The sequence below is a fragment of the Sphingopyxis sp. GW247-27LB genome (assembly GCF_002277025.1).
In the GTDB taxonomy this organism is placed as follows: domain Bacteria; phylum Pseudomonadota; class Alphaproteobacteria; order Sphingomonadales; family Sphingomonadaceae; genus Sphingopyxis.
The window spans coordinates 57672-113409 of sequence record NZ_NIWD01000008.1; the positions used below are offsets into that span (position 1 = coordinate 57672).

Below are 55738 nucleotides of genomic sequence, written 5' to 3' on the forward strand. Positions count from 1 at the left end.
GCCGCCGTCGGCGGTGATCTGGGTGCCGGTGACGAAGCTGCTCTCGTCCGACAGCAGATAGACGATGGCGCCGGCGCTTTCCTCGGGCTGCCCGACCCGCCCCATCGGCGTCACCTGCGCGCCGCGCTCGAGGCCCTGGCCTTTCGACGATTCCATCAGCAGCCGGGTCGCGAAATAGCCGGGGATGAAGACATTGACGCGGATGCCCTGCCCGGCCAGCTCCTTCGCCGCGGCGCGCGACATGCCGATCACCGCGGCCTTGGCCGCCGAATAGGCCACCAGATTGCCATGCGCCTTGACCCCGGCGGGCGATGCGACGTTGACGATCGAGCCGCCGCCTGACGCGAGCATCGGCCCTACGACTTCGCGCATCCCCAGGAACACGCCGGTCTGGTTGACCGCGATGACGTCGGCCCACTCCTCGTCGCTGATCTCGGCGAGCGGCCGGGTGACGCCGAAGCCCGCGTTGTTGACCAGCCCGTCGATGCGGCCGAAGCGGTCCATCGCGTGCGCCACCACTGCTTTCCAATCGTCTGATTTTGTAACGTCGAGCCGGACATAGGTGGCGCGCCCGCCCAGTGCCGCCTCGATCGCCGACCCCGCGCCGCCGTCGCGCCCGCCGAAGATCACCTGGGCGCCTTCGGCCGCCATCATGCGGACCTGGGCTTCTCCCATCCCCCGCGTTCCACCCGACAGAAGAACGACCTTGTTTTCCAAACGACCTGCCATGCCTGCTCCTCCCATTGCCTCGCGCCCGAGGTCGCGAGCGAAGATGTTTACATATTTTCTATTATGTATATCTCACGGGAGCAATATCGGAATGGCCGGATCGGGCCGCTTTCCTGCGATCCGGCGCCTCCGAGCCATGTCGGACTCCCGCGAGGAAGATGCGCATCGCGGCGACGAAGGTCGCCTCGCTGTCCGTCGATTCGCGCGCGATGGCGCGCGCGAGATTGGGAAAGCGCCCGGCGTCGACCGCCGGCATCGAGGGGATGCCGCGGGCGCGCGAGGCGGCTTCGAACAGCGCCGACCCGAAGGTCAGCTTTTCGATGCCGTCCAATATGCCGAGCCGGTCTTCCGACGCTTCGGGATAATCCTTTACCGCCTGCTCATAGGCGGTGAGCAGACTGTGCCGCGGGAAGAACTGCAGGATGAGCGGCGCCGCGTGCGGATGTTCCAGCAACCCGCGCCGCGCCTCGACGCACAGGCGCAGCGTCCGTTCCTCCCAGCTGTCGCCCGCGCCGGGCCGGAAGTTGATCGTCCGCAATATGTGGCGCGGAATCTCGGCGAGCAGTTCCGACTTGTCCCGGAAATGATGATAGAGAGAGGGCGATTTCACCCCCAGCGATCTCGACACCAAGGTCAGGCTGAAATGGTCCAGCCCGCCGCGGTCGATGATGTCGAGCGCGGCGCGCGTCGCCATTTCGCGCGTGATCCTCGGCTGGTGCGGGCGTGCCAAGATCGGCTCCTCGTGGGCTTCGCGCGGGATCGCGGCGGCGCGAGCCCGGTTCGGGGCTGTATAATCTATCATATTTAGATAATGGCAACCCGTTTGATGTGCGCCGCCGGGGTCCGCCCGGCGCACCTATACCCCGAGCTTGCCGAGCGTCCCGAGGTCGGCCATCGCCGCGCACACCCGTTCGCTGTTCGCGGAGCAGACGGCCTCGGGATGCGCCTCGACGGGGCACATCACCCACATGAACGCCCACATCACATAGCGGACATAATCGTCCCATGCTTCGTCGAACGGCGGCGCCTCGACTCCGGCGGCGGCCAGCTCGGACAGATAATGGGCGACCAGCGCGCGGTCGTGCGCGCGGCGGTCGGCGACGGTCAGCGAGGTCACCAGAAAGCCCGACAGGTCGAACGCCCAATGGCCGAGCATCGAATGCTGCCAGTCGAGATAGCCGGGCGCGCCGTCGTTGAAGAACAGGTTGCCGCCCTGCGAATCGCCGTGGAGCACGCACAGCGGATGGGTGCGCAGATGCTCCATCAACCGGTTCAGCGCCGCCTGCATGCGGGGCTTGTCGCGCTGCTCGGCATTGAGGAAGCCGAAGCGGGGAAGGGGGCGGGCGGTATCCCAGAATCCGAAATATTGGTCGACCACGCCCGCGCCGGCGATCGCGCCGCCGGGCACCAGCCAGCGGAAATTCGCCGCATCGCGCCCGCCCCAGAAGCGGGCATGCAGCCGCGCCTGCAGCGACAGGACGCGCGCCGCCGTCTCGGGCGTCAGCGGCTCGGTCGCCCGCCCGAAGGTCGCGCCGCGCAGGATCAGATCCTCCAGAACGACGACGCCATTGTTGGTCGCATCGTCGATCGCGCCATAAAAGCTGTCGGGCAGGCTGATGTCGAGCAGCGGCGCGAGATCGCGGTAGAAGAGCACCTCGTTCGAAAAGGCGTTGCCCTGGCTCGCGCCCTTGGGGTCGAAGCCGCCCTTGACCCACAGCGACGGCGGACCCGCCGGCCCGGCAGGGTCGTAATCGATCGCGAAGCGGCATTTCTGCGCCGTGCCGTCGATGAAGCCGTCCATCGCCATCGCCGTGACGCGCGCGCCCGGAAAGCGCAGCGCGAGCGCGGTTCCGAGCCACTCCGGGGTGATGTCCGCGACCGTCGCGGGTACTTTCATGTCGGGCATCAGAGCGCCAGTTCCGCCTTCATCGCCGCGGTCAGGACCTTGAGCTCGTTGACCTCGAGGAAGCCCTCGCCGATGCGACCGCCGCATTCATATTCGGTCAGTCCGTTCATCGCGTGCCAGCCGACCCCGCCCATCAGCGCCGCGTCGCGGACGCGGCCCTTGACCCGGTAGCGGCGGCCCGAGGCGGTGACGATCCGCGCGTCGCATCCGCGCGGGGTGATGCCGTCGTCGGCGACCACCGCGTCGAAGCTCGCCGCGGTGACCAGATGGGCCTCCCCGCCGTCCCAAACCCAGCCGAAGGGGAAATAGCCCTCGTTGCTGACGAAGCCGAATACGCTGATCGCGAAATCGGGGCCGAAGGACGCCCACAGCCAGCGGTGCGAGATGTTGGTCGAAAAATCGCGTGCTCCCCAGCTATGGTCGGACCAGCCCGACGCGTTGACGGTGATCGTCCGCGATGGCGTGCGCAGCGTGCCCGACACCGTGCCCATCAGCTCGTAATGCCGGTCGCCGAGCACGACGTCGCCGCGGTCGAGCGACAGTTCGACGGGGTCGCAGCTCGCGTCGAAGATCAGGTCGAGGTCGACGCCGTTGCCATAATCGACCCCGAGGTCCAGCCGCCGCGGGTCGTCGCTCGACCGCACGTGCAGCGCGCCGATCCGCATGTCGTCATAGTCGCTGTCGGGCATCGGCATGCCGTGCGTCTGCGACCGGCCGATCACCTCGCCGTCGACCATCGTCCAGCTCCAGACATGGGTGTCGCGATGGCCGACGGGCGCGAGGCTGATATGATTGGCGCCGCACGCGCGATTGTCGAGATCGACCCAGCCGACATAGAAGCTTTCCTGCCAGCGGGGGTCGCCGTCGGGTTGGTGGCGGCGGCAGTCTTCGATCGTCACGTTGCGCATGGTCAATCCTTGTTGTGGGCCTTGTCGTGGCCGGGGCGGAGGGGAGGAAAGCCGGGGATGGCCGCCGCGACGGTCGGCCGCGGCATATGGCTGGCGGCATAGGCGCCGCCGTCGACCGGTATGCTGGCGCCGTTGATGTAGCGGGCTTCGTCCGACAGCAGCAGCGCCGCGATGCCTCCGATGTCGCCGGCAGTACCCCAGGCGCCGAGGTGAAAGTCCTGCAACTGGTCGCGAAAGCCGGGATAGGCGATGACCTTTTCGACGCGGTCGGATCCCGAATCGACGAAGCCGAGGTTCAGGCAGTTGCAGCGGATGTCGTAGCGCGCGTAATAAGCGGCGATCGACCGCGTCAGCGCGACCATCCCGCCCTTGGCGGCGCTATAGGCGTCGTGGCCGAGATTGCCGCGCACCCCGGCGAGCGACCCGATCATCAGCATCGCGCCGCCGCGCCCGCCGGCCAGCATCGCGCGGATGCCGTGCTTGGCGGTCAGGAAGGCCGAGGTCAGGTCGGCGGTGATCAGCCGGTTCCAGCCGTCGAGCGTGATTTCGGTCACCGGCCCGTCGAGCGCCCCGAGGCTGAGGTCGGCGGCATTCGCGACGCAGCCGTCGACCCGGCCCCAGCGCTGCAGCGTATCGGCGAAGGCGCGTTCGATCGCGGCTTCGTCGGTCACGTCGACGGCCACGAACATCGCCTCGCCGCCGTCCGCCGCGATGCCGGCGCAGACCGCCTCGCCGCGCTCGGTGTTGCGGCCGGTGATCACGACGCGCGCACCCGCCGCCGCGCAGCGCCGCGCGATGGCCTCGCCGACGCCGCGCGTCGACCCGGTCACCATGATGACCTCTCCATCCGAAGAGCGGGTCATGGCCGCGGCCTCCTTCAGTAGCGGAAGGACAGTTCGACGCCGACGCGGCGCGGGTGGCCATAGTTGGCGGGCCAGCTTTCCGACTGCTGGGTGACGACGGCGTAATAGGCCTTGTCGGTCAGGTTCGTCCCGAACAGCGCCACGGTCATGTGATCGGACGGGTCGGTCCAGGCGATGCGCGCGTCGACCAGCGCATATTTGCCCTGTTCGGTCTCGCGGAACGGGTCGAAATAGATGCGGCTCTGATATTTGACCGACGCGTTGGCGCGCAATTCGCCGCCGGCGAGCGGTGCGTGGAAATCGATCGCGGCGCGCCCGGCGAATTTGGGCGTGCGCACCATCGGATTGCCCGACGCATCGTCGGGGCCGTTCACGATCACGCCGCCGCCCAGATATTCATAATGATTGGCGCCCGCGAAATCCTTGTATTTGGCATCGGTCCAGGCAGCGCCGACCGACAGCGTCAGCATGTCGCCGATGCTCTGCTCCAGATTGGCTTCGGCGCCATAGATGCGCGCCTTCGCGGCGTTGGTGAGCTGCGCGGTCGCGCCGACATAGCTCACGAACTGCAGGTCCTTATAGTCGTAGTAATAGCCAGCGAGTTCGAGGACCGTGCCGCCCGATCGCATCTTGTATCCGCCCTCGAACGCGCTGATCTTCTCGGGCCGCACCGGCGTCGGGCTCAGCCCCGTGGGGTTGAAGGTCCCGGCCTTGTAGCCCTGATTATAGGACAGATAGACGCTGCTGTTCGCCGTCGGCTCGTACCGCAGCACCGCGCGCGGGCTGAGATTCTCGAACGTCTTGTCGAACGAGTGGGGCGTGTAGCCGTCGAGGATCGAATCGTAGGTTTCGGTAACCTTTTCACGATTGTAGCGAAGCCCGCCGGTCAGGAAGAGGCTGGGCATGATCTCATAGGTCAGGTCGGCGAAGGCGGCATAGGCTTCGGACTTCAGCCGTGCGTTCAGGAAACTGAAGCGCGGCGCGCCCTGCGTCACGCCGAGGTCGAGATAGCCCGCCTTGTCGCGATAATAATAGAGGCCCGCGACCCATTGCAGCGGCCCGCTGCCGTTCGACGAGACGTCGATTTCCTGGGTGAAGGTTTCGTCGACGGGGCGGAAATCGATATACTGATAGGGATAGGCGGTCTTGTCGCTGTCGAGCTGCACATAGTCGCGCTCGTCGCGGTAGCCCGTATAGCTTTTGACGTTCACCCCGCCGAGGTCGACCTCGCCGGTCAGCGTGATCGCGTCGTAATTGACCCGCGATTCGGGCGGCAGGGTCGCGGCGACCTGTTTCGGATCGTCGGGCACGACGACCCCCGGAATGCCTGCGGCGGCCGAGACGCCGCGGTACGCAACCTGCGCAACGCCCCATGGATCGTCGACGTCGCCGTGGGTGTAGGCGAGGGTGAATTTGGCGTTGTCGGACGGCTTGAACAACAGCTTGCCGCGGAACACGAACTCGCGCGCCTCCTGCAGCGGCGCGCCGGTCACGATGTCGCGCGAATAGCCGCGATCGTAGCGATAAAGGCCCGACAGGAGCACCGCGAGATTGTCGGTCAGCCCGGTCGACACCACGCCGGTCGCCGCGATATCGTCATAGCTCGCATAGCTGACGCGCGCGCGCACCAGCGGGTCGAAGCTCGGTTCGAGCGTCGTCACCAGGATCGCGCCGCCGGTCGAATTGCGGCCGAACAGCGTGCCCTGCGGGCCCTTGAGGACCTGGACCGAGGCGATGTCGGCGAGGCTGAAATCGTTCGAGACTGAACTCGGCTGGTAAAAGCCGTCGATATAGGTCGCGACGCTGGTGTTGATGCCGGGGCCGGTAACCGACGAACCGATGCCGCGGATCGTCGGCTGCGAGAAGGGCCCCGACCGGTCCATCGACAGCCCCGGCGTGACCTTGCCGAGGTCGCCCGTCGTCAGCACGCTTGCCGCCGCGAGCGAATCCGAACTCAGCGCAGTGATCGAGATCGGGACGTCGGTCGCCCGTTCGGATCGGCGCTGTGCGGTGACGATGATGTCGCCGCTGCCCGCATCGGCGGCGGCTGTTTCAGCCGCCGCCTCGCCCTGGTCCTGCGCCGCTGCGGGGCTGGTCGCAAGCAGTGCCTGGACGGCGGCCGCCGCGGCCAGCGCACGCCATGAAATATTGTGATGGATGGTGGAACGCATCTGCCCTCTCCTAAACACGCCGGGGCGCCGGGTCTCGAACCCGGGCCGTGCCGGCCGTCGGTCGCTGCCGTCTCTCGTCGGGACGGCATGCGATCGTGTTTAGCTAGTCGCCGCCGGGCCCGCGCGCGATGCGCGGCGGCGCCAATATCTTCACATTTTGCGCCAAGGCGCCGCGCCGCCGCTCAGACCGCGGCGACCGCCATCCCGTTGCGATACTGGCTGGGCGTCACGCCCGACAGGCGGCGAAAGGCGTTGTTGAACGCCGAGATATTGTCGTAGCCGGCGTCGAGCGCGACGCGGCTGACCGGGTGCCGCGTCGACAGGAGCAGGCGGCAGGCGTGGCGATGGCGGGCGAGCGCGGCAAGCTCGCGATAGGAAAAGCCGCGATCGCCGAGCTTGCGCTGCAGGCTTCGCGTCGACATCGCGAGCGACTGGGCGGCGCATTCGACGCTCGCCTGCCCCTTGGTGTCGTCCAGCAGTTCGAGCACGCGGTCGACAAGGTCGCCGGCCTTGTGCGCCGCCGAGAGCAGGCGGTCGCAGGCGGTTCGGTAATAGTCGTGGAGCAGCGGGTCGCTGTGCGGCGGCTGGCGCTGGTCGAGCCGTGCCGACCAGCGCCAGCGGTTGAATTCGCTGTCGAAGTGGAGCTCGGCGTCGGGCAGGAAGCGGCGGACGAAGGGCTCGTCGCTCGCCGGCACCGGCAGTTCGACGGTGTCGAACGGAAAGGGCTCGCCCCACAGGTCGGAAAAGACTGCGCAATTCACCCCGACGTCGCGCAGGGCCGCGAAGCGGCGCATGTCGCGCGGCAGCTCGACGGGCAGCGAGCGAAAGCCGATCTGCCGGCCGTCCTCGGCGAAAATGCCCTCGGCGTCGGCGAGCATATAGTAAAGATCGCCATATTCGAAGCCGACCTTGATCGCGGCGTCGACCGTCGGCGCGGTCGACATCAGCAGGCCATAGTCGGTGTGCGCGTGGGTCAGCAGGCGGTAGCGCGACCCGAGTTCGACCCACAGGTCCGGCCGGTCGGGGGTCTGCTGCATGAAGGCGCGCTGGAACTCGACCTCCTGCAACCCGCTGATGATCGCGGTCGGATCGTCGAGGTCGGTCGCCGTCAGCCCCGCCTGCCGCAGCGCCTGCCCCACATCGCCGCCGCGTTCGCCGAGCATGTTCGCCATCAGCTTGATGCTGTGGTTCGGCAGCTTGATCGACGACAGGGTTGCCAGATGCATCGCTCTTCCTCGGGGGCTTCGCGGGTCTGCGCCGCGTTGGACCGGTCATGGCCTTGTAACAATGTCGCGCGTCGGGGGCTACTAGTCAATCAAGTGATTAATTTCCTTCCATCCGCGATCGCGACGATCGAACTGCTTGGGTGTGCGCTCGGAGGATTCATCTTTCCCGCCAATATTCGCTCATTTGGATAAATTTCTTGCCAGAATAATCCAGTTTCATGATTTTCGGGTGCCGTGCGGGATTCGAATCGGCCGAGAAGGAGTGTTTCGCGATGGAGTATCGGCAACTCGGCCGATCGGGCCTGATGGTGTCGGCGCTGTCCTTCGGGACGATGACGCTGGGCGGCGACGGCGGCTTCGCGAAGATGGGGTCGAGCGATCGCGGCGCGGCGATGCGCCAGGTCGACGCCTGCCTCGACGCCGGGATCAACCTTCTCGACACCGCCGATGCCTATGCGCAGTCCGAAGAGGTGCTCGGCGAGATCCTGCAGGGACGACGCGCGCGCTGGCTCGTCGCCACCAAGGCGCGCTTTGCCCGCGCCCCCGGCGTCAACGCCGCCGGTCTGTCGCGCCATCATCTGATCGAGGCGTGCGAGGACAGCCTGCGCCGGCTGCGTACCGACCATATCGACCTCTATCAGCTGCACGGCTGGGACGGGCGAACCCCGGTCGAGGAGACGCTGGGCGCGCTCGATCACCTGCTCGCGGCCGGAAAAATCCGCTATGTCGGCGTCTCCAACTTTTCCGCCTGGCATGTGATGAAGATGATCGGCGCCGCGGCGGCGATGCGATCGGTGGCGCCGGTCGCGCAGCAGGTCCATTATTCGCTCGCCAACCGCGACATCGAACAGGAGCTCGTCCCGCTCGCCATCGACCAGGGACTCGGCATCCTGGCGTGGAGCCCGCTGTCGGGCGGCCTGCTGTCGGGCAAATATCGGCAAGGCGAGCCCGCGCCCGCCGGGGCGCGCGGGAGCATCCCCGGTGCCGATCATTGGACGGCCGAAAGCGAGGCGCGCATCTATCGCACGATCGACGAACTCGCCGGAATCGCGACGGAGCGCGGGGTCGCCGCGAGCGCGGTCGCGCTGGCGTGGGTGCTCGCGCGGCCGCAGGTGGCCTCGATCATCGTCGGCGCGCGCGACGAGCGCCAACTGACGCAGAATCTCGCGGCCGCCGAGCTGACCTTGAGCGCTGAGGAGCTGGACCGGCTCGAACGCGCCAGCCGGCCGCCGCTCCTCTATCCCTATTGGCATCAGCTTCGGCACGCGTCCGACCGGCTCGCCGCGGCCGACCTGTCGCTGTTGGGCCCCTATCTTTGATGTCTGGCCCCGATCCGCGCGGCCCGCTCGCCGACTGGTTTCGCCGCCGGCTCGCCGCACCGGAGCTCGAGATCGCGGCGATCGCCGCGCTGTCGGGCGGTCTTGTCAATCATGTCGCCACCGTCGATCTGCGCCGGGCGCCCTCCGCGGCGATCGAGCGCCTGCTTCTCCGCATCGATCCGGTGACCGGACCCTATGCTCCCTACGACATGGCGGAGCAGTTCGACCGCTTCGTCCGGCTGGAGGCGGCGGACCTGCCGGTCCCAAAGCCCCTGTTCCTCGAAACCGACCGCAGTGTCATCGGGCGCGATTTCTGGGTGTCCGAATTCGTCGAGGGCGACTGTTTCGGGCGTCTGCTCGACCTCGACGCGCCGGAGGGCGAACATCATCTGCAATCCTTCATGGACGCGCTCGCCCGCATTCACGGCGCCGACTGGCGTGCGGCGGGGCTCGACCGGCGCTGCCCGCCGCTCGGGCCCCCCGAGCTCGGGGCGGCGATCGAGCGGGCGGGGGCGCCAATCGCCGGTCTCGCCGCGTCCGACCGCGCGATCTTCGAGGCGATCCGCGTCCGGCTGCGATCGTCGATTCCCGCGGACTTCCCGATGGCGCTCACCCACGGCGACTGCTCGATCTCCAACTATATCTTCCGCGGTGGCGACATCGTCGCGATCGTCGACTGGGACCTCGCGCGGATCAGCGATCCCGTGTCCGACCTCGGCTATTATGCCGCGATCCATCACCGCTTTCGGATGACGCAGCCGCGCGCCGCGCGCGACGCGGCGCTCGCGCCGGTCATCGCCGCCTTTCGCGCCCGCTCGGGCGCCGACCTCGCGACACTGGCCTTCTGGGAAATGTTTCAGGGCTTCGCCAACGCCCTGAGCTGGGTGCGGCCAGGATGGGACGGGCAGGCGAGCGGCTTTGCGGCCTACCGCGACCGGCTCGCCGAACTGCTCGCCGACGATTGAAGGAGAGATCATGCATCAGGTGACGATCGAGGATAGCCGGCGCCACGCGCTCCCTGCCGATGCGCCCGAGAGCTGGCAGGAGAGTTTTTTCCTCGGCTGGTATGACCCTGCGACGCGCAGCGGCGGCCATCATCATATCAGCATCAAGCCGAAGCAGGATCACGCGCATGTCTGGAGCTGGCTGGTCGTCGGCGGCGTGCTGGTCGGCCGCGCGCAGCAGCATCGCCTGCCGGTGCCGGACGGCGACTATGGCGACCTCGACGTGGGGACGCTCCGCGTTCGCGTCGCCGAAAGCCTGCGCGACATCGGCTTCGAGGCGCGCTTCGGTGACGACCGGCTGATGCTCGACTATCGCTCGCTCTGCCCACCGCACGAAGTGACGCTCGACACCGGCGGCCTCACCGTCGGCAAGCGCCACTATGAGTCGATGGGAATCGTGACCGGCACGGCAATCGTCAATGGCGAGACGGTCGCGCTCAGCGGCGGTGCGTGGCACGACCATAGCTGGGGCCCGCGGCAATTCTATCCGCATCGCGCCGGGCGCTGGGTGTTCGCGGTGTTCGGCGATGACCTCGCCATCTCGGTCTTCACCTATATGACGCCGCAGGGACCGAAGCAGTTCGGCTGGGTCTTCGACGACGGCGTCGTCCGCACGGTGACGCGCGCGGATTTTGTCGCGGTGGTCGCCGACGACGGCTTGTCGCCCGTCTCGTGCGAGGTGCGGCTCTGGGTCGAAGGCTTTCGCGGCTATCATCTGCAGGGCCACGTCGACACCTCGATCCTGACCGGCGACGATGAATGGTACAGCAAGGATGGGCTAGCCGCCTTCACCTGCGGCGGGCGGCTGGGCGCGGGGATCATCGAGGTCAACGAGCAGAAGTCGCTGAACCCCGCACAGCGGCGGGAATTGGAAATCTAGGGGCGCCGCTCAACTATAGGGCGGCGCCTGCTCGAACTCGTCGAACGCGGGATAGTCGTTGGCGACGCTGGCGGTGAAGTTGGGCGCGCGCTTTTCGAGGAAGCTGGTGACGCCCTCGGCGGCGTCGGGGCTGCGTCCGCGGGCGAAGATGACGCGGCTGTCCCAGCGGTGGGCGCTCNCTCGAACTCGTCGAACGCGGGATAGTCGTTGGCGACGCTGGCGGTGAAGTTGGGCGCGCGCTTTTCGAGGAAGCTGGTGACGCCCTCGGCGGCGTCGGGGCTGCGTCCGCGGGCGAAGATGACGCGGCTGTCCCAGCGGTGGGCGCTCATCGGATGGGGGGCGCCGAGCATGCGCCAGAGCATGTGGCGGGTGAGGGCGACCGAGACGGGGGCGCTGTCGGCGGTCATCTCGCGCGCCTTGGCGATGGCGGCGTCGATGAGGGCGCCGGGGGCGTGGACCGACTGGACGAGGCCCTTCTCATGCGCTTCGGCCGCGGGGATCAGGCGACCCGAGAAGCACCAGTCGACGGCGGTCTGGATGCCGACGAGGCGGGGGAGGAACCAGCTCGACGCCGCCTCGGGGACGATGCCGCGGCGGGCGAAGACGAAGCCGTAGCGCGCGGTGTCGCTGGCGAGGCGGGCGTCCATCGACAGCGTCATGGTGGCGCCGATGCCGACCGCGGCGCCGTTGATCGCGCCGAGCACCGGCTTCTTCGCATCGAAGATCCGCATCGANTGCCGCGGCGGGCGAAGACGAAGCCGTAGCGCGCGGTGTCGCTGGCGAGGCGGGCGTCCATCGACAGCGTCATGGTGGCGCCGATGCCGACCGCGGCGCCGTTGATCGCGCCGAGCACCGGCTTCTTCGCATCGAAGATCCGCATCGATACCCGCCCGCCGCCGTCGCGAACGAGGGGGTGCGACCAGTCGATCGTCCCGTCGTCGGCAACCGGGCTGTCGGCTTCGCCGCCTTGTTTTCCATAATCGAAGGTCGCGGCGCCGGCGCTGAGGTCGGCGCCCGCGCAATAGACCTTTTCGCCCGATCCGGTGAAGATCACCGCGCGCACGCCATCGTCGGCGTCGCACTCGTCGAGCGCGGCGATCACCTCGGTCATCATCTGCGCAGTGAAGGCGTTCATCCGCTCGGGACGGTGCAGCGTCAGCAGTGCGATGCCCTCGTGGCGGTCGAGGCGAATCTGGTCGTAGCTCATTTCGGATGTCCTCCTTGACGCGCGCCCGCGCCTGGCGGGACTCACTTATCTATGGATATTAAATTAGTGGACGCGCCGCGCCCGCGTGGCAAGAGGGTTCGGAACGGAGGCGCTTCCCCCGTGCGGGTCCTACCGCTCCGGCGCGTCGCGCAGGATGATGTCCGCCCCGCGCCACGCCATCGCCATCGTCGGACCGTTGGTGTTGCCCGAGGGGATGGCGGGCATGATCGAGGTGTCGATCACGCGCAACCGGTCGACCCCGCGCACGCGCAGCGCCGGGTCGACGACCGAGGCGGCATCCTTGCCCATGCGGCAACTGCCGACCGCGTGATAACCGCAGGTCCCGAAGCGGTCGTAGGCGGCGAGGATTTCGGCGTCGCTCTCGAACGCGGGGCCGGGCATCGTCTCCCCGGCGATCATCGCGGCGAGCGGCGCCTGCTTCGCATAGTCGCGCATCACGCGCACCGCGCCGATCATCGCCGCGCGATCCTCTTCGGTCGCGCGGTAATTGGGACGGAAGCTCGCGGCGGCGTCGGGGTCGCGCGTCGCGATATGGATGCTGCCGCGCGAGGTCGGGCGCAGCGGATAGACGACCGCGTTGATCCCCGGATGCCTTTCGAGCGCGGTGCGCTGCTTGTCGAAATCGAAGCTGAAGGGGGCGATCAGCATCTGCGCGTCGGGGCGATTGAGCCCGGCGCGCGTCTTGAACCAGCCGCCGATCTCATAGGCGGCCGCCGACATCGGCCCGTCGCCGGTCAGATAATAGCGCAAGGTCGCGAGCAGCAACCGCCAGCCCCCGAAGACGCGATTCTGCGACAGGGCCGCCTTGGTCAGCTTCCACTGCATGATGATGCCGCGATGCTCGATCAGCCCTTCGCCGACCTCGGCGCTGTGGTGGACGAGCGGAATGCCAAGCGCGGCGAGGCGGCTTTGATCCCCAACGCCCGAGCGTTCGAGGATCGCCGGGCTCGCCATCGCGCCGCCGCAGACGATCACCTCGTGCGCCGCGTCGATCCGCTCGCGCTCGCCGGCATGGACGACCTCGACCCCGACCGCGCGCTTGCCGTCGAAGATCACCCGGTCGACGGTGCGTTCGGTCAGGACGGTCAGGTTGGGGCGCTTCTCCGCCGGACGCAGGAAGGCTTCGGCGGCGCTTTGGCGCTTGCCCCGGAAGATGGTGCGCGGCGCATAGCCGATCGCGACTTGGTCGTCGGGGGCGTTGACGTCGTCCTTGCGTGCCCAGCCCATCGCCGCGCCGGCGGCGACCTGCGCGTCGCTGACCGGCAGGCGCTGCGTCGGCATCGACACGCGCAGCGGGCCGGCGCCGCCGCGCGTCTCGTCGGCGCCCAGCTCGTGATTCTCGATCGCGCGATAGGCGGAGCCGATATGTGTCCAGTTCCAGTCATCGCTCGACTTCTCGGCGATCGCGTCGAAGTCGGCGGGCTGGCCGCGGACGTACATCATGCCGTTGACCGACGAGGAGCCGCCGAGCACGCGCCCGCGCACCCAGGCTTCGGACTGGCCCGCGGTCGCGTCTTCGGGCTCGCTCATATGGACCCACAGATGCTTCGGGTCCTGCATCACCTTGGCGAGTCCCTTGGGCATCGCGATGAAGGGGTGGCGGTCGCGCGGCCCCGCCTCGATCAGGGCGACGCTGATCGCGGGATTTTCGGACAGGCGATAGGCGAGCACACAGCCCGCCGCCCCGGCGCCGCAGATGACATAGTCGAAGCGCATCCTCTTTCCCTTCTTGATTTCCGCCGTTTTCGCCGGTTCGCAAGGCGTTCCATAAAAAACTATTGTCATTAGGTAAAGGGTCGAATAGGCTGGCGCCAACGACAAGGAGAGGATTGGCGATATGAGCGAAGTTGCGGAAGTCGCGCGCCCCGCCCGCAAGGTCACCAGACTGGCGGAGCTCACCCCCAGCCAGATCGAGGCGATTCGCAAGATCCCGGCGGAAAAGGACGCCGTCGTCGTGCCCTTCGGGGCGACGCGCCCCAATGCGATCTTCACCGGCCGCGAGCGCTTCGACCGCGAGCAGGAAAGAATCTTCCGCCGCTACCCGGTTCCGGTGACGGTATCGGCGCTGCTCGAACCCGGGAGCATCGTCGCGAACGACAGCTACGGCTTTCCGATGCTCGTCTCGCGCACCCGCGACGGCACGATCAAGGCGTTCGTCAACGCCTGCCAGCACAAGGGGTCGAAGATCATCGAGGATTGCGCGGTCCACAAGCAGAGCCGCATGACCTGCCCCTATCACGCCTGGACCTATGGCATCGACGGCAAGCTGATCGGCGTGTCGCGGAGCGAGGCCTTCGAGGGACTCGACAAGGGCGAGCGCGGCCTTGTCGAGCTCGAGGCGCGCGAATGGGGGGGCATCGTCTATGTCCAGTTGAACCGCGATATCCCCGCCGACTGGTCGCAGCTCTCGGATCAGGTCGCGGCGGATTTCGAGGCGCTCGGCATTCCTTCAGCGCATGTCTACGGCCGCAAGACCTTCGACCTCGAGGCGAACTGGAAGGTCGTGCTCGAGCCCTTCCTCGAGGGCTATCACGTCCAGCGGCTCCACGCCGCCTCGATCGGCGATCGCTTCCAGGACGCGCCGAACATCGTCGATGTCTTCGGCGCCAACATCCGCCAGGTATCGGGGCGTATCGGCTATGTCCCCGAGATGCTCGACGAGGACCCCGACGCCAACGTCCACAAGCTGGTGACGCACGCCTATACGGCTTTCCCCAACTGCGTCCTCGTCACCAGCCAATATTATACCAGCATCATGCTCCTCATGCCGCGCGCGCCCGACCGCACGACGGTCGAATATTTCATGCTCACGCCCGAGGCCGCGACGACGCCCAAGGCCGAGGAGGTGTTCGCGCGCTCCTATGAGCTGATCCTGGGCGTCTTCGGCGGCGAGGATTTCCGGGCGGCCGAGATCAGTCAGCAGGGTCTCAACGCGGGGGTGCCGGAAGAAACCGTCTATTGCGGGCTCGAGACCAATATCATCCGCTATTATGAGGCGATCGAAGCGCTGCTGTGATGGTGGAACCGGCGGCAGACCGGATAGAGAGGGACTGAATGGCGCAGACCTTGTCGAGCGCGATCGCGTGGTGGGCGCGGATGCGTCCGGATCAGCCGGCCATCGTGCTTGGCGGCGACCGGCTCAGCTATGCCGATTACCAGAGCTGGTCGGATCGCGTCGCCGCGATGCTGGAGGCCGACGGCCTGCGGCCGGGTGACCGCGTCGCGATCTGTTCGACCAACAGCCTCGCCTATTGCGCGCTGATCATGGGGATCATCCGGGCGGGCGGGATCGTCAATCCGGTCAACTTCCGCTTTACCCCGCGCGAGATTCGCGAGCTTTGCGACACGACCGAACCGCGCTTCGCCTTCGCCGCGCCCGAGTTCGCGGACAATGCGCGCGCGGCGGGGCTCGATCCGCGCCCGATGGCCGTGGTCGAGGCGTTGCGCCACGGCGCGCCCGCGACGCCCGCGCACGATCCCGATCCCGACGCGCCGGTGGTGATCATCGCGACGAGCGGGTCGACCGCGAAGCCCAAGGGTGTCGTCTTCACCAATCGCTCGATGACCGCCTATGCCGCCTGCTGGTCGCTCGAGGGGATTTCCTCTTCGGCGGGCGCGCGGATCATCAGCCTGGCGCCGCTCAACACCTCGGCGGGCTTCGTCCAGCTGATCCATTATACGGTGCAGGGGTGCACCATCTTCATGGAACCGGCCTTCGTCCCGGAGGCGATCCTGCAATTGCTGCAGGACGAGCGGATCAACTGCTTCGGCGCGGTGCCGACCTTCTTCGAGGCGATCGCGCGCTGTCCGGGCTTTGCCAGCGCCGACCTGTCGTCGATCCGCCTCGCGACCGCGGGCGGCGCGCGTGTCAGCCGGCAGCTGCTCGACAGCTGGAAGGCGAAGGGGATCGTCATCCGCCAGATCTACGGCCAGACCGAAGTCGGCGGCAATGCGACGATGATGCCCGAGCATCTGGCGATGGATGAGCCCGAGAAATGCGGCTGGGGCGGTATCTTCATGGATTTGCGCGTCGTCCGCCCCGACGGCAGCGACTGCGACCCCGGCGAACCGGGCGAGATATTGATGCGCTCGCCGGGAATGATGCAGGGCTACTGGCGCAACCCAGAGGAAACGGCGAAGGCGATCCGCGATGGATGGCTCCATTCGGGCGACATCGGCACGCTCGACGAGCGTGGCCTCCTGACCTTCGTCGACCGGATGAAGGATCTGATCATCTCGGGCGGGCTCAACATATCGGCGGCCGAGGTCGAGCGGGTGGTGTGCGAATTTCCCGGCGTCGTCGAAGCGCTGGCGATCGCGGCGCCCGATCCCAAGTTCGGCGAGACCCCCTTCGTCGTCTATCATGGCGCGGTCGAAATCGACGTTGCCGCGCTGATCGATCACTGCAACGCGAATCTCTCCAACTACAAGGTGCCGCGCTACGTCGCCTTCTCGCCCGAGCCGCTGCCGCGGCTCGCGACCGGAAAATTGTCCAAACCCGCAGTGCGCGAGCGATACGCCGGCGCGCATGAGACGATGGAGCGCGTGCGATGAGGCCGAACCGATGACCGCCGCCGCAGCCCCGGTGGCCGCACCGCCGCCGCATGTTCCGGCGCATCTGGTCTTCGACTTCGACATCTATGCCGATCCGCGCATCGGCGAGGATGTGCAGGGGAGCTACGCGGCCGCACTCGAAGCCGCGCCCGACATTTTCTGGACGCGGCTCAACGGGGGGCACTGGATCGTCAAGAGCTTCGACGCGATCGCCAGGATCGTGCTCGATCCCGAGCATTTCTCGGTGCGCGAGATGCAGATTCCGCGCGTCGAGAATCCGCCCTTCTTCATCCCGCTGAGCCTCGATCCCCCCGAGAACCTGCCCTATCGCAAGGCGATGATGCCGATGTTCGGGCCCAACGCGATCAAGGCCCTCGAGCCGCGCATCCGCGAATGGGCGGTCGAACTGGTCGATGCCGTCGCGGCGAACGGAGCGTGCGATTTCCAGGCCGACGTGTCGAAACTGTTCCCGGTCAGCGTCTTCATGGAATTGATGGGCATGGACCTGTCGCGGCTCCAGGACTTCCGCCACCTCGCCGAGCAATTCTTTTCGGCCCAGAATGACGAGGCCGAGATGGGGCGCCTCAGCGCGCTGATTCTGGGCGAGATGAAGGCGTTGATCGAGGCGAAGAAGGCCGCTCCCGACGACAAGCTGATGTCGCATTTCATCGGCGTCGACATCGGCGGCCGGACGATGAGCGACGACGAGATATTGGCGATGAGCTTCGTGCTCTTCCTCGGCGGCATGGACACGGTGACCAACGTCACCGGCTTCGCTTTCCAGCAGCTCGCGCAGATGCCCGAGGTGCAGGCGCGGCTCGCTGCCGACCCGTCGCTGATCCCCGCCTTCGCCGACGAGGCGGTGCGGCTCTATGGCGTCGTCAACACGCCGCGCCTCGTCGTGCAGGACCAGGTGATCGGCGACGCGCAATTCCGCGCGGGCGAGATGCTGCTCAACATCCTCTGCCTCGGCAGCCGCGATCCGGCGAAGTTCGAACGGCCCAATCTGTTCGACCTCGACCGCAAGAAGACCGCGCACCTGACCTTTTCGTCGGGGCCGCACCTTTGCGTCGGGCACGTCCTCGGCCGCGCCGAGCTGCGTATCCTGACCGAGGAATGGATACGGCGCATTCCGTCCTTTCGCGCGGTGTCCGGCGAACGCCACGCCTTCCGCATCGGCACGGTGATGGCGCTCGAGACGCTGCCGCTCGAATGGCCGATCGCCGGCTGACGCCGCGATTCGCTCAGCCCGCGGTGTCGAGCGGCCGGCCCACGCTGCCCGTCGCCAGCCGCTGCCGAACGCCGACGAGGAACATGCGCAGCGATTCGACGAACAACTCTTCGTCGCCGAAGGGATTGTCGGCGATCGCCTGCGCCAGGCTCGGAAATTTGGCGCCGTCGACCGGCGGCATCGGATCGACGCCGCGCGCGCGCGCCGACGCTTCGAACAAGGCCGTGCCGAAGGTATATTTCTCGATCGCGTCGATCACGGTCAGCTGGATCGTCGTCGGATAGGGCTCCTCGGACGCCGCGCGCTCATAGGCGGCGAGCAGCAGATGGCGCGGGAAATAGCGCAGGATCAGCGGGGCTGCGTTGGGATGCTTGAGAAGCGTCCGGCGCGTCAGCACGCAGCGCGCGATGATCTGTTCCTCGAAGGAGGGCGGTGCGCCGTCGACCGTCGGCATCCGCGCCAGCATGATGCGGGCGACTTCCTGCAGCAATTCCGACTTGTCGGTGAAGTGATGATACAGCGACGGCGGGCGCACCCCCAGCTTGCGCGCGACATGCGAAAGGCTCAGCTCCTCGAGGCCGAGCTCGTCGATCACCTCGAGCGCCGCCTCGGCCGCGCTCGATCGCGAAATGAGAGGTTTCGAAGGCCGCGCCAAATCCCCAACTCCCTTGCTTTCGCCGCTCCTTGGCAGCGCGGGCCGGCAAGGGCCAGCCCAAAAAGTCCCTTATCGGCATCGATAAACAAACCTATTGAAATTAGGTAAGCGGTTCAACATGATCTGAATCGAGAGGAGAAATAATGACCGGCCGCACACAGCTCAGGACCTTCCCTTCCTCCGGTGGGGTCGAACTCGTCGGCGACCAGGGCGGCCCCGCCGACGCGCCCTGCGTGGTGCTGCTCCACGGTGGAGGGCAGACGCGGCACAGCTGGAGCCGCGCCGTCGACCGCCTGCTCGACGCGGATCTCCAGGTCATCAACTTCGACGCGCGCGGGCATGGCGACAGCGCGTGGTCGCCCGACGGCGCCTATGCGCTCTCGGACCGGTCGCGCGACCTCGCCGCCGTGACGAAGGACCTGCGCGTGCCCTTCGTCCTCGTCGGCGCATCGCTGGGCGGCGCGACGGCGATCCAGGCGGTGCACGATGGACTGCGACCTGCCGGGGTCGTGCTGGTCGACATCGTGCCCGAGCCCGACCCGCGCGGAATCGAGCGCATCGTCGGCTTCATGCAGGGACATGGCGAAGGCTTCGCCACGGTCGAGGCCGCCACCGCCGCCGTCGCGGCCTATAATCCGCAGCGGCCGCGGCCGGCTGATGCGGGCGGGCTGATGAAGAATCTGCGCCCCGGAGCCGACGGCCGCCTCTACTGGCATTGGGATCCGCGCATCCTCGAAACCTCGCCCGCCGCGCATCATCGCGTGGTCCAGCAGGCGGCCGAAACCCTGGCGTCGCTGCCGGACGTGCCGGTCCTGCTCGTCCGCGGGCTGTCGAGCGACGTCGTCAGCGAAGCCGGCGTGGCCGCCTTTCGCCGCCAAGTGCCGCGACTCGAAATCCTCGACGTCCAGGGGGCGGGGCACATGGTTGCCGGCGATCGCAACGACGCATTCAACGCGGGCGTCATCGCCTTCGCGAAGCGGGTTCTCGCTGCCGGGGCCGTGACGCGAACAGCATAACGCCTTGATATATCAAGCTTTCTGATCCTCCGTTCAAAAACCTTACGGCGTTAAATTTCGAATTGACATTAAATCTAATGGTTGTAGTTTATTGACAAGGCCGCGGCTGACGGCCTGTTTCTGGGAGGAGACGGTCATGGATCGCAATGCTTCGCGTCATGCAGTTCGTTATGCCGGCCTGGCATCGGTTATCGCGCTCGCCGCCCTGGCGACGCCGGCCTGGGCCCAGGACGACGCACCCGATCCCGCGCCAACCGAGCAAGCGTCGTCAGGCAATGTGAGCGAGGGCGAGATCATCGTCACCGCGCGGCGGCGCGACGAGCGCCTGATCGATGCCCCCGTCGCGATCACCGCGCTCGGCGGCGCGGCGCTCGACAATTACGCCGTCACCGAATTCACCGACATGGCATCGCTCGTCCCGACGATGGTCGCCGGTAAGGCGGCGTCGGGATCGTCGGCCAGCATCTTCCTGCGCGGGGTCGGATCGACCGCGCTCAGCGCCGGTTTCGACCAGTCGGTGTCGTTCGTCGTCGACGGCATGCCGATGAGCCGTGGCCGCGAGATCGGGCTCAGCCAGTATGACGTCCAGCGCGTCGAGGTGCTCAAGGGACCGCAGGCGCTGTTCTTCGGCAAGAATGCGACCGCGGGCCTGATCTCGGTCACCACCAACAACCCAGGCGATGTGTTCGAGGCGGGGCTGAAGGTCGGCTATGGCTTCGAGGCGAAGGAGAAATATGGCGAGGGCTATATTTCGGGGCCGCTCGCCGACGGACTTCGCGCGCGTCTGGCGTTCCGCATTTCGGATAGCGAGGGCGCCTTCACCAACACGGCGGCGGAAACCTATATCGATCCGTTCGGCCTCGAACGCCATCGCAACAGCAAGAATCGCGGCTATGGCCGGACCTACAGTGGCCGCGCGACGATCGAATGGGACGCGGCCGATAATCTGACCTTCCAGGTCAAGACCGGTTACACCGACCAGAAGGACGGCGGCCCGACCGATATCATCGAGCGCATCTGCGGCGGCGGCCGCACCGTGCCCTTTGCCGCGAACGGCATCCCGCCGAGCCCCAATGCCGATTGCGTCATCAACGGCCGTTCGGACAGCTCGACCATTCCCGTCGAGGTCGCGGGGCTCGATTACCGCTATGCCGGCGACGGCCACATGTATTCGCGGCTGAAGTCGGGCTTCGGCATCCTGACCGCGACCCTGACCAGCGACGTGTTCGACGTCACCTCGATCACTTCCTATTACCGCTTCAAGCAGACCGACCTCAACAATGTGTCGGGTGAGGCCTATCCGGCGACCTTCTCGCAGCTTGCCGACTATCGCCAGACGTCGGAGGAACTGCGCTTCCAGTCGAAGTGGGACGGGCCGGTCAATGTGCTGTTCGGACTGTTCGCGTCGAGCAACAAGTTCATCTTCAACACCGACGCCTATATCTTCCCGTTGCCGGCCGTCGCCGCGGGCACGACCTATGTGACCTTCAAGCGCGACAACGGCTTTTCGGGCAGTTCGATGTCGGCCTTCGGCGAAGTGACCGCGAACCTGTCCGACGCGATCGAACTCGCGGCGGGCGCGCGCTACAGCTATGAATCGCGCGACAGCTTCCAGGCGTCGCTCGCCGCCAATCCGGCCTTTGCCGCTGCTTTCCCCGGTGGAGTGCGCGTCGATGATCGCTATCGTGAGTCGGACGTCTCTCCGCAGGTTACTCTGCGCTACAAGCCGTCGCGCGACCTCACCTTCTATGCGGCTTATAAGGAAGGCTTCAAATCGGGCGGTTTCAACATTTCGCAGACGTTGACCGCCGGAATGACGCCCGAGCAGCTCGGCGCGGCCGGCAAGTTCGGCGCCGAGCGCGCCCGCGGCGGCGAAGTCGGCGCCCGCGCGATCCTGATGGGCGGCGCGCTTTCCCTCAATGCCACCGCTTATTATTACGACTATCTCGACCTGCAGGTGCAGAATTTCGATCCCGTGACGATCGGCCAGGTCGTAGCGAATGCTGGCACGCTGCGGGTCAAGGGCATCGAGGGCGATTTCAACTGGCGCTCGGGCGGCTTCTCGCTGCGCGGCGCGGCGGCGTACAATAATGCATCTTACAAGGATTATGTCGGCCAATGCTATGGTGGCCAGACGATCGCGCAGGGTTGCAACCTGCTCGCGCCCGCGCCTGGAGCCGCCTTCACCAGCCAGGATTATGACGGCCTGACGCCGCCCAAGGCGCCGCGCTTCGCCGGCCGCCTCGGTGCGAGCTATGAGGTCGAGCTGTCGGGTTCGGGCCTGCGCCTCGAGGCGAGCGGCGATATGAGCTACTCGTCGAAGTATAATTTCTCGGACACGCTGCGTCCCGACGCGGTCCAGCCGAGCTTCACGAAGTTCGATGCCTCGCTGCGGCTGAAGGGGCCCGAAGACCGCTGGACCCTGGCACTGATCGGCCGCAACCTCAGCAACAAATATATCGTCACCGGCGGCTCGGAAATTCCGTTCACCGGCGGGACCGGCACGGGAACCGCGGGGCCGGGCGTGCTCAGCGACCTGTCGGCCTTCGTCGACAACCCGCGCGAGTTCTACATCGAGGCGTCCGTGAAATTCTGATGCCCGCGCTCTCGCCGCGCGCCGCGAGCATGGCCGTGTCCCGATGGAGGCGGACCCTCGGGGTGGCGGGCGGGGTGGCGGGCGCGCTGGCGCTCGGCGCTGCAGCGCCAGGGCAAGCCGTCGCGGCGCCAACCGCGGACAATGTCGGTGACGGCGGGGTTCCGGCTTTCTATGGCTGGCGAGGATCGCTTCCGGCCGAGGCGGGGGTCGTCCTGGCCGAGGAGCCCTTGCCTGCCGACTATTCGGTGCCATCGGCGGCGCGCGCGGTGCGTATTCTCTACACCGCGCGCGACGGCATCGCCGACACGGGCGTGTTGCCGGTGTCGGCGGCGATCTTCCTGCCGCGGGGCAACCCGCCGCCGGGTGGCTGGCCGGTCGTCGCCTGGGCGCATGGCACGACGGGCATCGCCGATGTCTGCGCGCCGTCGGCAAGGCCCAGGGGCGATCGCGACAGCCAATATCTGTCGCGCTGGCTCGACGCGGGATTTGCCGTCGTCGCGAGCGACTATCAGGGGCTCGGAACTCCCGGCATCCATCCCTATTCCAACTATCGCGCCAGTTCGTACAGCGTGCTCGACAGCGCGCGGGCGATCATCGGCGACCCGCGCTACGGCGCCGCGAACAAGGTCGTGCTCGTCGGTCAGTCGCAGGGCGCGGGCGTGGTCGTGGCGGCCGCGGGCTATGCGCCCGCCTATGCGCCGGACCTCGCAATCCGCGGCGTGGTCGCGACCGGCGCGCCGAACCTGTCGAAAGAAGCGATCGAAAGCGGCCTGGCGTCGAGTGCGACCGACGTCATGGTCACGGGCGCCTATGCGATGATCGGCTTCGAGCTCAGCCGCCTGCACGCCGACCTCGATTCCGATGTGATCTTCACGCCCGAGGGGCGCGAGATCGAGGCCCTCGTCGCGACCACCTGCCTGCCCGGCGTGATGCAGGCGGCGGCGGAGCGCAACCTCGACCCCGCGCGAACCTTTCGCCCCGGCATGCTCAAACGCCTCTGGGACACCGACGTCGATCTGCGATCCTTCCCTTCGCTGACGCTGAGCGCGCCGTTGTTCTTCGGTATCGGTGCCGCGGATACGGCGGCGCTGCCGATGACGACGCTGACGCTGATCAACGACCTGTGCAGCCGCGGCAATACCGTCGAGGCCCGCATCTACAAGGACAAGGATCATTCGGGGGTGGTGAACGCCGCGGCCGCCGACGCGATCGGTTTTGCCAGGGCGGCGATCGACGGCGGTCCTGTCGCTGCGACCTGCCGCGCTTCGTGAAGATCGGGCGGGCGCGTCAGGCGAGCGTCGTCGTGATCGGCAGCCCGCCCTTCAGCGTCAACGTCACCGGGGTGCGCTCGGCGATGTCGGCGAGGCGCGCCTTCTGCGCGTCGTCGAGGCCCGCGATCGTCAACGTGCGGTCGATGTGTATCGCGCCGGGGCCGCCCGAGAGGCGGAGGCCCACCTCGACCGATATGAGCGGCCAGTCCTTGCGGTCGGCATACATGCGCAGCGTGATCGCAGTGCACGCGCCGAGGCTGGCGAGCAGCAGGTCGTAGGGCGCGGGTCCGACCGCGCCACCGCCGAGCGCGGGGGGCTCGTCGGATATCAGCTTGTGGCCGCCGACCTCGATCTCGGTGCGATAGCGATCCTTGCCGATGCGCGCGGTGCCGTGGGCCATTTTCCGTCTCCTGCCGTCTTCCGCGCGATCCTTTCACGCGCGGCGGGCGAGGGCAAGCCTCAGCGCCAGGCAGTGTCGCCGGGGAGGCCGAGCCGCTCGGCCGCCTGCCACGCCGGCGAAGCGCGATCCTTGATGCGATCGGCGAGCTTCGCCATCGTCCCCACCATCCACCGGTCGCGGCGGCCCAGGTCGTAGCGAGGCCCGAGTTCGAGCCGCATGCGCACCGCGGGCGGCAACAGCGACACCGCGGCGCGTGCGAGCGATTTGTGCAGGAAGCGCGGTACCGAGGGCGCAGCGCGGCCCGACTGGATGATGTCGAGAAATTCGGTGACGATCGGATGCGGCTCGAAGCGCGGCAACAGCGCCTCCATCATCGCCAGGAAGTCGGCTTCGGATTTCGGCGTTTCGGTGACGCCATAGAGTGCCGCGACGGGCTCGCCCTCGCGCCAGAAGCGCGCCTGGTCGTCGCGCGAGAGCGGCGTCACGAAACGATGATAGGCCTTGAGGAAGCCATATTGGGCGGTCGCATAGACCCAGTTGAGCAGTTCGGGGTCGAGCGCCGAATAGGCTTCGCCCTTCGGCGTCGTTCCCGACACTTTGGCGTGCATGCGGCCGACCCCGCCGATCACGCGCCGCGCGGTGCTCGCGGGGCCGTAGACGCCCGCCATCGCCGCCATGCCGGTGCGCCGCGACCGGCCGATCGGGTCGGCCTTGTAGGTCGAATGGTCCCACACCCCCGACCGGATGCGCGCGTCGGCGAATTCGAGCAGCACCGCCGCGACCCCGCCGACGGCGAGCGCGACCGGATTCTTGAACACCCGCCACTGCACCGAATCGGGCGCGAGCAGCGCGGGCTCGCCGACGGGGCTGGTGAAATCGATCGCCATCGCGGCGGGTGGACGGCTCATCTGGTTCATGGGACACATCCGTTGCGATTGACCTTCGGGATTAAATTGTTATCAGATGTGATAATTGATGGCAACGGGTGGAATGATGGACCTCGACTGGAGCGATGCCGAAGCGGAATTTGCGCGCGAGATTCGTGCGCTCTTCGAGCGCGAACTGACCCCCGAATTGCGCGCCGGGGCGGCGGGCATGACCAGCGTCTATGCCGATCATGACGTGTCTATGGCGTGGCAGGCGAAACTTCACGCGCGGGACCTCGCGGCGCCGCACTGGCTGCCCGAGCATGGCGGGCACGACTGGAGTGCCGCCCAATTCTATCTTTGGGCCCGCGAACGCGCGCGCGCCGGGGTGCCGCCGCTGTCGCCGATGGGCATCCACATGGTCGCGCACGTGATCGCGGCGTTCGGGACCGACGAGCAGAAGGCCTATTTCCTGCCGGGCATCCTGTCAGGCGAGATCTTCTTCTGCCAGGGCTATTCGGAGCCCGGCGCCGGATCGGACCTCGCGGCGCTGCAGATGAGCGCGGTGGCGGACGGCGACGATTTCGTTCTGAACGGCTCGAAGATCTGGACCACCCACGCGGGGGAGGCGAACTGGATTTTCTGCCTCGTCCGCACCGCGAAGGGCGAGCGGCCGCAGCAGGGGATCACCTTCCTGCTGGTGCCGATGGACCAGCCGGGAGTGACGGTGCGCCCGCTGACGATGATCTCGGGCGAGACGATCCAGGCCGAAGTCTTCTTCGACGACGCACGCTCGGCGAAGGCGAATGTGATCGGCGCGGTCGATCGCGGCTGGAGCGTCGCCAAATATCTGCTCGAATTCGAACGCGGCGGGTCGGCGCACGCCCCGGCGCTCGCGATGCGGCTCGACGCGCTCGCGCGCCACGCCGCCGGGACTCCGGCGGGCGAGGGGATGCTCGGCGACGACCCGGTCTTTGCGCACAAGCTCGCGCGTGCGCGCATCCGCATCGACATATTGGAGATGATCGAGCTGCGCCTGCTGTCGTCGGCGGGACAGGGCGAAAGCGTCGGGGTGATGGCGTCGCTGATGAAAATCATGGCGACCGAGCTTGCCCAGCATATCACCGAACTCGGCTATGAGGCCGCAGGACCCGCGGGCACCGCCTTTCAGCCGCACGCGGGGTGCCCGGGCGCCGACGTCCCCGCGCATGCGCCTCCCGCCGACGGGCACATCACCGGCGAGCCGTGGCAGGCGATCGCGCCGCTGCGCTATTTCAACGAGCGCGCGGGGTCGATCTATGCCGGATCGAACGAGATTCAGCGCAACATTCTCGCAAAGGCGGTGCTGGGGCTGTAGCGCAGCCTATCCCGCCCGCTTCATCTCCGCCGCGTAGCGCGCGACATGCGCGTCGCTCGTCCCCAGACGCTGCTCGATCGCGGTGGCGCGCTTGAAATAATGGCCGACGCGCAGTTCCTCGGTCATCCCCATCGCGCCGTGAAGCTGCACCGCTTCCTGCCCGATCTGGCGGATCGCCTCGTTCGCGGTCGCCTTCGCGGCGGCGCTGGCGCGCGCGTCGCCGGGCTTCAGCGCCGCGAGCAACGCGGCCGCCGAAATCTGCTCGCGCAGCAGCAGCATGTCGACCATGCGATGCTGGAGCGCCTGGAAGCTCGACAGCGGCTGCCCGAACTGGCGGCGCTGCCGGGTGTAGCCGAGCGTGTCGTCGAGAAGGACGCGCGCGAGCCCCGCCGCTTCAGCGCACAGCGCCGCGACCGCGGCTTCGACCGCGGCGGCGAGCGCCGCTTCGCCGTCCTGCCCGGCACCGATCTCGCTCGCGCGCGACACCCACAGGCCGTCGAGCAGCAGGTCGGCGGCGGGCGCGTCGTCGATCGTCCGATAGGTATGGAGCTTGTCGCACAGCGACGCCGCGGGCAGCAGGAACAGACGGAGACGTCCGCCCTGGTCGCGCGCGGGGAGGATGATGTCGCTCGCTTCGGCGGCGAAGGGTACCGCGATCTTGTGCCCGGTCAGCGTCCAGCCGTCGGGTGCCGGTTCGGCGCGCGTGCGGATCGCGGCGATATCGCCACGCGTCTGCGGTTCCTCGATCGCGGTGACGACCAGCGCATCGCCGCGCGCGATCGCTCCGACGCGCGCCTCCTCGCCCAGCGCGAGCAGCAATGTCGCCGACAGGATGTGGCAGTCGATGAAGGGGGTGACGGCAAGCGCCGCGCCCAGTTCCTCGGCGACGATCGTCGCCGCGACGCGCCCGCCGCCGAAGCCGCCGATGCGTTCGGGAAGCGGCGCGGCGCCGACGCCGATCGCGGCATCGACCTCGCGCCATGCGGCGAGCTGCGCCTCGGCACCGCGCATTGCGCGCCGTTTCTCGAAGGGAAGCTGCTGCGCCAGAAAACGCGCGAGCGAGTCGCGCAGCAGCCGTTCTTCCTCGCTAAATTCCAGGTCCATGCCGCCGCCTATGCGCTGCGCGACAAAAATTATCAAGTCTGATAATTTTTCACCAGCCCCGCAAGCAATGTCTCGACCGTATGCTGCCGATAGCGCGCGTGCAGATCGTCGTCGGCGTGGGGCTTCCCCTCGAACACCACCTGCAGCGTCAGCCGGTTCGAATAGAGGCCGTCGGCGGCGCCGATCGTGTTGAAGTAGAAGAGCTTGGGGTCGACGTCGTGGAATTCGCCCGCGGCGATGCCCTCCTCGATGATCCGCGCCTGCGCGCCCGCGATCTTTTTGAGCAGCTCGTCACCGATGTGCCGCACGCGCTCGGGCTCGGCGTCGCGGACCATATATTGGATCAGCCGGTTGAGGTAGGGGATGCGGTAATAAGTGTCGACGATGCCCTCCAGATGGATGCGCATCCGTGTCGTGGGGGTGACGTTCAGCCGGAACAGCGCGTCGAGCTGGCGGATCGCGCGCAGCACGTCGCGGTCGAGCAGCGCGGCGAGCATCCCCTCCTTGTCGCCGAAATAATAGCGGATCATTCCGTGGTTCACGCCCGCGCGCGCCGCGATGTCGACGATGCCCACGTCGATCTTGTCCTGTTCGCGCATCAGCGCGCTCGCCGCGTCGAGCAGAGCTTCGCGAATCGACCCTCGCGTCCGGCTTTCGGTTTTTTCGCTTGCGCTGGCCATCTTCGCTCCTTGCGCCCGACAGACCATCCCTCGTCCGAAATTGCAATTGCTGTTGCAATCTCTATCAGCAATGATAACTATCACGTCTGATAAGAATCGCAATGGGAGGGTTTGGATGAGCATGATCGAGCGGTCGCTTCTTCTGGCGGGCATCGGGCTCGCGGCGCTGGCGGCAACGCCGGCCTGTGCGCAGGAGGCGAGGGATGGCGAAGCGACGGCGCCTGACGACAGCGTGATCGTGGTGACCGCACAGCGCCGCGCCGAGGCGATCGACGATGTCGGCCTCGCCATCCAGGCCTTTTCGGGCGACACGCTGGCGAATCTGCGCGTGACCTCGACCGAGGATCTGCAGGCGGTGGTGCCCAGCCTCAACGTCTCGCGCGGATATCAGGGGATTCCGATCTACACGCTGCGCGGCATCGGCTTCAACACGATCAACCTGTCGGCGACCTCGACCGTGGGCACCTATCAGGACGAGGTCGCGCTCGCCTATCCGTTCATGAACAGCGGGCCTGTCTACGACCTCGAACGCGTCGAGGTGCTCAAGGGACCGCAGGGCACGCTCTATGGCCGCAACACAACCGGCGGCCTCGTCAACTTCATCACCGCCAAGCCGAAGTTCGGGGAATTTTCGGGCGGGGTCACGGTCGAAGGCGGCAGCCAGCAGACGCTCAACAGCGAGGCTTTCCTCAATATCCCGCTCGGCGATGCGGTCGCGGCGCGCTTCGCCTTCCGCACCGAGGACAGTTGGGAAGGATGGCAGCACAGCATTTCGCGCGACGAGAAGCTCGGCGAAGTGCATCGCTATGGCGGGCGCCTGACGCTGACCGCCGAGCCGGTCGACGGCATGAAGATCGAGATCGGCGGCAATATCTGGGTCAACAAGTCCGACACGCTCGCGGGGCAGGCGGTCGGCTTCACGCCGAACACCGACCCCGCCAGCGGCACGGTGTTCAGCCTGTTCAACGCAGCGGGCCTGCCGCAATATGTCGCCGCCAATGCAGGCGGCTGGGATTCGAACAGCGCCGACTGGGCGCCGCGTTCGGTGCGCGGGGCCGATATCGGCATCGGCCCGGGGATCGACGGCCCGCTCCAGGAGGACAGCGACTTCATCGGGCTGCGCGGGCTGATCCAGTTCGACCTCACCGACGACCTCAGCTTCATTTCGCTGACCGGCTACAACCGGGTCAAGCGCGACGCCAAATATGACTGGAGCGGCGCGCCCTACGAGATCCTGATCCAGCACGCCGAAGGCCGGATCGAGAGCATCTCGCAGGAATTGCGCTTCCAGGGATCGACCGGCCCTGCCGAATGGGTAGTCGGCGGCTATTACGCCAACGACACGCTGACCGACACCAACCAGACCTTGCTCGGCCAGAACGCCAATGTCGGCGCGATCCGGGCGCTGATCGTCCAGCTTGGTCTCTTGAACACGCCGTTCAATTCGCCGGGCTACACCGCCGCCGACGTCGCGCAATCCTTCCGCACCTATCGCGACCAGGCGGCGTTCGACACCGAGACGTGGAGCCTGTTCGCGAGCGCCGACTGGCAGCTCGCCGAGACGCTGAAGGCGACCACCGGCGTCCGCTACACGAAGGACCGGCAGGAATATGAGGGCTGTTCGCGTTCGATCGGCGATTCGATGCTGCCCAACGTCAACCTGTTCAACCGCGCCTTCTTCTTCCAGGTCTATGGCGTCTTCACCCCGCCGATCACCGCGAACCAGTGCAACACCTTCGACGTCGACACCGGCACCTTCGGGGCGGTCACCTCGACGCTGAAGGAGGATAATGTCGCGTGGCGCGGCGCGCTGACGTGGGAGCCGGGAGACGACACCCTCCTCTATGCCTCGGTGTCGCGCGGCTACAAATCGGGATCGACCCCGGTCAACGCGGCGAACATCGCAACGCAGAACCGCCCGGCGCGGCAGGAACAGCTCACCGCTTATGAGGTCGGCACCAAGCTGGGCCTTGCCGACCGGCGGGTGCACCTCAACCTCGCGGCCTTCTATTACGACTATCGCGACAAGCAGCTCGCGGTCTATTTCGCCGACCCGATCTACACGACGCTGCTGCGCCTCGACAATATTCCCAAGTCGCGCGCCTATGGCCTCGACGGCGACGTCAGCATCGACGTCGCCGACAGCCTGAACCTCAGTCTCGCAGCGACCTGGCTCAAGACCGAGATCCAGGGCTATGTCGGGATCAACGCCGCCGGCCAGCCATTCGACTTCGACGGCTTCGCCTTCCCCTACAGCCCCAAATTCTCGGGCGCCGCGACGATCACCTACGACGCGCCGGTCGGCGACCGGCTCGGCGTCCGCGCGATTCTCAACGGGCGCTACCAGTCGAAGACCGGCAGCACGATCGAGGATTTCGCGCCGCTGCAGATCAAGGGCTACGGCATCCTCAACGCCAGCCTCGCCCTCTATGACCGGAACGGCAAGTGGGACGTGTCGATCTGGGGCAAGAATATCACCGACACCTATTACTGGATGTCGGCGGCGACCAACGCGAACACGGCGGTGCGCTTCCCCGGCCGCAGCCCGAGCTATGGCGTGACCGCGAAGTTCAACTTCTGACGGGTGGGCGGGCGGGCTTTGCCCGCCCCCTGCTTCGTAGCCTCAATGCGAGGCGCCCATCGACACCTGCTTGGGACGCGGCGCGCACCACACCGCGATCGCGGCGATCACGAACACGACGCCCGCCGCGAGGAAGAGGTGGAGCACTCCCAGCGTCGAGGCCTGCACCTCGACCATGCGGGTGACCGCAGCGCGCGCCTGCTCGAGGGTCAGCCCAGCCTGCTGGAGCTTGTCCATCGCGCCGCCGGCGTCGTTCATCGTCGCGACGAGCTGCGCGCGCGCCGAGGCGCTCGAATCGTCCCAGGCGGTGGTCGCGATCGCGGTGCCGACGGCGCCGCTCAGCGTGCGCAGGAAGCTCATTAGCCCCGCGGCATTGGTCTGGTCCTGCGCCGGCACGCTCGACAGCGCGAGCGCGGTCAGCCCGACGAAGAAGAAGGGCATGCCGATCCCCTGCAGGACGTGCGGCCATGCCAGGGTCCAATAATCGACGTCGGCGGTCCAGCCCGCGCGCAGGGTCGAGATGAAGGCCATCCAGAGGATGCCGGCGCTGATCGTCAGGCGGATGTCGACCTTGCCGATCGATCCCGCCGCGACCGGTGACAGCAGCACCGCGAACACCCCGAGCCAGGCGACCACGAAGCCCGTGTCGGTCGCGGTATAGCCCGCGACCTGCTGCAGCCAGAGCGGCGTCAGCACGACCTGCGCGAAGAAGGCGCCGAAGCCGAGCGATATGGCGAGCGTCGCGAAGCTGAAGCCGCGAAAGCGGAAGACGCGCAGATCGACGACCGGATTGGCGTCGGTCAACTCCCAGATGACGAAGGCGACGAAGCTGACCGCCGCGAGAATCGCGAGACCCACGATCCACGTCGAGCCGAACCAGTCGTGCTCGCGTCCGGTGTCGAGCATGATCTGGAAGGCGCCGACCGAGACGACGAGCAGGACGAGTCCGACCGTATCGATGCGCGCCTTGACCCGCTTCGTCTCGAACCCGCCGAGCATGCTGCCGACCCCGAAGGCGCAGATCGCGACGACCGGCAGGTTGATGAAGAAAATCCACGGCCAGCTCCAATTGTCGCTGATCACGCCGCCGAGGATCGGCCCGAGGATCGGTGCCGTGGTCGTGGTCATCGCCCAGATGGCGAGCCCGACCCCGGCCTTTTCCTTGGGAAAGATGCGCAGCAGCAGGATCTGCGACAGCGGCATCAGCGGCCCGCCCGACAGGCCCTGCAGGACGCGGAAGAGGATCAGTGCGTCGAGCGTGCGCGACACGCCGCACAGGAAGGAAAAGAGGCCGAAGCCCGCGATCGAGATCAGGAACCAGCGCACCGTGCCGAAGCGCGCGGCGAGCCATCCGGTAAGCGGCACGCTGATCGCGTCGGCGACCGCGTAGCTGGTGATGACCCACGTTCCCTGCGTCGGCGACACCGCGAGGCCGCCCGCGATATGCGGCACCGACACATTGGCGATGGTGGTGTCGAGCACCACGACGAAATTGGCGAGCGCGAGCGCGAAGGCAGCGGCGATCAGCCGCATGCCCGTAAGCGGTTGCGGCTCCGCGGGAAGGGTCGAGGCGGCGGCGCTGGCCATCGCGTCCTACCGGCCGCGCGTGTCGATGGTCGCTTCCATCGACAGGCCGACGCGCAGCGGGTGCGCCTTCAATTCCTTGGGATCGAGCGCGATGCGCACCGGCAGGCGCTGTACCACCTTCACCCAATTGCCCGTGGCATTCTGCGCCGGGATCAGCGAGAAGGCGGCGCCGGTGCCGCCGGCGATGCCGACGACCTTGCCGTGATAGACGACGTCGCCGCCATAATAGTCGGAGGTCAGCTCGACCGGCTGGCCGACGCGGATCTTCCTGAACTGGCTTTCCTTGTAATTGGCGTCGACATAGGCGGTGGCGATCGGCACGATCACCATGATCGGGGCGCCGGCGGCGATCCGCTGGCCGACCTGCACCTGCTTGTTGGTGACGATGCCGTCGACCGGGGCGCGGATCACCGTGCGCGCGAGGTCGAGCTTCGCCTTGTCGAGCCGGGCTTCCGCCGCCGCGACGTCGGGGGCGGTGTCGATCGTCGTGCCGCGCACGACTGCCTCAGCGGCGCCGAGATCGCCCGCGGCCGAGCCGCGCGTCGCTTGCGCCGAGGTGACCCCCGCCGCGGCGAGGTCGCGCGCCGCTTGCGCCTGCTTCAGGCTCGCGCGCGCCGCGGTCAGCTCCTCGCCCGATACCGCGCCGGTGCCGGCGATGCTCTCGCGCCGCGCCAGCTCGGCGCGGGCGCGCTCGACCGTCGCGTCGGCGTCGCGCAGCCGCGCTTGCGCCTGAGAAATCTCTGCCCCGCGTGCCGCGACGCGCGAGCGTGCGGCGTCGGCGGTCGCATCGGCCTGGCCATAGCGCTGGCGCGCCTGGCGCAGCGCCGCCTCGGCATCGGCGAGCGCGATGCGTTGATCGGCATCGTCGAGGATGATCAGGATATCGCCCCTCTTCACCGCCTGCGTGCCGCTGACGCGCACCTCCTGAACCGGTCCCGAGACGAGCGCGGTGACCGCGGCGCTGTCGGCGCCGACATAGGCGTTGTCGGTCGACACACGGCCCGCCTGGGTCAGGAAATACCAGAGGCCCCACAGCGCCGCGATCGTGATGACCGTGATCGCGAGGATGCGGAGCAGCTTTCTGCGCTTCGCCAGCCGCGCCTCCTTCGCCTCGTCGCTTTCGGGAGCGTCTTGGGGAGGGGTGGGGGCGGCCGTAGCCGCGTCGTCGGCCATCGTCATTCTCCTGTTGCGGTCTGGCCCCGATAGCCGCCGCCGAGCGCGCGGATCAGGGCGATGTCGAGCGCGCGCTGGCGCGCTTCCAGTTCGGCGACCGAGCGGCTCAGCGCGACCATGCTGTCCTCGGCGGTGAGCTGGGCGAGCTGGTTGTCGAGCCCCGCGCGATAGCGAAGCCCAGAGAGCTTGGCTGCGTTGGCGGCGGCGGCGAGCGCGGCGCGCCGTTCGCCGAGCTGGCGCGCCGTGGCGCCGCGGCTCGCGACGATGTCGGCGACGTCGCGCAGCGCGGCGACGAGCGTGCCGTCGTAGCGCGCGACCGCGACGTCATAGTCGGCGCGCGCGCCGCGATAGCGGCCCTCGATGCGTCCGCCCTCGAAAATCGGCAGGCTGATCGCCGCGCCGCCATTGCCATATTTGGACCCGGCGTCGAACAGGTTGCCGAGGCCCAGCGACTGGAAGCCGATCAGCGCCGACAGGCTGATGTTCGGATAATAATCGGCGCGCGCGACGTCGATGCGCTTCGCGGCCGCCTCGGCGCGCAGCCGCGCCGCGACGATATCGGGACGCCGCCCGATCAGCTCGATCCCCGCGCCGGCGGGGAGGTCGACCGCGGGAGCGGCGAGGGCCGGCCGCGCGATCGACCGCCCGCGGTCGGGCCCGGCGCCAACGAGCGCGGCGATCCGGTTGCGGGTCAGCGCGATCGCCTCCTCGAGCGCGGCGATGTCGCCGCGCGCCGAGGCGGCGCGGCTGTCGGCCTGGCTGGCGCTCGCCTGATTGTCGAGTCCCGCGCGGGTGCGGTCGGCGGAAAGCCGCGCGCTCGCGCCGCGCACGCGCAGGGCCTCCTGGGCGACGTCGAGCGCCTCATATTGGCCCGCGAGGTCGGCATAGGCGGCGGCGATGCCGGTGGTCAGCATCAACCGCGCCTGCGCGGCATCGACGCGCGCCGCCTCTGCCTCCGAGGTCGCGGCGGCGAGCGCGGCACGGTTCCGGCCCCACAGGTCGAGGTCGAAGGAAAAGGTCGCGGCGACATGGCCGGTGTCCTGAATGCCGTCGGGGACGAATTGCGGCGGGATGCCCATCGTCTTGCTCTGCTGGACGCCCCCGGCCCCGGCTTCGGCGCCAAGGCGCGGCAGGAGCGCGGCGCCCGCCTGCTGCGCCAGCGCCTCGGCGGCGCGGACGCGCGCGGCGGCCGCGGCGATGTCGGGCGATCCCGCGAGCCCTTCGGCGATCAGCGTGCCCAGCTGCGGGTCGCCCCACGTCTGCCACCAGCCCTCGACCGGCCACGCCCCAGCCGCGCCGGCGAAGCTCGCGTCGGACGCGAGCGATTCGGGTGCCGCGGGCACCGGCTTGGGTCCCAGATCGGGCGCGGCGCAGCCCGCGAGCAGGCCGAGGAGCGCGGTTGTCGTCAAAATGAAACGGGGCATGGCGTCCAACGATACTAGCTGGTATCATGCGCCCAATAGCGTCAGGAGTTGGGTTGTCAATCGAAATGATACCAGTCAGTACGGTTTCCGGGGACGATGCCGCGGCGGTGCGGCGCAAGGCTTTCGTCGATGCTGCGCGCGAGGCGTTTCTCGCGAACGGCTATGCCGGCACGACCATGTCGTCGATCGCGGGCAAGGTCGGGGGATCGAAGACGACGCTGTGGACCTATTTCCCGTCGAAGGAGGCGCTGTTCGAGGCGGTCGTCGACGATATCGTCCAATATTATGGCGCCGCGCTCCAGGTCGAGCTGCCCGCCGAAGAGGCGGTGCTTCCGGTGCTCCGCCGCTTTTGCCTGGTGCTGATCACCACGCTGACCTCGGATCCGCTGCTCGCACTCTACCAGCTCGTCGTCGGCGAGGCGCGGCGCTTCCCGCATCTGGCCGAGACCTTCTACGATCGGGGCCCGCGCCGCGGCAAGGCGCGGCTCGCCGTCTGGGTCGCGGAGAAGATGGCGCGCGGCGAGCTGCGCCGCGGCGACCCGTTGCAGGCGGTCTATCATCTCGCGGGACTCTGCCAGTCGGGGCTCTACCAATTCACCTTGCTCAACCTGCCCGAGGCGCGCCGTGCCGACAGCGCTCGCCTCGCGGCCGAGATCGACGCGGCGCTCGACACCTTCTACCGTGCCTGGGGCCCGGAGAGCTGATCAGCCACCGCCGCGCAGCGCCGCCAGATCGGCGGGCGAATTGAGATTGGCGAGCGGTACGCCCGCTGCGATACCCTCTATCCCCGCCTGCGCCGCCCATCGCCGAACCGCGCCATCGCCGCCCTCGGCTAGATGGTTCGTCAAGGCTTCGGCGAGCGCTGCAGGCCAGCAGCCGACGATCGGTGCTTCGATCAGGTAGCGGCCGATTCCGGGGCGGCAGAGGCGGTCGAGCAGCGCATCGTCGATCCGCGGCATGTCGCAGCCGAGCGAGAGCACCGCGTCATGCCTGGCCTCGGCGGCGTGATGAAGCGCGGCGCACAGGCCTCCCAGCGGGCCGAGCCCCGGCGCGGGGCGGTCGGGCAGGTGGCACAGCGGAAGGGGACTTTCGCTGCGGCCGCAGACGACCACCTCGTCCGCATGACGCGCGAGGATCGCCGCCGCGTGTGCGATCAGCGGCCGGCCATCCCAGACCGCGAGCGCCTTGTCGCTGCCGAAGCGACGCGATTGCCCGCCGGCGAGAAGAGCGCCGAGGCGCGTCATGCCCGCCACGCCGGGTTAAAAAATAATTTACCCTGCCGCCGGGTTCGGCCGGCGGAGGCGCGAGGCTGCCCGCCGCCGCCATTTACCGCAGCCCGCAGCCGTTCCGCCATGCCGTGTCGTGCGCGAATCACTTATCACCCTAACTTGATTTCGACCCCTGATGCTCTATGCCCTGCCGCGTGCAAGGTGATCCTGACAATTATATCAGTCTCCTTTCTGCCGCGCAGATCGAAACGTTGCGCCATGTTTTTGAGCACAAAAATTCCAAGGAAATCGCCCGCATCATGGACGTCTCGCCGCACACGGTCGACGAACGGGTGCGGCGTTCCATTAAAAAACTGAATGTTTCCAACAGAGTGGAGGCCGCTCGCCTCTTGGCGAGTAACGGTGTCTTCGACCATGTTACCCCTTATCAATCATTGAGATATCAATTGGCCGAGCTAGGCGAGCCGCCGCCCGCGGCCGATGCGGAAGAGGGGCGCAGTTCGTTGCGGCGGGTCTTCGATATCGGCCTGCCTTTTCCTACAGCATCCCAGCCGACCAACCGGCATGGGTTGATGGAACGGATTGTCTGGCCGATTCTGATCGCACTCGCGACCATTTTGGCTTTCTCCGCCCTTTATTCGATCCTTGTCGGACTCGGTCGGGTTTTGACCTGAATGTTCGAACCGAATGCTGCGGGGGGGAAACCGGTGGCATTCCTTTGCAAGGACCAGAAACTATGCTGAATCAACGTGTTTCCGCAGCAAAGAAGATCGCCACCGAGCTGCACCGGGCCGAAGACGCCATCGACGAGACGATGATCCGCATCGCGCAGCTCGCCGCGACGCTGCCTGCCGCGCGCCGTGAGACCAACATGTCGGCGATCGTCGGCCAGGACGCGATGGCGAAGGTCGCCAACGCGCTCGCCGCCGCCGGCGAAGTGCGCCAGTTGCTCACCGACGCGCACATGGCATTGACCGTCACGCAGAAGGAGGTCGGGCTCGGCGCGCGCATGTTCGGCGCCGGCGTCAAGCCACCCGAGGCTCGTCTCGTCGACCCCGGCAGCAACGACGGCGCCGCTGCGCCTGCGTTCGCTCGGGCGTCGTAAGGACCGAACGATCGCATGGGAACCGTGGCGATCTATTATGGCGTGTTGCTGCTCACGGTGGTCGTCGCGGTGCGCCGCGGCGGCCCTCTCGAAAAATGGGCGGCCTTCACGGCACTGATCGCTTCGGTCTCTACAACAATCCTGTCGCCTGCTCCGCAATGGACCGACATCGAGATCAATATCTTCGTCATCGACCTGGTGGCGCTCGCCAGCTTCTGGTTCATCGCCCTTCGGACGCAACGCTTCTGGCCCTACTGGATTACCGGCTGGCAGCTTATCGCGATCTTCGGGCACCTTCAGAAGCTGATGTTCTCGGAGATATTGGCGCGTCCCTACGCGCTCCTTTCGATGTATATTTCCTACCCGATCCTGCTCGTCATCCTCTATGCATCGAGTTCGGCGGGGCGTAGGGGCGACGTCGGAGCGTGAGCGAATCACGCCCAGGGGGTCGCATATGCAACAATTTTCGAATCTCGAGATTTCCGAGATCAAGTCGCGGATCGACCAGATCCAGCAACTGCTGGGCAGCCGCGAAAGCGAGGCGCCTGCCGAGCGAAACGTCGATCGCCCGGCCGCGTCGCCGCCCGAGTTGGTCGATCGGGTCGCGTTCAACATCCAGATGCGGCGAATCCGCAAGAGCCATTTTGCCGGCGCGCAGATGTCGGGCGCCAATTGGGACATGATGCTCGACCTGATGCTCGCGCGCACCCACGGCCGCCTGCTCAGCGCAAGCGACCTCGCGACTGGTGCCGAGGTTCCGCTGTCGTCGGGTCTCCGCATGATCGCGGCGCTCGAACAGCAGGGCTATGTCCGGCGCACGCTCGACGAGAAGGACCGCCGCCGCTCGATCGTCCGGCTGACCGACGAGGGGGCAGCGCGGATGATGGCCTATTTCGACGCGGTGAATAACGCCTGGGTGGACCAGCAGCGCCGCGCGGCGTGATGGCGCAAAGGAGGAGGGTGGGCCGGCACCGCTTCGATCATTCCGTCATCGCGCGCATCATCGTTTCGATCCGCGCCATCGCATCGCGCTTGATCTGGCACACGCGTGCCGCGCTGACGTCGAGGGTGACGCCGATCTCCTGCAGGTTCAGCTCCTCGAAGAAATAGAGCTGGAGCACCAACTGCTCGCGTTCGGGAAGCCTTGCGATGCAGGCCTGGAGCGCCGCGAGCGTGCTTTCGCGCTCGCAGGCGTCGCCCGCATCCGCCGCGTCGGCGACGAGAAAGGCCCCGCCGTCGGTCAGTGCGTCGAGCGAGGTCGAGCGGCCATAGGTCGCGCTCTTTTCGAGCGCGAAATATTCCTCCGCCGACAGGTCGAAGGCCTCGGCCATTTCGGCCGCGGTCGGCGCGCGCATCAGATGCTGTTCGAGCGTGTGGCGCACCGATTGAAGGCGCTTGCCCGCAGTCATCGCCGAGCGGCCGACATCGGCCTCGCGCCGCAGCTGGTCGATCATCGCGCCGCGGATCCGCGTCGAGGCATAGGTGGCGAAGGCATAGCCGCGCTCCTCATAATGGCGGCTCGCCTCGATCAGCGCGATCAGCCCGGTCTGGATCAGATCGTCGAGCTCGCTCGTCCGCGACACGCGCGAAAACACCTGCCACGCGATCTTGCGCACCAGCGGCGCATGCTCCTCGACCAGCGATTCGACGCTTTCGCCATAGCCGTGCGCGCGGAGCGCATGCGCGGCGTGGAGGGCGGGGGCGCCCGCGCCCGCGCCGAATTGTTCGGCAGGCTCAAATCTCATGCGGCTGATCCTTCATCTGGTCGGCGGCTTCGTGCGAAAGGCGCGCGGGCTCGGCGCCGATCGTCGCGACGATCTCGGTCGCCTTGTTGGCGGGGATTTCGAGGTAGGAGATGACCGCGACGTCGGGAAAAGTCGCGCGCACCAGCCGCGACAGCGCCGGACGGCAGATCGGTGAGGCGACGAGCGCGAAGCTGCGCGTCGAGAGCAGCAACGGTTCGACCGCCTGGCCGATCTCGCCGAGGATCTTCATCGCCATGCCGTGCTCGAACGGCCATTCGGCGCCCGGATTGGCGCGCACCGCCTGGTTCAGCAGCATCTCGACCTCGGGGTTGAAGGTGACGACGGGGAGCGGCATGCGCGCGGGCACGATCGTCTGGATGATCAGCGCCCCGATTCGCTGGCGCACCGCCTCGACCAGTTCGACGTCGGCGAGCTGCTGGCCCGCCAGCGTCACCATCGCCTCTGCGATCTTGCGGAAATCGCGCAGCGGCACGCGCTCCTCGAGCAAGGTGCGGCATAGCCCCGCGACGCGCGGCAGCGCATAGCCCTGCGGACTCAGATTCTGGGCGAGTTGCGGGTAATGGAGCTTCAGATGGTCGATCAGCGCCTGCGCGTCGTCGAGCCCGAACAGCTCCGACGCCGAGGCGATGATGCTGTTGTTGAGGTGGGTGGCGACGACCGTCGCGGGGTCGACGACGGTATAGCCCGCCGCGATCGCGTCGTTCTGGCCGCTTTTCGGGATCCACAGCGCGTCGAGCCCGAAGGTCGGGTCCTTGCACGGCCGCCCGCTGACCGGGGTGACGAGATCGCCCGAATCGAGCGCGAGCATCTCGTTCGGGAAGATTTCATCCTCGCCGACGATCACTCCGGCGACCGAGATGCGATAGGCGTTGCCGGGCAGCGACAGATCGTCGGCGACCTTCACCGCGGGGATGACGAAGCCGAGCTCCTTCGACAATTGCTTGCGGATGCCGGTGATGCGTCCCATCAGCGGCGCGCCCTTGCGCTCGTCGACCAGCGCGACGAGCGCATAGCCGATCTCGAGCTGGCACGGGCTCGCGTCGCTGACGTCGGCCCATTCGATATGGTGCGGGTCGGCGGCGGGCGCGGCGGGCGGCGGCGCGGCTTCGGCCTCGGCGGCGGCGCGGCGCATCTGCCAGCCGAGCGCGAAGGCCAGCGTGGCGGCGGGCAGGATCAGCATCTGCGGCATCGCGGGGACGAGACCGAGGACGAAGAGGATGCCGCCGACCGCCATCCAGACGTGCGGCGAGGCGAACTGGCTGCCGATCTGACCCGACAGGTCGAGCGGCGAATTGACGCGGGTGACGATCGCGGCGGCGGCGATCGACAGCAGCAGCGCCGGGATCTGCGCGACGAGCGCGTCGCCGATCGCGAGCGTGACATAGGTGCTGCCGGCTTCGGAGAAGGAGAGGCCGTGGCTCGCCATGCCGAGGATCAGCCCGCCGACGATATTGACGAACAGGATGAGCAGGCCGGCGACCGCGTCGCCCTTCACGAATTTCGAAGCGCCGTCCATCGAGCCATAGAAGTCGGCCTCGGTCGCCACCTCCTGGCGCCGCGCCTTCGCTTCCTCTGGGGTCAGCAGGCCGGCGTTGAGGTCGGCGTCGATCGCCATCTGCTTGCCCGGCAGCGCGTCGAGGGTGAAGCGCGCCGACACTTCGGAGACGCGCCCGGCGCCCTTGGTGATGACGACGAGGTTGATGATCATCAGCACGACGAAGACGAACAGGCCGACGACATAGTCGCCGCCGATCAGCACCTGGCCGAACGCCTCGATGACATGGCCCGCCGACGCGGTGCCTTCGTGGCCGTGGACGAGCACGACGCGCGTCGAGGCGACGTTGAGCGCGAGGCGGAACAAGGTCGCGAGCAGCAGCACGGTCGGAAAGGCCGAAAAATCGAGCGGCTTCGACGCCGACAGCGCGACCATCAGGATCGCGAGGCTGATCATGATGTTGCCGACGAAGCTGATGTCGAGGATCGTCGGCGAGACCGGGATCACCATCAGCGCGACGAGGATCAGCATCCCCGCCGGCAGCGCCGCGGCGCCGACCATGCGACCGATCCGGCGGAGGTCGAGCGCGGGCATCATGCGCCGCCACCCAGCGACGCGAGCCGCTGATAGGCCTGGGCGGCAAAGCCCATCGACAGGGTTTTCGGCATCGGCTGGATTTCCATCATCTGGAGCGGCGGACGTCCGCCGCCGTTCGCGCCGGAGACGCTCGCCATCCGGGCGTGCCAGCGGCTTTCGGCGGCGGGTGGATAGGCGGTGGCGTCGGTCGCGCCGCCGCCTTCGGAAAGCTTGGCGGCGAAGCGCGCGCGGATTTCGCCGAGGCTGCGCATGCTGCCGTCGGCGGCATAGAAGATCGGGCGATTCGCCGCCGCCGCTTCGGGCAGCATCGCCGCGCCGGGCTGGTCGGGGTTCGCCTCCCACGCGGAAAGGAAGCGCGTCGCGCCGCCGCTGCCGAGGAAATGGGCGAGATAGAGATCGACCGGCTCCATCGCGCGGCCGAAGCGGCCTTCGAGCGCGGCGCGATTGTCGGCGGTCAACGCCGCCGCCATGCTCGACGCCGCGGCGGGGTCATCGCGAAGCCCGAGGATCTGCGCGCGCAGCGCCGGGTCCGCGACCGACAGCCGCCCCGACGCGTCGCGATCGATCGCTCCCGCCGCCCAGCCGAGCCCATGCGCGGCGCCGTGGCGCTGCAGCGTCGCGAGCCAGGTCTGGCGGGTGAACTGGAACAGTCCGCGCGCCGACGAGGTCGGCGCCTGCGCGCTGGGGTTGAAGCGGCTTTCGACGCGCGCGACGTCGACCAGATAGTCGAAATCGATCCCGGTGCGCGCCGACGCGTCCTGCACAGCCGCCATCACGGGGGCAGCGCCGGGGGCCTGGGGCACGAAGGGGTTGATCGCAGTCATGTCGTTGGTTCCGCTGGTTCGCGAAACCAAAAGCAATCATCGTGCCACTTTCGGGAAAGTGTCTCTTAAGCGATATTTGTCAGTAGCTTAATGCAGCGCCTCGTGGTGCCATGCCGCGCAGGGCATGGTTCCTGTCAATCCGCTGACGCGTCCAGTCCTTGAGCACATTGACGCGGATCGCGGCGGCTTCGAGCTGCTTCAGCACATGGCCGATCAGCACGCGCGCGCGGGCTTCGCTGCCCGGCGGGATCGCGGCGCCGCGGAACAGGATGACCGCGGTCGCGAGCGCTTCGGACGCGGCGATGATCGCCCCGGCATCCTGCCCGTCGAGCGCGGCAACGAGCGCGTCGAGCCGCGCCTGCATCTCGTCCATCTGCATCAGCATGCGGGGCTACCCCGGTGAAAGTCGAGCATCGCGCGCGCGGTGGCTTCGGCGTCGACGCGATAGCTTCCCGCCGCGATCGCGGTGCGCAGGCTTGCGACGCGCGCCGTGTCGACCGGCGGACCCTGGTCGGCGATCGTCCGGGTCAGGCCGATCAGGCGCGCGGCGGGTTCGGCTTCGGTGGCGGGCGGCATCGCGGCGGCGGCGTGCGTGGCGCTCGCCGATCCGGCGCCGATCTTGCGCACGGTCACGGCGCGCATCACGCCCCCGACCTGCGATCCGATCTTGCTGTCACCCGACATCTTCGGCCTCCATCCTCGCGCCGTCAGAAAAGCGACGGGCCCGTATGGAGGGATTTAACGGCGGGACGGTGAGGGGATTAAGCGGGGAGGACGGAAAATTTTCGGGAAGGAAAGAAGGCGGCGTCGGAAAGCCGACGGCCGCCCTATGGTGCGGCTCAGTCCTCGATCCGCGCGCGGCCGGGACCGGTGACGACCGCGCTCAGGCTGCTGCGATTGCCGTCGCCGCGCAGCGCGATCGTGTCGCCGACGCGCCCGTCCTCCGACGCGACGGCGCTATAGTTGATCGCGAAGCTTTCGGTCTCGATCGACACGCGGACATTATCGCCGCGGCGGATCACCGGCGCGGCGGGCCGGGCCGGGCTCGCGGCAACGAGGCCGGGGGCGGCGCCCGCGCCGCCGGTCATCGGCACGCGCACGCGCCAGCCGAGCGAGGCGCAGCGCACCGCGAGCGTCTGGCTGTCGATCGCGGTGATCGACGCCTGCTCGGGGCAGCGCTGGAGCTTGATGCGGCGGTCGATGGGGGCCGCGGTGCGGCCCATCGCACTCGCCACCGTAGCGGTGAGCGCGTCGATCGCCTGCCAGTCCTCGCTCGCCTGTTGAGCGTGGGCGGCGGGAACGCAAAGCGCAAAACCGGCGAGGCCGGCGATTAGCCTGATCGTCATGGTCCATCTCCTGTTGGTCCAAAATGGTCGCGGGCAGGGGTGCAGGATGCGTGCCAAGCGGCGTTTCGGGCGCGTTGGCGCGCGGGATGCGGGGGTGTCGTCAATCTTTTGACGAGCGGCCGGGGTGACGCGTGAAACCCCCGCCTCGCTTCCGGACAAAGTGCTGAAAACTGGATACTAACCCGATTTGGCACGGCGATTGCATCATGTCCTTCGTGAATTTTTCCGCGCGTCTCGCGCTGGCGACCCGCCGGCCGGGACGGCGGCGAAAGGAAGGAATGGACATGGCATCCGAAAAGCTCTTCGGCCTGCACGCGACGGCGCTCCAGCTGCGCAGCCAGCGGATGATGATGCTCGCCTCGAACATCGCCAATGCCGCCACGCCGAACTACAAGGCACGCGACCTCGACTTCTCGAAGGCGCTCGAACTCGCGCAGGATGGCGGTTCGACCGACGCCGCGATCCAGTATCGCGTCCCCGTCCAGTCGTCGCTCGACGGCAACACGGTCGAAATGGCGACCGAACAGACCGCCTTTGCCGAAAACGCGCTCGCCTACCGCTCCAGCCTCGCCTTCCTGCAGGGCCGGATCGGCACGCTGACGCGCGCGCTCAAGGGAGAGTGACGATGGCCAATCTCTCGATCTTCGACATCAGCGGGCGCGCCATGTCGGCGCAGCTCGTCCGCCTCAACACCACCGCGTCGAACCTCGCCAACGCCGGCACCGTCGCGGGCAGCGAGGCGGGCGCCTATCGCTCGATGAAGCCGGTGTTCCGCACCGTGATGGACGGCGCCGGCCGCGCGACGGTCGCGGTCGACCAGGTCGTGACCTCGAAGATGGCGCCGTCGAAGAGGCACGATCCCGACAATCCGCTCGCCGACGCCGACGGCAATGTCTGGGAAGCCGCGGTCGATAGCGCCGCCGAGCTGGTCGAGATGGTCGAAACGTCGCGCCAGTATCAGAACAATGTCCAGGTCCTCGACACCGCAAAGGGCCTGATCAACGAAACGCTGCGGTTGGGGCAATAATCATGGCGATCAATGCGATAAACGGCGGCTCGACCGCCCCGACGACGGCGAGCGTGCAGCAGATGGGGCAGGGCGATTTCCTGCGCCTGATGACCGCGCAGCTCAGCCAGCAGGACCCGTTCAACCCGGTCGATAACCAGCAGATGGTGGCGCAGATGGCGCAATTCTCCAGCCTCGCCGGCATTTCGGAGACCAACACCACGCTCCAGCAGATTTCCGACCAGCTTCAGGCGCAGACCGCGCTGCTCGAGGAAATCCGCGCCAACACCCCGGCGACGCCGGCCACCGCATCCACCCAGGAAGGATAAGTCCCATGTCATTCTATACGTCGCTTTCGGGCCTCAAGGGCGCCCAGACCGAAATGTCGGTCATTTCGAACAATATCGCCAACGCCGGCTCGATCGGCTTCAAGCGCAGCACCGCCCAGTTCGGCGACATCTTCGCCTCGTCGCCCAACCAGTCGACGCGCACGGTCGCGGGACAGGGCACGCGCCTCAACGGCATCACCCAGCAGTTCACGCAAGGATCGTATGAAACGAGCGAAAAGACGCTCGACATGGCGATCGTCGGCGAGGGCTTTTTCGTCGTCAAGGGCGCCCCGCCCTCGAACGCGGTCACCTATTCGCGCAACGGCGCCTTCACTCCGCTCGAGGACGGCCGCGTCGTCGACACGACGGGCTCGACCCTGCAGCTGCTTCCGGTCGATGCCGACGGCAATGTCACCGACCGCACGCTCGGCGCCAGCTTCGACCTGGTGATCCCCAAGGCGTCGCCCGACAATCCCGACGCGGCGCTCGTCAATGTTTCGGTCGGCACCGACGGTCTGGTCACCGCGACCTTCGCCGACGGGTCGGGCCAAACGCTCGGCAAGGTGGCGATGGCGTCCTTCCCGGCCACCGAAGGGCTGCGCCCGATCGGCGACGCGCATTGGCAGTCGACCGGCGAGAGCGGCCAACCGGTCATCGATTCGCCGGGCAGCGGCGCGATGGGCGCGGTGCGCTCGGGCGCGATCGAGCGCTCGAACGTCGACATCACCGAGGAACTGGTGATGCTGATCGCGGCGCAGCGCAATTTCCAGGCCAATGCCAAGGCGATCGAGGGCGCGTCGCAGCTGACCCAGACCGTCATCAACATGAACTGATCGGCGTTTCGCCGCCTGCCTGGAGCCAAGTCATGGACCGCGTCATCTATACCAGCCTCACCGCGATGCGGGGCAGCATGGCCCGGCAGACGGCGATCGCGAACAATCTCGCCAACGTCAACACGCCCGGCTTCCGCGGCGAAATCGCCGAGGCGCAGACGATCTGGCTGCAGGGCAGCGGGGTCGGCGGGCGCGCGGTGTCGTCGGAGGAAGTGATCGGCGCCGACATGCGTAGCGGCACCATCGCCGCGACCGGGCGCGACCTCGACGTCGCGATGCGCGGCGACGCGATGCTCGTCGTCCAGGCGCCGAACGGCGAAGAGGGCTACACAAGGCGCGGCGACCTGCAGGTCGCGGCATCGGGCCTCCTCACCACCGGTGACGGCCACCCCGTCCAGGGCGCGCAGGGCCCGATCACCATCCCCGCCGCCGACGCGATCAAGATCGACGAAGAGGGGCGCGTCTGGGTCGTGCCCGCGGGCGGCGACCCCGAGAATCCCCAGCAGGTCGATCGGCTGCGCATCGCCAGCACCGCGGGATCGGACATCGTCAAGGGGCTCGACGGGCTGTTCCGCGTGCGCAACGGCGGCATCCTGCCCGACGACCCCGAGGCGCGGCTCGTCACCCGTTCGCTCGAAGGCTCGAACGTCACCGCGACCACCGCGCTCGTCGAGATGATCGAGGCGAGCAAGAGCTGGGATTCGCAACTCAAGCTGATCGGCGACGCGCGCGACATGGACAGCGCGACCGCCAATCTGATGCAGCTGCCCCGTTAAGGAGATAATCAATGAGCTTCGGTGCCTTGCACGTCGCGCGAACCGGCCTGGATGCCCAGAGCTTCCGGATGCAGGTGATCGCGAACAACCTCGCCAACGTGAACACCACGGGCTTCAAGCGCGATCGCGCCAATTTCGAGACGCTGTCGTATCAGATGATGACCCAGCCGGGGGCGACCTCGGCCGCCGACAACCGCTACGCGACCGGGCTCAACCTCGGCACCGGCGTCGAGCTGGCGGGCACGTCGCGCATCGACACGCAGGGGTCGTTCGCGGCCACCGGCAACGCGCTCGACATGGCGATCGACGGCGCCGGCTTCTTTCAGGTGCAGATGCCCGATGGGCGCATCGGCTATACCCGCGCGGGCAATTTCGACCGTGCGCCTGACGGCACGATCGTGACGTCCGACGGCAAGCCGCTGATCCCGCAAATCCAGGTTCCCGAGGATGCGACCGGCCTGTCGGTCGGCGTCGACGGCACCGTCTCGGCGACCGTGCCCGGCCAGTCCGACGCGGTCGAGCTCGGCCGCATCGAACTCGCGCGCTTCGCCAACCCCGCCGGGATGCAGGCGATCGGCGACAATATGCTCGTCGAAACCGCCGCTTCGGGCGCGCCGCAGGTCGGCGCCGCGGGCGAAGAGGGGCGCGGGTCCTTGCGCGGCGGGATGCTCGAGGGATCGAACGTCAACGTCGTCGAGGAACTCGTCGACATGATCGAGACCCAGCGCGCCTATGAGGTCAATTCGAAGATGATCCAGGCCACCGACGAGATGATGAAAAATGCGACGCAGACTCTCTAGCGCGCTGATCCTCGCGCTCGCCGCCGCGCCGGTCGGCGCCGCCGCGAAGGACAAGGTTCCCGACGACGCCTTCGCCGCGACCGCGCCCGCCCCGCAGGCGCCGCCGCCGGCGAACGGCGCGATCTTCCAGGGCGGCTATGTCGCGCTGACCTCGGGCGGCCGCGCCGGGCGGGTCGGCGACATCGTCACCATCCAGCTCGTCGAGCGCACCATCGCGTCGAAGAGCAACGCCGCGGGCACCCAGCGCGGCGGCAGCCTCGGCCTCACCCCGCCGAGCACCGGCCCGCTCTCGCTGTTCAGCCCGAGCGACATCGGCATGGGCGGCAGCAACGAATTCAAGGGCAAGGGCGAAGCCTCGCAGTCGAACCAGCTCGCGGGCGAGATCAGCGTGACGATCGCCGAGGTTTATCCGAACGGCACGATGCTGGTGAAGGGCGAGAAGCTGCTCACCCTCAACCGCGGCGACGAGCGCGTCCAGATTTCGGGCCTGATCCGCGCGATCGACATCGGCCCCGACAACCGCGTCGCGTCGACGCGCGTGGCCGATGCCAACATCCGTTACGTCGGCAAGGGCGAGATCGCCCGCGCCAGCCGCCAGGGCTGGCTGCAGCGATTCTTCTCCGTCATCAGCCCCTTCTGACGCTTTCAAGGATCCCTATCGTGACCCAGCGTTCCTTTCTTCTCGCCTTCCTCGCCCTGCTGGTCGCCAGCCTCGGCCTCGCCGCGCCCGTATCGGCGGCGCGGATCAAGGACATGGGCCAGTTCCAGGGCATGCGCACGAACCAGCTCACCGGCTATGGCATCGTCGTCGGGCTCGCGGGCACCGGCGACGACAGCCTCGACTATGCGACGCTCGGCATGAAGGGCGCGGTGTCGCGCTTTGGGCTGACCTTGCCGCCGGGGGTCAATCCCGCGCTCAAGAATGCCGCCGCGGTGATGATCACCGCCGAGCTGCCGGCGTTCGCGAAGCCCGGTCAGCGCCTCGACATCACCGTCTCGGCGATCGGCAAGGCGAAGAGCCTGCGCGGCGGCACCCTCGTGCTCGCGCCGCTCTATGGCGCCGACGGACAGATCTACGCGATGGCGCAGGGCAATCTCGTCATCGGCGGGCTCGGCGTCGACGCCGCCGACGGGTCGAAGCTGACCGTCAACGTGCCGTCGAGCGGCCGCATCGCGAACGGCGCGACGATCGAGCGCGCGGTCGACACCGGCTTCGCCTATGGCGACCGGCTGGTCTTCAACCTCCATCAGTTCGACGCGACCAACGCGAAGCGCGTCACCGACGCGATCAACGGCGCGCTCGGCCCGGGGGCCGCGACGATGGTCGACGGCGCGAGCATTTCGATCCGCGCCGGGGGCAGCGGCGACGACCGCATGCGGCTCGTCTCGCTGGTCGAAAATCTCGACGTCGTGCGCGCCGAGCCGCCCGCGAAGGTCATCGTCAACGCGCGCACCGGCACCGTCGTGATCAACGGCGCGGTTCGTGTCGGCACCGCCGCGGTCACCCAGGGCAAGCTCACCGTGTCGATCAAGGAATCGCCGATGGTCGTGCAGCCCGCGCCGTTCAGCCGCGGCGAAACCGCGGTCGAACAGTCGAGCGATATCAGCGCGACCGAGGAGTATCGTCCGGCCTTTCTGATGAAGCCGACCGCCTCGCTCGCCGAACTCGTCGATGCGATCAACCGCATGGGCGTGCCGCCGGGCGACCTTGTCGCGATCCTCGAAGCGCTGTCCCAGGCGGGCGCGCTCACAGCCGAACTGGTGATCATATGATGACGTCTCTTTCCACGCCCGCTGCCAACGCCCGGGTGCCCGCGGCGGCGACGCCGACGCTGGCCGGCGGCGGCGGCGACGGCCTGCGCAAGGCGGCCGAGGCCTTCGAAGCGGTGATCCTGCGCCAGCTGATGGCGTCGATGCGCCAGGCGAAGCTCGGCGACGACATCTTCGGGTCGAGCGCGACCGACAATTTCCGCGAAATGGCCGACGCGCGCACCGCCGACTCGATCGCGTCGATGCGCCAGTTCGGCATCGCCTCGATGGTCGAGGGGCAGTTCCGCGCCCGCGTCGCGGCGAGCGGCGGGACCGGCTCCGGCGGAGGCGTGCAATGAGCGACCTGCTCGGCATCGGCGCCAGCGGGCTGCGCGCCTATTCGGCCGCGCTCGCGACGATCGGCGACAATATCGCCAACGCGCAGTCGCCGGGCTATGCGCGGCGCACGCTGCAACTGCGCGGCGCGCAGTCGGCCGGCGACACGCCGTTCGTCCGCGCCAACATCAACCCGGGCGGGGTCGACATCAATGGCATCAGCCGCTCGGTCGACGCGTGGCTGATCGACGACGCGCGCATCTCGTCGGGCGGCGCCGAACGCGCGTCGACGCGGCTCGCGTGGATGGACCGCGTCGAGGGCGCGCTCAGCGACGAGACCAACGGCATCGCCTCGGGGCTGACCAGCCTCTTCACCACCGCCGACCAGCTCACCGCCGATCCCGCCAACCGCACGCTGCGCAGCCAGTTCCTCCAGGCGGCCGACGACGTCGCCTCGGGCTTTCGCACCGCGGCGGGTCAGCTTTCGGATATGGCGGACGGCATAGCGGGCGCCGCGACCGGCGCCGCCGATCAGTTCAACGCCGATCTGAAGGCGCTCGAATCGATCAACGTCGGGCTTCGCAAGGCGCGCCCCGGCTCGACCGGCGAGGCGACCTTGCTCGACGAGCGCGATCGGCTGATCGACCAGCTTTCGGCGCAGGGCGGGGTCAGCGCGAGCTTCGACGATCGCGGCGCGGCAACATTGCGTGCGACCGCGAGCGGCGACGTGCTTGTCGGCGGCGGCGAGGTCCATCCGATTTCGGTAACCACCGGCGCCGACGGCCGTCTATCGTTCAGCATCGAAGGCGGCGCGCCGTTCGACACCGCCACGGGATCGCTCGGGGGGCTGGTCGAAGCATCGAACCATGTCGCCGACCAGCGCGCGGCGCTCGATGCGATGGCGGCCGATTTCGCGGGGCAGCTCAACGCCGCGCACCAGGCGGGGATCGATGCGAACGGCAATCCCGGCGCGGCGCTTTTCACTGGCGCCACCGCCGCGACGCTCACCGCAGCGGCGCTGAGCCCCGATCAGGTCGCGGCCGCCGACGCGTCGGGCAGCAACGGCAATATGCTCGCGCTCGGCGCGATGCGGGGAGCGAACGACCCCGAAGCGAAATGGTCGGGGATGATCGCCTCGCAGGCGCAGGCGACCGCCTCGGCGCGCGCGCAGGATGCCGCCGCGACGACGCGCGCCGATGCGGCGAGCGCCGCGCGCTCGGCGGTCAGCGAGATCGACCTCGACCGCGAGGCGGGCGATCTCTTGCGCTTCCAGCAGGCCTATTCGGCCGCCGCGCGGACGATCCAGGTCGCGCGCGAAACCATGCAGACCCTGCTGAACGCGGTCTAGCGCATGCTCGAACTTTCTTCTCTCGTCATTGCGAGGGCCGCAGGCCCGCGGCAATCCAGTGCGGCTCTGCACCGCTCTGGATTGCTTCGCTTCGCTCGCAATGACGGATTCCATTTTCGCGACGTTTTCGATTCAGGAGCCAGCGCACCATGATCAACGCCACCGGCAATCGCATGACGCGCGAAATCGCGCGCCAGACGCAGCTCGCCGACCGGATCGATCAGCTTCAGATCCAGGTCTCGACCGGCAAGCGGCTCCAGCGTGCCTCGGACGATCCTGTCGCCGCGCGCCGTATCGCGACGATCGGCACCGCGCAGGCGAGCGCGACGACCTGGGCCGCCAATGTCGCGACCGCGAGCGCGCAGGTGTCGCAGGCCGACGCCGCGCTGGGATCGGTGAGCAATCTGCTCGTCCGTGCGCGCGAACTCGCGCTCTCGGCCGCGAACGGAACGATGAACGCTTCGGACCGCGCGAGCGTCGCCGCCGAACTCGCGGGGATAGCCGACGAAATCGACGGGCTCGCCGCGAGCCGCGACGCGAACGGCGAGGCGCTGTTCGCGTCGGGCACCGCGAAGATCGTGCGCTTCGACGCCGACGTCAGCTTCGCGCCCGTGCCCTCGGCGGCGGACGCTTTCGTCGTCGGCGGCAACCCGCTCTCGACCGGACTGCGCGACGCCGCCGCGGCGATCGCGGCGGCGGATACGGCGGGAATCAACGCCGCGCTCGATACGCTGGCGGCCAGCATCTCGCACGTCGCCGACCAGCGCGCGGCGATGGGCCTGTCGGCCGGCCGGCTCGAGCGTATCGGCGACGGGCTCGCCGCGCGCGGTATCGCGCTCGCCGACGAACGCTCGGCGGCCGAAGACACCGACATGCACGTCGCGATCGCCCAGCTCAACGCCACCACCTTGACGCTCGAGGCGGCGCAGGCGTCCTTCGCGCGCATCAACCGCCAGACCTTGTTCGATATTTTGGGCTGATCGCGCTCAATGTTTCGCGCGCGCCGCCGTTAATCATCGAAACGCCCGCCTGTTTTTCCGGGGTCCGGACCCCGATTGGAGTGAAGCCCGCATGTTTCCCGTCGTCGGCATCGTCGTTCTGATCCTGCTGGTCTTCGGGGGCTTCGCGCTGACCGGGGGCAATCTCGAACCCGTGCTCCACGCGCTGCCGCACGAGATGCTGATCATCGGCGGCGCCGCGGTCGGTTCGCTGATCATCGGCAATTCGGGCCGCGAGCTGAAAGCGCTCGGCGGCGGACTCGGCAAGGTGTTCAAGGGGCCGACATACAAGAAGGCCGATTATCTCGACTGCATCCTGCTCGTCTCGACGCTGATGAAGATGATGCGCACCGAGGGACCCGTCGCGGTCGAGCCGCATATCGAGGATCCGGCGAACTCGCCGATCTTCCAGCAATATCCGAAGCTCCTGAAGGACCAGACGCTCGTCCATCTGATCTGCGACACGCTGCGCCTCGTCGTCGTCTCGTCGGGCACGCTCGACCCGCACGCGGTCGAGGAGGTGATGGACAATGCGGTGAAGAATCACCACCATCATGCGATCAAGCCTGCCGACGGCCTCCAGAGCCTCGCCGACGCGCTCCCCGCGCTCGGCATCGTCGCGGCGGTGCTCGGGGTCGTCAAGACGATGGGCTCGATCGACAAGCCGCCCGAGATATTGGGCGCGATGATCGGATCGGCGCTCGTCGGCACCTTTCTGGGCGTGCTGCTCGCCTATGGCCTCGTCGGCCCGTTCGCGGCGCGCGCGCGCGCGGTGATCGAAAGCGACGCCGCCATCTATCATACGGTGAAGCAGCTGATCATCGCCTCGCTCCACGGCCATCCGCAGCCACTGGTGATCGAGGCGGCGCGCTCGGGGGTCGACCATAGCAACCAGCCGAGCTTCGCCGAGGTCTTCGACGGAATGCGGGGCCGCTGATGGCGGCGCGTCCCAATACCCCGCTGCGCCCGATCATCGTCAAGAAGGTGGTGGAGACCGGCCACGCCGCGCATCATGGCGGGGCGTGGAAGGTCGCCTATGCCGACTTCGTCACCGCGATGATGGCCTTTTTCCTCCTGATGTGGCTGCTCGGCGCGACGACCGAAAAGCAGCGCAAAGCGCTCGCCGACTATTTCGCGCCGACGATCGTCCAGGCGAAGCAGGACACCGCGGGCTCGACCGGCCTGTTCGGCGGCGACTCGCTCGTCGATGTCGACAAATATCCGCACGAGGCGGGCCAGACGGGCACCAAGGCGATGACGATCCCGCGCGACGCGACCGGCGGCCCGCGCGAGGCGATGGGGCGCCAGAGCGAGCGCGCCAAGTTCCAGCAGCTCGCCAAGGCGTTGATGCGCGAAGTGCAGGCGAAGGCCGAGCTGCGCCGGCTGGCGCGGAACATCCGCTTCACCGAAACGCGCGAGGGGCTGCGCATCGACATCGTCGACGACGCCGACTTCTCGATGTTCGTGCTCGGCACCAACCAGCTCACCCCCGACGCCTCGCGCCTCTTCGCTCAGATCGCCGAGCTGGTGGCGGGGATACCGAACCAGCTGATGATCCGCGGCCACACCGACGCCGCGCCCTGGTCGGCGAAGTCGGGCACCAACAACTGGCGCCTCTCGGTCGAGCGCGCCGAGGTGACGCGCCAGTATCTCGAGTATCGCGGCATCGCCTCGAACCGCTTTTCGCGCATCGAGGGGGTCGCCGATCGCGAACCCTATGTGCCGTCGAACCGATTCGATCCGCGCAACCGCCGCATCTCGATCACCCTCGGCTGGGGTGTCGCCGCCGAGGATTAGCGCCACTTTGGCACCATCTTGAAATCTTAACGACGAACTTCCGAGGTAATTACTACCATTATGGTAATAACCATTTGTTTTGAACGGGTTGGTGCATTTCGGTAAAGATGTTGTTTACCATTTTCCTCAATTCATCGCTCCATCGAAGGGGGCGCCGCCGAAAGGGGCGCGGTGGAGATGAACATGACCAAGGTGGGGCAGAACGACAGCGGCCAGGCTGCGCTCGAAACGGCGATCATCGGCAACAGCCCGGCGATCCGCCAGTTGCGCGAGATGATCCGCCGCGTGGCGCGGTCGAACGCCTCGGTGATGCTCTGTGGTCCCTCGGGATCGGGCAAGGAACTCGTCGCCCGCGCCATCCACGACGAAGGCATCCGCGCCGGCCACGCCTTCTCGGCGATCAACTGCGGCGCGATCCCCGCCGACCTCATCGAATCCGAACTCTTCGGCCATGAAAAGGGCTCCTTTACCGGCGCCACCGCGCGCCGCATCGGCCATTTCGAAGCGAGCGAGGGCGGCACGCTCTTCCTCGACGAAATCGGCGACATGCGCTTCGACATGCAGGTCAAGCTGCTCCGCGTGCTCGAGGACCGGACGATCGTCCGCGTCGGCAGCAGCGAGGCGCGCCGCGTCGATGTCCGCGTCATTTCGGCGACGCACCAGGATCTGGGCGCCGCGATCGCCGACGGCAAATTCCGCGAAGACCTGTTCTTCCGGCTCGGCGTGGTCGTGCTGCAGGTCCCCAGCCTCGCCGACCGCGTCGAGGATATTCCCGCGCTGATCCGCCACTTCCAGAGCCGGATGCCCGCCGACGCCAAATGCCGTTTCGACGAGGCGGCGCTGGCGCTGCTGCTGCGGCACGACTGGCCGGGCAACGTCCGCGAACTTCGCAACTTCGTCGAGCGCGCGAGCGTGCTCCACGGTGGCGAGACGCTCGGTGCCGACGATGTCGCGCTGCTCCTCAATCCCACCGCGCCGCGTCCGGCCGCCCCGACGACGACGGCCGGCACCGAGGACGTCCTCCTGCACGCCGCGCCGAAGACGCCGGCGCCGGGCCGTCCGATCGACCTCAAGCGCGAGATCGAGACGATCGAGCTCGAACAGATCCACGTCGCGCTCGACCTTGCCGACGGCATCATCTCGGAGGCCGCGCGCCTGCTGACGCTCAAGCGCACGACGCTGATCGAGAAGATGCGCAAATATGGCGTCCACCAACAGGCGGCCTGACCGGCCGCGCCACGTTCAGCCCTGCTGAAAAAGGGGTACTGGTCCACCCCTTCGCAGTCACCCGGTCGCCCGTCCCCACCTAGGGCGGCCGGGTGCAACGCGTTTTGGATGGCGCAGGCCTTATTCCCGTTCGGCGATTATACCCGCACCCTCGGTAGTCCTCTTATTTGTCATTGCGAGGAGCGGAGCGACGAAGCAATCTCCAGCCATCGACAAGACGGGGCGATAGCTGGAGATTGCTTCCCCCGGCTTTCGCCGGGGTCGCAATGACGCCATAAGGATGCGAACGGAACGAGGGATCAGCGCAGCTGCCGCCACGCCGAACTGATCGTCAGAACCCCGTCGAGCAACTCGGCGAACCCCTCGGCGCTGTTCGCCGCGACCGCGTCGTCGAGCTTGCGCCGCATGCTCCGATAGACGCGCGACAGCGCCTCGGCGACCTCGGCGCCCGCCTCGCGGTCGAGCCCGGCGTCGAGGCCGATCAGGATCGCGCGCGCGCGGTGCGCGGGCTCGGTCGCCGACACGCGCTGCCCCTGCCGCACCATCGCGCCGAGGACGCCGACCGCGATCTCCAGCTCGTCGTAGAGCATCTGGACCAGCTCGACCGGATCGGCGGCGGCGGCGCGGCTTTCGTGCTGCAGCCGGCGATAGAGGCCGGTCGCGCGGACGGTCGAGGCGGTCGGTGGCACGGGTGGACGCTCTTAATTCTTCTGGTTGTTCCAGATCTCGATCTGCTGCTCGAGATAGGATTGCGTCGCCTTGAACGCGGCGAGGCGGGCGTCGAGCGACCCATATTGCTTCTCGAGCCGCGCGCGGTAGGCGTCTTCGCGTTCCTCGACCTTGTCGAGCTGATCGGCGAGCGTTTCGCTCTTCGCGCTCAGCGATTTCGACACGCGGTCGAGCACGCCGTCGGTCGCGACCGCGGCGTCGCGGATCGCGTCGAGCGCGGCGGCGATGCCCGGATCGGTCGTCTCGGTGTGCGTCGCGTCGCGCCGCGGATTGAACAGCGCCTCGACCGCGCCCGCGTCGGCGGCGAGCGCCTTGTCGAGCTTGGCGCTGTCGAGCGACAGCAAGCCGTCCTTGGTGGTCGAGATGCCGATGTCGGTCAGCTTGCTGATCGCGGGGTCGCTGGTCAGCACCTTGCCGACGAGGTCGGCGAGCTGGCTTTCGAGCTGGCGAAGCGAGCGCGTGCTGCCCGACATGTTGGCCGCCGTCGCCAGGCTCTGCTTGACCTGGTTGTAGACCGCCACGAAATCGCCGACGGTCTGCTTGATCATGTCGAGCGGCCGGCTCGCGCCGATGTCGACCGGCTGGCCGGGCGCAGCCTTCTTCAGCGTCAGCGACATGCCGGGGACGACGTCGTCGACGATGTTGGTCGCGCGGCTGAAGGCGACGCCGTCGATCGTGAACTGCGCGTCGCTGGCCGACTGGCCGAGCGTCATGCCGCC

Annotated in this window: 56 protein-coding genes and 1 pseudogene (2 of these 57 only partly in view); 30 read left to right on the forward strand and 27 right to left on the reverse strand. The window is 67.7% G+C overall.

Annotated elements, in window-relative coordinates; translation table 11 throughout:
- From CD928_RS07910 to CD928_RS07940, 7 genes are all read right to left on the reverse strand, one after another.
- On the reverse strand, window positions 1-729 hold the 5' portion of the coding sequence (locus CD928_RS07910; RefSeq protein WP_095386569.1) for an SDR family NAD(P)-dependent oxidoreductase. It extends 12 nt beyond the left edge of the window; the window shows 729 of its 741 coding nt (coding positions 1-729); it begins with the start codon at window positions 727-729; the stop codon falls past the left edge of the window.
- 61 nt (window positions 730-790) lie between these two features.
- Entirely contained in the window at window positions 791-1459 is a 669-nt protein-coding gene (locus CD928_RS07915) for a TetR/AcrR family transcriptional regulator (protein ID WP_176473515.1), read from the reverse strand.
- A gap of 126 nt (window positions 1460-1585) precedes the next feature.
- A complete protein-coding gene (locus tag CD928_RS07920; protein WP_176473516.1) occupies window positions 1586-2635 on the reverse strand; it encodes a phosphotransferase in 1050 nt (349 codons plus the stop codon).
- On the reverse strand, window positions 2635-3543 hold the full coding sequence (locus tag CD928_RS07925; RefSeq protein WP_095386572.1) for a hypothetical protein: 909 nt from the start codon (window positions 3541-3543) through the stop codon (window positions 2635-2637). Before CD928_RS07925 ends, CD928_RS07920 begins: the two co-directional genes overlap by 1 nt.
- A gap of 2 nt (window positions 3544-3545) precedes the next feature.
- Window positions 3546-4406, reverse strand: a complete 861-nt coding sequence (locus CD928_RS07930) for an SDR family NAD(P)-dependent oxidoreductase (protein WP_095386573.1) — start codon at window positions 4404-4406, stop codon at window positions 3546-3548.
- Window positions 4407-4420: 14 nt separating this feature from the next.
- Complete coding sequence (locus CD928_RS07935) at window positions 4421-6577, reverse strand: TonB-dependent receptor (RefSeq protein ID WP_095386574.1); 2157 nt, start codon at window positions 6575-6577, stop codon at window positions 4421-4423.
- 182 nt (window positions 6578-6759) lie between these two features.
- Window positions 6760-7803: an AraC family transcriptional regulator gene (locus CD928_RS07940; RefSeq protein ID WP_095386575.1), complete on the reverse strand. Its 1044-nt coding sequence runs from the start codon at window positions 7801-7803 to the stop codon at window positions 6760-6762.
- A gap of 272 nt (window positions 7804-8075) precedes the next feature.
- On the opposite strand from CD928_RS07940, the gene CD928_RS07945 reads away from it, so the two are divergent.
- The 3 genes from CD928_RS07945 to CD928_RS07955 are packed head-to-tail and all read left to right on the forward strand — an operon-like array spanning window position 8076 to window position 11006.
- Complete coding sequence (locus CD928_RS07945; protein ID WP_095387325.1) at window positions 8076-9122, forward strand: aldo/keto reductase; 1047 nt, start codon at window positions 8076-8078, stop codon at window positions 9120-9122.
- Window positions 9122-10087 (forward strand): phosphotransferase family protein, encoded by a 966-nt coding sequence (locus CD928_RS07950; protein ID WP_095386576.1) that lies wholly within the window; start codon window positions 9122-9124, stop codon window positions 10085-10087. The genes CD928_RS07945 and CD928_RS07950 overlap by 1 nt, the downstream gene beginning before the upstream one ends.
- 10 nt (window positions 10088-10097) lie before the next feature.
- The gene (locus CD928_RS07955) at window positions 10098-11006 is read left to right on the forward strand and encodes a hypothetical protein (protein ID WP_095386577.1); all 909 of its coding nucleotides are present in this window, start codon (window positions 10098-10100) and stop codon (window positions 11004-11006) included.
- 206 nt (window positions 11007-11212) lie between these two features.
- Here CD928_RS07955 and CD928_RS07960 read toward each other — a convergent pair.
- The 3 genes and pseudogenes from CD928_RS07960 to CD928_RS07970 form a co-directional block, all read right to left on the reverse strand.
- Window positions 11213-11740 (reverse strand): annotated as a pseudogene (locus CD928_RS07960) (enoyl-CoA hydratase-related protein); the annotation flags it as partial.
- Window positions 11662-12213: an enoyl-CoA hydratase-related protein gene (locus CD928_RS07965; RefSeq protein ID WP_095386578.1), complete on the reverse strand. Its 552-nt coding sequence runs from the start codon at window positions 12211-12213 to the stop codon at window positions 11662-11664. The pseudogene CD928_RS07960 and the gene CD928_RS07965, both read right to left, overlap by 79 nt.
- Before the next feature lie 129 nt (window positions 12214-12342).
- Complete coding sequence (locus CD928_RS07970; RefSeq protein WP_095386579.1) at window positions 12343-13950, reverse strand: GMC family oxidoreductase; 1608 nt, start codon at window positions 13948-13950, stop codon at window positions 12343-12345.
- Window positions 13951-14071: 121 nt separating this feature from the next.
- Here CD928_RS07970 and CD928_RS07975 point away from each other — a divergent pair, with 121 nt between their 5' ends.
- The 3 genes from CD928_RS07975 to CD928_RS07985 are packed head-to-tail and all read left to right on the forward strand — an operon-like array spanning window position 14072 to window position 18019.
- Window positions 14072-15250, forward strand: a complete 1179-nt coding sequence (locus tag CD928_RS07975) for an aromatic ring-hydroxylating dioxygenase subunit alpha (protein WP_095386580.1) — start codon at window positions 14072-14074, stop codon at window positions 15248-15250.
- A 38-nt stretch (window positions 15251-15288) separates the two neighbouring features.
- Window positions 15289-16788, forward strand: a complete 1500-nt coding sequence (locus CD928_RS07980) for a class I adenylate-forming enzyme family protein (RefSeq protein WP_095386581.1) — start codon at window positions 15289-15291, stop codon at window positions 16786-16788.
- Between the two features lie 10 nt (window positions 16789-16798).
- Window positions 16799-18019 carry a cytochrome P450 gene (locus tag CD928_RS07985; protein ID WP_095386582.1) on the forward strand — a complete coding sequence of 407 codons (1221 nt, stop codon included), beginning with the start codon at window positions 16799-16801 and terminating at the stop codon, window positions 18017-18019.
- A 13-nt stretch (window positions 18020-18032) separates the two neighbouring features.
- Here CD928_RS07985 and CD928_RS07990 read toward each other — a convergent pair whose 3' ends face one another.
- Window positions 18033-18674 (reverse strand): TetR/AcrR family transcriptional regulator, encoded by a 642-nt coding sequence (locus CD928_RS07990; RefSeq protein WP_176473517.1) that lies wholly within the window; start codon window positions 18672-18674, stop codon window positions 18033-18035.
- 143 nt (window positions 18675-18817) lie between these two features.
- On the opposite strand from CD928_RS07990, the gene CD928_RS07995 reads away from it, so the two are divergent.
- The 3 genes from CD928_RS07995 (at window position 18818) to CD928_RS08005 (ending at window position 23557) form a co-directional block, all read left to right on the forward strand.
- On the forward strand, window positions 18818-19690 hold the full coding sequence (locus tag CD928_RS07995) for an alpha/beta fold hydrolase (protein ID WP_095386584.1): 873 nt from the start codon (window positions 18818-18820) through the stop codon (window positions 19688-19690).
- A 136-nt stretch (window positions 19691-19826) separates the two neighbouring features.
- Window positions 19827-22286: a TonB-dependent receptor gene (locus CD928_RS08000; RefSeq protein WP_095386585.1), complete on the forward strand. Its 2460-nt coding sequence runs from the start codon at window positions 19827-19829 to the stop codon at window positions 22284-22286.
- Window positions 22286-23557: a lipase family protein gene (locus CD928_RS08005; protein ID WP_095386586.1), complete on the forward strand. Its 1272-nt coding sequence runs from the start codon at window positions 22286-22288 to the stop codon at window positions 23555-23557. Before CD928_RS08000 ends, CD928_RS08005 begins: the two co-directional genes overlap by 1 nt.
- A gap of 16 nt (window positions 23558-23573) precedes the next feature.
- Here CD928_RS08005 and CD928_RS08010 read toward each other — a convergent pair whose 3' ends face one another.
- Both CD928_RS08010 and CD928_RS08015 read right to left on the reverse strand, forming a co-directional pair.
- Window positions 23574-23957 (reverse strand): OsmC family protein, encoded by a 384-nt coding sequence (locus tag CD928_RS08010; protein WP_095386587.1) that lies wholly within the window; start codon window positions 23955-23957, stop codon window positions 23574-23576.
- 59 nt (window positions 23958-24016) lie between these two features.
- Window positions 24017-24874 (reverse strand): oxygenase MpaB family protein, encoded by an 858-nt coding sequence (locus tag CD928_RS08015; RefSeq protein ID WP_255247080.1) that lies wholly within the window; start codon window positions 24872-24874, stop codon window positions 24017-24019.
- 58 nt (window positions 24875-24932) lie between these two features.
- Here CD928_RS08015 and CD928_RS08020 point away from each other — a divergent pair, with 58 nt between their 5' ends.
- Window positions 24933-26180 carry an acyl-CoA dehydrogenase family protein gene (locus CD928_RS08020; protein ID WP_255247081.1) on the forward strand — a complete coding sequence of 416 codons (1248 nt, stop codon included), beginning with the start codon at window positions 24933-24935 and terminating at the stop codon, window positions 26178-26180.
- A 6-nt stretch (window positions 26181-26186) separates the two neighbouring features.
- Here CD928_RS08020 and CD928_RS08025 read toward each other — a convergent pair whose 3' ends face one another.
- The gene (locus CD928_RS08025) at window positions 26187-27284 is read right to left on the reverse strand and encodes an acyl-CoA dehydrogenase family protein (RefSeq protein ID WP_141237120.1); all 1098 of its coding nucleotides are present in this window, start codon (window positions 27282-27284) and stop codon (window positions 26187-26189) included.
- Window positions 27285-27316: 32 nt separating this feature from the next.
- A complete protein-coding gene (locus CD928_RS08030) occupies window positions 27317-27964 on the reverse strand; it encodes a TetR family transcriptional regulator (protein WP_176473518.1) in 648 nt (215 codons plus the stop codon).
- A 115-nt stretch (window positions 27965-28079) separates the two neighbouring features.
- Between CD928_RS08030 and CD928_RS08035 the strand changes: the two genes are divergently transcribed.
- Entirely contained in the window at window positions 28080-30545 is a 2466-nt protein-coding gene (locus CD928_RS08035) for a TonB-dependent receptor (RefSeq protein ID WP_095386590.1), read from the forward strand.
- A 42-nt stretch (window positions 30546-30587) separates the two neighbouring features.
- On the opposite strand, the gene CD928_RS08040 is transcribed toward CD928_RS08035, so the two are convergent.
- Genes CD928_RS08040 through CD928_RS08050 form a run of 3 tightly spaced genes read right to left on the reverse strand, consistent with a single transcriptional unit; the run spans window position 30588 to window position 34729 of the window.
- Window positions 30588-32132 carry a DHA2 family efflux MFS transporter permease subunit gene (locus CD928_RS08040; RefSeq protein ID WP_095386591.1) on the reverse strand — a complete coding sequence of 515 codons (1545 nt, stop codon included), beginning with the start codon at window positions 32130-32132 and terminating at the stop codon, window positions 30588-30590.
- A 6-nt stretch (window positions 32133-32138) separates the two neighbouring features.
- Entirely contained in the window at window positions 32139-33305 is a 1167-nt protein-coding gene (locus CD928_RS08045) for an HlyD family efflux transporter periplasmic adaptor subunit (RefSeq protein WP_095386592.1), read from the reverse strand.
- A 2-nt stretch (window positions 33306-33307) separates the two neighbouring features.
- Complete coding sequence (locus tag CD928_RS08050; RefSeq protein ID WP_095386593.1) at window positions 33308-34729, reverse strand: efflux transporter outer membrane subunit; 1422 nt, start codon at window positions 34727-34729, stop codon at window positions 33308-33310.
- A 53-nt stretch (window positions 34730-34782) separates the two neighbouring features.
- On the opposite strand from CD928_RS08050, the gene CD928_RS08055 reads away from it, so the two are divergent.
- Window positions 34783-35433 carry a TetR/AcrR family transcriptional regulator C-terminal domain-containing protein gene (locus CD928_RS08055; RefSeq protein WP_095386594.1) on the forward strand — a complete coding sequence of 217 codons (651 nt, stop codon included), beginning with the start codon at window positions 34783-34785 and terminating at the stop codon, window positions 35431-35433.
- Here the strand turns inward: CD928_RS08055 and CD928_RS08060 are convergent, their stop codons facing one another.
- The gene (locus CD928_RS08060; protein ID WP_095386595.1) at window positions 35434-35973 is read right to left on the reverse strand and encodes a molybdenum cofactor guanylyltransferase; all 540 of its coding nucleotides are present in this window, start codon (window positions 35971-35973) and stop codon (window positions 35434-35436) included.
- Window positions 35974-36152: 179 nt separating this feature from the next.
- Between CD928_RS08060 and CD928_RS08065 the strand changes: the two genes are divergently transcribed.
- From CD928_RS08065 to CD928_RS08080, 4 genes are all read left to right on the forward strand, one after another.
- Entirely contained in the window at window positions 36153-36632 is a 480-nt protein-coding gene (locus CD928_RS08065; RefSeq protein ID WP_255247082.1) for a response regulator transcription factor, read from the forward strand.
- A gap of 62 nt (window positions 36633-36694) precedes the next feature.
- On the forward strand, window positions 36695-37063 hold the full coding sequence (locus tag CD928_RS08070; RefSeq protein ID WP_095386597.1) for a hypothetical protein: 369 nt from the start codon (window positions 36695-36697) through the stop codon (window positions 37061-37063).
- A 15-nt stretch (window positions 37064-37078) separates the two neighbouring features.
- Entirely contained in the window at window positions 37079-37492 is a 414-nt protein-coding gene (locus CD928_RS08075; protein ID WP_095386598.1) for a hypothetical protein, read from the forward strand.
- A gap of 25 nt (window positions 37493-37517) precedes the next feature.
- A complete protein-coding gene (locus CD928_RS08080; protein WP_095386599.1) occupies window positions 37518-38006 on the forward strand; it encodes a winged helix DNA-binding protein in 489 nt (162 codons plus the stop codon).
- A gap of 37 nt (window positions 38007-38043) precedes the next feature.
- Here CD928_RS08080 and CD928_RS08085 read toward each other — a convergent pair whose 3' ends face one another.
- From CD928_RS08085 to CD928_RS08110, 6 genes are all read right to left on the reverse strand, one after another.
- Entirely contained in the window at window positions 38044-38808 is a 765-nt protein-coding gene (locus CD928_RS08085) for a sigma-70 family RNA polymerase sigma factor (protein WP_095386600.1), read from the reverse strand.
- Window positions 38798-40885, reverse strand: coding sequence for a flagellar biosynthesis protein FlhA (flhA, locus tag CD928_RS08090; RefSeq protein WP_255247137.1), 2088 nt, complete (start codon window positions 40883-40885; stop codon window positions 38798-38800). Before flhA ends, CD928_RS08085 begins: the two co-directional genes overlap by 11 nt.
- A gap of 32 nt (window positions 40886-40917) precedes the next feature.
- Complete coding sequence (locus CD928_RS08095; protein WP_095387328.1) at window positions 40918-41745, reverse strand: transglycosylase SLT domain-containing protein; 828 nt, start codon at window positions 41743-41745, stop codon at window positions 40918-40920.
- Between the two features lie 79 nt (window positions 41746-41824).
- A complete protein-coding gene (locus CD928_RS08100) occupies window positions 41825-42130 on the reverse strand; it encodes a hypothetical protein (protein WP_095386602.1) in 306 nt (101 codons plus the stop codon).
- Window positions 42124-42429 (reverse strand): flagellar biosynthesis anti-sigma factor FlgM, encoded by a 306-nt coding sequence (gene flgM / locus CD928_RS08105; protein ID WP_141237121.1) that lies wholly within the window; start codon window positions 42427-42429, stop codon window positions 42124-42126. Before flgM ends, CD928_RS08100 begins: the two co-directional genes overlap by 7 nt.
- Window positions 42430-42584: 155 nt before the next feature.
- Window positions 42585-43091 (reverse strand): flagella basal body P-ring formation protein FlgA, encoded by a 507-nt coding sequence (locus tag CD928_RS08110; RefSeq protein ID WP_095386603.1) that lies wholly within the window; start codon window positions 43089-43091, stop codon window positions 42585-42587.
- A 284-nt stretch (window positions 43092-43375) separates the two neighbouring features.
- Between CD928_RS08110 and flgB the strand changes: the two genes are divergently transcribed.
- The 14 genes from flgB to CD928_RS08180 all read left to right on the forward strand — a co-directional run bounded on the left by flgB (window position 43376) and on the right by CD928_RS08180 (window position 54290).
- Window positions 43376-43714: a flagellar basal body rod protein FlgB gene (flgB, locus tag CD928_RS08115; RefSeq protein WP_095387330.1), complete on the forward strand. Its 339-nt coding sequence runs from the start codon at window positions 43376-43378 to the stop codon at window positions 43712-43714.
- Between the two features lie 2 nt (window positions 43715-43716).
- Complete coding sequence (gene flgC, locus CD928_RS08120; RefSeq protein ID WP_095386604.1) at window positions 43717-44118, forward strand: flagellar basal body rod protein FlgC; 402 nt, start codon at window positions 43717-43719, stop codon at window positions 44116-44118.
- Window positions 44119-44120: 2 nt separating this feature from the next.
- Complete coding sequence (locus CD928_RS08125) at window positions 44121-44426, forward strand: flagellar hook assembly protein FlgD (RefSeq protein ID WP_095386605.1); 306 nt, start codon at window positions 44121-44123, stop codon at window positions 44424-44426.
- 5 nt (window positions 44427-44431) lie between these two features.
- The gene (locus tag CD928_RS08130; RefSeq protein WP_095386606.1) at window positions 44432-45259 is read left to right on the forward strand and encodes a flagellar hook-basal body complex protein; all 828 of its coding nucleotides are present in this window, start codon (window positions 44432-44434) and stop codon (window positions 45257-45259) included.
- 32 nt (window positions 45260-45291) lie between these two features.
- Entirely contained in the window at window positions 45292-46035 is a 744-nt protein-coding gene (locus CD928_RS08135; RefSeq protein WP_095386607.1) for a flagellar basal body rod protein FlgF, read from the forward strand.
- 11 nt (window positions 46036-46046) lie between these two features.
- Entirely contained in the window at window positions 46047-46835 is a 789-nt protein-coding gene (flgG, locus tag CD928_RS08140) for a flagellar basal-body rod protein FlgG (RefSeq protein ID WP_095386608.1), read from the forward strand.
- The gene (locus CD928_RS08145; RefSeq protein WP_095386609.1) at window positions 46816-47475 is read left to right on the forward strand and encodes a flagellar basal body L-ring protein FlgH; all 660 of its coding nucleotides are present in this window, start codon (window positions 46816-46818) and stop codon (window positions 47473-47475) included. Before flgG ends, CD928_RS08145 begins: the two co-directional genes overlap by 20 nt.
- A gap of 56 nt (window positions 47476-47531) precedes the next feature.
- A complete protein-coding gene (locus CD928_RS08150) occupies window positions 47532-48608 on the forward strand; it encodes a flagellar basal body P-ring protein FlgI (RefSeq protein WP_255247138.1) in 1077 nt (358 codons plus the stop codon).
- The gene (locus CD928_RS08155; RefSeq protein WP_176473560.1) at window positions 48608-48943 is read left to right on the forward strand and encodes a rod-binding protein; all 336 of its coding nucleotides are present in this window, start codon (window positions 48608-48610) and stop codon (window positions 48941-48943) included. Before CD928_RS08150 ends, CD928_RS08155 begins: the two co-directional genes overlap by 1 nt.
- Complete coding sequence (flgK, locus tag CD928_RS08160; RefSeq protein WP_095386611.1) at window positions 48940-50268, forward strand: flagellar hook-associated protein FlgK; 1329 nt, start codon at window positions 48940-48942, stop codon at window positions 50266-50268. Before CD928_RS08155 ends, flgK begins: the two co-directional genes overlap by 4 nt.
- A 149-nt stretch (window positions 50269-50417) precedes the next feature.
- Window positions 50418-51248 carry a flagellin gene (locus tag CD928_RS08165; RefSeq protein WP_095386612.1) on the forward strand — a complete coding sequence of 277 codons (831 nt, stop codon included), beginning with the start codon at window positions 50418-50420 and terminating at the stop codon, window positions 51246-51248.
- Between the two features lie 91 nt (window positions 51249-51339).
- Complete coding sequence (motA, locus tag CD928_RS08170; RefSeq protein WP_095386613.1) at window positions 51340-52203, forward strand: flagellar motor stator protein MotA; 864 nt, start codon at window positions 51340-51342, stop codon at window positions 52201-52203.
- On the forward strand, window positions 52203-53063 hold the full coding sequence (locus tag CD928_RS08175; RefSeq protein ID WP_095386614.1) for a flagellar motor protein MotB: 861 nt from the start codon (window positions 52203-52205) through the stop codon (window positions 53061-53063). Before motA ends, CD928_RS08175 begins: the two co-directional genes overlap by 1 nt.
- A gap of 177 nt (window positions 53064-53240) precedes the next feature.
- Complete coding sequence (locus CD928_RS08180) at window positions 53241-54290, forward strand: sigma-54-dependent Fis family transcriptional regulator (protein WP_255247083.1); 1050 nt, start codon at window positions 53241-53243, stop codon at window positions 54288-54290.
- A 299-nt stretch (window positions 54291-54589) separates the two neighbouring features.
- On the opposite strand, the gene CD928_RS08185 is transcribed toward CD928_RS08180, so the two are convergent.
- Both CD928_RS08185 and fliD read right to left on the reverse strand, forming a co-directional pair.
- Window positions 54590-54979 (reverse strand): flagellar protein FliS, encoded by a 390-nt coding sequence (locus tag CD928_RS08185; protein ID WP_095386615.1) that lies wholly within the window; start codon window positions 54977-54979, stop codon window positions 54590-54592.
- 12 nt (window positions 54980-54991) lie between these two features.
- A protein-coding gene (gene fliD, locus CD928_RS08190; RefSeq protein ID WP_095386616.1) for a flagellar filament capping protein FliD crosses the window boundary here: on the reverse strand, window positions 54992-55738 show its 3' portion. 627 nt of this gene lie beyond the right edge of the window; only the last 747 of its 1374 coding nucleotides appear in the window; its start codon lies beyond the right edge, outside the window; the stop codon is at window positions 54992-54994.

Bases quoted from the DNA above. Each gene is read 5' to 3' on its own strand.
- CD928_RS08085 (WP_095386600.1), bottom strand. From the start codon at position 38,808: ATGAGATTTGAGCCTGCCGAACAATTCGGCGCGGGCGCGGGCGCCCCC.
- CD928_RS08080 (WP_095386599.1), top strand. From the start codon at position 37,518: ATGCAACAATTTTCGAATCTCGAGATTTCCGAGATCAAGTCGCGGATC.
- CD928_RS07975 (WP_095386580.1), top strand. From the start codon at position 14,072: ATGAGCGAAGTTGCGGAAGTCGCGCGCCCCGCCCGCAAGGTCACCAGA.
- flgG (WP_095386608.1), top strand. From the start codon at position 46,047: ATGAGCTTCGGTGCCTTGCACGTCGCGCGAACCGGCCTGGATGCCCAG.
- CD928_RS08100 (WP_095386602.1), bottom strand. From the start codon at position 42,130: ATGCTGATGCAGATGGACGAGATGCAGGCGCGGCTCGACGCGCTCGTT.
- CD928_RS08135 (WP_095386607.1), top strand. From the start codon at position 45,292: ATGGACCGCGTCATCTATACCAGCCTCACCGCGATGCGGGGCAGCATG.
- CD928_RS08145 (WP_095386609.1), top strand. From the start codon at position 46,816: ATGCGACGCAGACTCTCTAGCGCGCTGATCCTCGCGCTCGCCGCCGCG.
- CD928_RS07955 (WP_095386577.1), top strand. From the start codon at position 10,098: ATGCATCAGGTGACGATCGAGGATAGCCGGCGCCACGCGCTCCCTGCC.
- motA (WP_095386613.1), top strand. From the start codon at position 51,340: ATGTTTCCCGTCGTCGGCATCGTCGTTCTGATCCTGCTGGTCTTCGGG.
- CD928_RS08175 (WP_095386614.1), top strand. From the start codon at position 52,203: ATGGCGGCGCGTCCCAATACCCCGCTGCGCCCGATCATCGTCAAGAAG.
- CD928_RS08060 (WP_095386595.1), bottom strand. From the start codon at position 35,973: ATGACGCGCCTCGGCGCTCTTCTCGCCGGCGGGCAATCGCGTCGCTTC.
- CD928_RS08045 (WP_095386592.1), bottom strand. From the start codon at position 33,305: ATGGCCGACGACGCGGCTACGGCCGCCCCCACCCCTCCCCAAGACGCT.
- flgC (WP_095386604.1), top strand. From the start codon at position 43,717: ATGGCCAATCTCTCGATCTTCGACATCAGCGGGCGCGCCATGTCGGCG.
- CD928_RS08030 (WP_176473518.1), bottom strand. From the start codon at position 27,964: ATGGCCAGCGCAAGCGAAAAAACCGAAAGCCGGACGCGAGGGTCGATT.
- flhA (WP_255247137.1), bottom strand. From the start codon at position 40,885: ATGGTCGGCGCCGCGGCGCTGCCGGCGGGGATGCTGATCCTCGTCGCG.
- CD928_RS07980 (WP_095386581.1), top strand. From the start codon at position 15,289: ATGGCGCAGACCTTGTCGAGCGCGATCGCGTGGTGGGCGCGGATGCGT.
- CD928_RS08110 (WP_095386603.1), bottom strand. From the start codon at position 43,091: ATGACGATCAGGCTAATCGCCGGCCTCGCCGGTTTTGCGCTTTGCGTT.
- CD928_RS08130 (WP_095386606.1), top strand. From the start codon at position 44,432: ATGTCATTCTATACGTCGCTTTCGGGCCTCAAGGGCGCCCAGACCGAA.
- CD928_RS08050 (WP_095386593.1), bottom strand. From the start codon at position 34,729: ATGCCCCGTTTCATTTTGACGACAACCGCGCTCCTCGGCCTGCTCGCG.
- CD928_RS08180 (WP_255247083.1), top strand. From the start codon at position 53,241: ATGAACATGACCAAGGTGGGGCAGAACGACAGCGGCCAGGCTGCGCTC.
- CD928_RS07985 (WP_095386582.1), top strand. From the start codon at position 16,799: ATGACCGCCGCCGCAGCCCCGGTGGCCGCACCGCCGCCGCATGTTCCG.
- CD928_RS08125 (WP_095386605.1), top strand. From the start codon at position 44,121: ATGGCGATCAATGCGATAAACGGCGGCTCGACCGCCCCGACGACGGCG.
- CD928_RS07995 (WP_095386584.1), top strand. From the start codon at position 18,818: ATGACCGGCCGCACACAGCTCAGGACCTTCCCTTCCTCCGGTGGGGTC.
- CD928_RS07950 (WP_095386576.1), top strand. From the start codon at position 9,122: ATGTCTGGCCCCGATCCGCGCGGCCCGCTCGCCGACTGGTTTCGCCGC.
- CD928_RS07930 (WP_095386573.1), bottom strand. From the start codon at position 4,406: ATGACCCGCTCTTCGGATGGAGAGGTCATCATGGTGACCGGGTCGACG.
- CD928_RS08040 (WP_095386591.1), bottom strand. From the start codon at position 32,132: ATGGCCAGCGCCGCCGCCTCGACCCTTCCCGCGGAGCCGCAACCGCTT.
- CD928_RS07970 (WP_095386579.1), bottom strand. From the start codon at position 13,950: ATGCGCTTCGACTATGTCATCTGCGGCGCCGGGGCGGCGGGCTGTGTG.
- CD928_RS08000 (WP_095386585.1), top strand. From the start codon at position 19,827: ATGGATCGCAATGCTTCGCGTCATGCAGTTCGTTATGCCGGCCTGGCA.
- CD928_RS07920 (WP_176473516.1), bottom strand. From the start codon at position 2,635: ATGCCCGACATGAAAGTACCCGCGACGGTCGCGGACATCACCCCGGAG.
- CD928_RS08165 (WP_095386612.1), top strand. From the start codon at position 50,418: ATGATCAACGCCACCGGCAATCGCATGACGCGCGAAATCGCGCGCCAG.
- CD928_RS08070 (WP_095386597.1), top strand. From the start codon at position 36,695: ATGCTGAATCAACGTGTTTCCGCAGCAAAGAAGATCGCCACCGAGCTG.
- CD928_RS08095 (WP_095387328.1), bottom strand. From the start codon at position 41,745: ATGACTGCGATCAACCCCTTCGTGCCCCAGGCCCCCGGCGCTGCCCCC.
- CD928_RS08075 (WP_095386598.1), top strand. From the start codon at position 37,079: ATGGGAACCGTGGCGATCTATTATGGCGTGTTGCTGCTCACGGTGGTC.
- CD928_RS08155 (WP_176473560.1), top strand. From the start codon at position 48,608: ATGACGTCTCTTTCCACGCCCGCTGCCAACGCCCGGGTGCCCGCGGCG.
- CD928_RS08005 (WP_095386586.1), top strand. From the start codon at position 22,286: ATGCCCGCGCTCTCGCCGCGCGCCGCGAGCATGGCCGTGTCCCGATGG.
- CD928_RS08010 (WP_095386587.1), bottom strand. From the start codon at position 23,957: ATGGCCCACGGCACCGCGCGCATCGGCAAGGATCGCTATCGCACCGAG.
- flgK (WP_095386611.1), top strand. From the start codon at position 48,940: ATGAGCGACCTGCTCGGCATCGGCGCCAGCGGGCTGCGCGCCTATTCG.
- CD928_RS07940 (WP_095386575.1), bottom strand. From the start codon at position 7,803: ATGCATCTGGCAACCCTGTCGTCGATCAAGCTGCCGAACCACAGCATC.
- flgM (WP_141237121.1), bottom strand. From the start codon at position 42,429: ATGTCGGGTGACAGCAAGATCGGATCGCAGGTCGGGGGCGTGATGCGC.
- CD928_RS08020 (WP_255247081.1), top strand. From the start codon at position 24,933: ATGGCAACGGGTGGAATGATGGACCTCGACTGGAGCGATGCCGAAGCG.
- CD928_RS08025 (WP_141237120.1), bottom strand. From the start codon at position 27,284: ATGGACCTGGAATTTAGCGAGGAAGAACGGCTGCTGCGCGACTCGCTC.
- CD928_RS08015 (WP_255247080.1), bottom strand. From the start codon at position 24,874: ATGAACCAGATGAGCCGTCCACCCGCCGCGATGGCGATCGATTTCACC.
- CD928_RS07935 (WP_095386574.1), bottom strand. From the start codon at position 6,577: ATGCGTTCCACCATCCATCACAATATTTCATGGCGTGCGCTGGCCGCG.
- CD928_RS08035 (WP_095386590.1), top strand. From the start codon at position 28,080: ATGAGCATGATCGAGCGGTCGCTTCTTCTGGCGGGCATCGGGCTCGCG.
- flgB (WP_095387330.1), top strand. From the start codon at position 43,376: ATGGCATCCGAAAAGCTCTTCGGCCTGCACGCGACGGCGCTCCAGCTG.
- CD928_RS07945 (WP_095387325.1), top strand. From the start codon at position 8,076: ATGGAGTATCGGCAACTCGGCCGATCGGGCCTGATGGTGTCGGCGCTG.
- CD928_RS07925 (WP_095386572.1), bottom strand. From the start codon at position 3,543: ATGCGCAACGTGACGATCGAAGACTGCCGCCGCCACCAACCCGACGGC.